We start from the raw sequence: 53,799 nt of genomic DNA, 5'->3' as shown, positions 1-53,799 counted from the left end.
GCGATAGCGTAAGTGGGTAGGGCGACAATATGGGTTTCATCCGAAACCCGCGTTAGCCGCTACGCATGTTATGGTGTCGCAGTATGGCAACGGTCACAGCCTTCTTAAAGCATAACCACATCAGTAAGGCTCAACAGAAGGAGCCTTATACGGCTATGGCCCATGCCCGCTATATCATGCGGCAGGAAGCCACCCAGCGCGTTTACTCGGAGCGTATGCCAAAGCAGTGGCACGCGGTTCAGCGCTTCCTTGAAGATCATGAAAACGGCCTTCGAAAGAATGGCCGTGTGCTCGATAAATTTATCGTCTCCATACCGCACGACATCTCCGAGGCGCATGCGTCCGAGACTTTAAGGCGCTTTGGCAATCGCCTTGGCATGGGCCGCGCGCCGTTCCTTTTCAGCCTTCAGGGCTTCGACACGCGCAACCACCATGCCCACTTTATTTTCATCGACCGCGATCCGGACACCGGAAAGCGCGTCTATGGCACGACCGAGCGCAACAGCACGCATGGCATCAAGCTGGAATGGCAGCACGTTGCCAACGAAGCCTTTGAAGAACTCGGCTACGACGTGCGCGTGAAAGTGCATGAAGGGTACGAGGTAGAGGCAGTTAAAGACAACCACGAAGAGGCACCTGAGACACCTTCGGTGGGGGCTTCCGATGTGGATGACCTGACGGACATAGAAACTTCACCAGAGGACACCCAAGAGGGTGATGAAACCATGGCAGTCATCGAGCAAGCCCGCGATGAACAGGTGAGCCTCGCCGGACACGATATCCGGCTTTTGCATTCTACGCTTTCGGAAAGGAATAAGCTTCACGACGCCCAGCAGCGTCTTATGGAAGCTCGCCAGCGCCTTACGATACTTGTTCAACAGCGCGAGGATGCAGCGCTTAAAGCCAGCCTCTACACTCAGCAGACTATGCCTGTGTTGCAGATGGCCGAAGTTGCGGAAGAGCGTTTGCGACAGCACCAAAAGGCCAATGGCAAGCTCAGAGGAATTGGGTTTAGCCTTTTCGGTTACGAGGTCAAAACGAATGCCCGTCGTTCGGCCGAAGCTGCCTATGTCAGCAACGAGCGCTCACAGGCGGCGGTGAAGCATGTGGAGCAAACCAAGCGCGAGCATGAGCATTACGTCGCCACCCTGTCCAACGAGGCGTCGGCGGCCGAGCGGGAAGCCTTCATGCGCCAGAACGAACTCAGGGCAACGTATGGCGAGGACTTGGAACTTAAGCAGGCCGGGGAAGCCTTCGACGCCACCATTCTCAAGGTGGTGCAGAGCGTGTCACCGGAGGAAGCCCTAGAGGCTTTCGAGACGCTGGAGCTTACCGAGGACGAGTACGAAGCGTACCTTGAGCAGTCCGGTAACGCGGAGGCCTTGGAGGCATTCCGTGAAAACCGCGACCTTTATATTGTCGAGGATGTACAAGACTACGACCCGTCGTAGAGGACGGTCGTCGGATTGACGATGGTGAAGGGTTTAAGGCACTTCACCCCGTTGTTCCCGAGGACAGCGACCATTTCGTAAAACGGCATGCGGCGGAGCTCATCCGCTTTAATGACCCGTCGTGCTTGCTCGCTCGCACTCTGGCTCTCCCCTTGCCTGCTTTGGGAATAGCCACGGTTCTCGATGGTCTTTTCACCGATCATCCGGCTGAAGTCTTCGTAGGCGTCCATTTCCTTCCCGCCGCCGAAGATGAGGATGTCAGAGTTATTCACCAGCGTCTTGGCATTCGGAAACGTCTGGTAAACGTCGCGGGTGGAGAGATACCAGAGCATCACCCTCACCCCAGCTTTTCCTAATTCGTTGGTGGCGTCGATGATGGCTTGGCAGTTTCCGATGGTCACCGCTTCATCTACCAGAATCCGCAGATCCCGATTGAACTTGGTGACGCCTTCGTTGAACATATAGCGACGGGTGTTGATAGCATTACCGAGTATCAGCCGCGCGGCCGCGCCCTCATCGGTACCGAGGCCCGTCCGGATGTAAACAACGGTCGGCACCTCCCCACGGAAGATTTCCTCCCACGTCCAGCCGCGCACGATGTGGCCCAGATCGTCGATCTCGCCTGTCGCCATGAGCGTCCTCACACCCTGCCGCAGCCATACCTTAAGCTTGCGGGTCATCGTCGTGCTGAAACTGCCTCGTTCCTTGTCCCCTGCCTCGTCATAGGCATTTACAGCCTGCCGCACGATGGCATCCGGCGACTTGCGCATATCCGTAAACATCGCGTTGCGAGCCTTAGCATCGGTCGTCAGAAGCTCGACCGCGCGATACAGCGTGGCGTCTTCCTGCTTTTCCCTAATGAGATAAGCGATGGTGCCCGACAACAGGATACGCCCGAACTCCTGAAAGTGGGCTTCTCGCGTGTTCGCATCATCCGGCATGATGAGCTGCCCGAGCTGATCCACCTGACGGTCAAAGTCATAGACCATGTACGGCCGGAGGTAGCTGAAGGCGTCATAAGTCTCACTGCCGCGCGGGTCGATGAAGTTGATGACTTTCACGTCGTAGCCAGCAGCTTGGTAAGCCTCCTCAGTACCAGCGCAGATGTCCCCTGCCGGATCGACAATGATGACATCGGGCTTGTGCGGGCGAGCGGCCAATTCGAGGAGTTGGGCAATCGCTGTCTGAGTTTTACCTGTCCGGCGCGGGGCCATTCCGATGGCACACCCTTCGCTGGCAGTAAATACGCACTGACGACGCTTTCGCCATGTCAAGATTCGCCCTGGGCGTTCGATCACACCCACCAGCCAGCCATCAGATCTCAGGTGTCCGCCCGCCTTCAGGTCGCTTTCGGAAGCAAAGTCTGCATCACCGTGGGCGGGTTTCACCTTCAACCGCCACTTCTTAAACCCCTTCTGCATTCGCATCGCGTACATCACAGACCACGCCACGCTTAAAAGAAGCAATCTTGTGCCCTGATAAGCAACCACGAATGGTGCAGTAATAATAGTCACGATTCCGCGCATGTATTACCCTTCTATCATCTAGCCGATACATCTTCATCTTTTTCGCAGGCCCTCGGGATACCTTGGGCTAGATACATCCTGCGTGGCCTCTTGCGAGGTTTAGCCATGAAAGTGAACGACCTTTACGCCTCCGTTACTCGTGAGGTTATCCGTCAGCTTGAGGAAGGCACCCCACCGTGGACACGTCCATGGAAAGACGGACGCCTCAACGGCGTGGGAATGATACCGTCCAACCTTGTGACCGGACGGCTCTACAGCGGTGGAAATATCCTGTTGTTGTGGCTTGCCGCGTCACATCGGGGCTTTGGTAGCCTTCAGTTCTGCACCTACAATCAGGTCAACAGCATTGGAGCCAAAGTGAAAAAGGGTGAGAAAGCCACCCATGTGATTTTCACCAAGCACGGCACAAAAAAGGACGAGGAGAGCGGCGAGGACAAGCCAATGACCATCGTTAAAAGCTACCCCGTCTTCCACACCTCCCAGCTCGATGGTGTTCCAGATAATTATCTGGCCGCCCAAGAGCCCCCGCCAAGCCAAACGGTCATCTACACGAGGGCGTCTGACTTCGTGACTGGCACCAGAGTGAAGGTGAAGAACGGTGGTAATCGCGCGGCCTACTATCCGGGCGGCGACGAAATCGTAATGCCTTACGCCAACCAGTTCGAGAGCGAAGAAGCCTATTGGGGCACCCTGAATCATGAGCTGATCCATGCCAGCGGACACAAGTCCCGCCTCGACCGCCAGTTCGGCAAAAAGTTCGGAGACACCGCCTATGCCCGCGAGGAATTGGTGGCCGAGCTTGGTTCAGCCTTCCTGTGCGCGCGGCTGGATATTCCAGCGTCGTATCGGTCGGCCAGCTACCTCGAAAGCTGGTTAAAGGTGCTGAAGGAGGATAACAGGGCGATTTTCAACGCCGCGAGCTATGCCGGACAGGCAAGCGAATGGCTTTGGAAGCAGGCGTTCCCAGAAACACAACGGCAAAACGAAGCCGCATAACGATACTTCATGCCACCTGATTTTTTGTCAGGTGGCATTTCTTAGTGCTATGTACGGGGCAGCGGCGTTGGCTCAGTCACACTATTCGTGCATTCCAACACAAATGAAGTGCCTTGCTGCCCCATTGTCGGCAAATTTCGGTCAGGCGCAGCTATCGATATTTTTCGCACGCTTTCGACATCCGCAGATACGTCAAACGACCATTTTTCACGAAAAAACGAGTTGGTTTCTGTTTGGTCAAGGGTGGGATGACTGAACACGAGGTGGCAATCCTTCAATGCTACTCCATGAGCTTTGCTTATGACGAAGGACAAGCCATATTGGTCCGGGATCTGTGCAGTACCCCGTCGTGCGATTTGCCTCTCATAAAATGAGATAGGTTCAAACATAATGCCACTGATTTTCAGCTCAATTTTTTTCGAGCTGAACAAAGGCGCAATAATGGTGTGAATGTTGTTACTGAATGCCGCTAAGGCCGCAACGATCGCTAGGCAAGTTCCGCCTGCTACTTTGGCTTTTGTAATATGTGATTGCCATGCCATTAATTGCTCCCCAGCCAAACGTTGCCTATTCTTTCACAGCGCACGTTAGTTGCAAGCGTTCTCCATCGCTACATCAAGGTTTTGCACCGAGAGCTGCGTTTCCACGGTGTCGTCTTCGCTAGTCATCGGACGGTTGGTTGCGTACTCGATACAAGCCGCGCTTGCGGGCGTCGTGCAGGCGCTCAGCGGTAGTAAGGCGCTTATTGCTAGCCACGCGAGATTCTGCATCCTGTATCCGTTGAAGTTCACGTTTTGCCGCCTCCCCGCTTACCAGCTTCCGACCGACGCTTGCAGCCGCCATGAGCTTGATGGCCCCGACGACCGAGGGCCAAATTGATTTGAGGAAGCCGAGGAAGAGCGACCACGACATTATTCAGCCTTGGGCGTTTCCTTGGTGATGACCGTGGTTTCCATCAGAGTGTCGGCAGTCTGCACCGCGCGGTAATCGGCCTTTAATACCTCTCCCTGCCCTTTCAGGTAACTCGACACGTCAGCCATGCCGAAGAGGTCAGCCAGACCAGCAGCGCCAAAGAAAACAAACACGGCGGCAGCGGTCAGAAATAGTTTCGATTTCATGATTAGGTCTTTCTTTGGAAGAACTACATCACGAGGCAGAATCGGCGGCAACAAAAAAGGGCAGTAACCCCTTACTGCCCTGCAATCGCTTCGGAGAAACAAACGGAAAGACCGAAGCGATGTCACCATACGGCGACTTTGGTCTTTTAGGCAATATTTAGCGTAAAGGGCCTCTCTCCAATCTCCTTTCGCAGCAACTCTACTGCGAGACGGCTATCAGACACGCTCGACTTCAATTGTGTGATTTGCATACTCAATCCGACCAAGATGCATCCCTGAGTGTCCTGATGCGTATTGCCTGCGTGGATGAGGATAGCCGAGCGGCCGCGCACGTTATGAACCTGCCAGACGCGCTTGTATTTGAAAGGCGCGCTCGTTTCCCATGCATGCGGTTTAACCTCATATCGACCGGGAGGAATGCAGCTCACGTTCGGCTGATTGTTCCGCCACGCATCTTCCAGCGTGTAGATCGGCACCGAAAGGCCCGACAGAATGCCAATCACAGCGCCGTTTGCGGTTATCTTCCGCTCCAGTTTGATTTCCACATATGGGTCTTCCGTTAGGTTAAAAATGCTTTGGCGAGGCTCTTGATGCCATCTGCGCACGTCACGCCGATAGCCGCACCGCCACCACCAATACCTGCGAGCCACCCGTAGAACCGATTGCGGTATTTCTCGATTTCAACATGCGCACTGTTGGCTCGGGCATCCCCCAAAGCAATGAAGCTGGCGGCCGTGGAAAAGAGACCGTTGAATTCCGTCCAGCCCTTAGCCTTCTCGGTCAGGACATAGACGAGCAGGCCCGTGTCATCGAGCTTGAAGCCGTAAATGCCGTCGCTCTTGTAAAAGAAGCTGCGTGCCTTCCGGTACGCGGCATCGTCTACCATCAACGCCCTGATCTTGGCGAAGAATTCTCCATCGTATGTGCTGCCGATGTCGGTGGTAACCTCAATCCCATCCGTCTGCACCTGCACCGACAGAGAGCGCATGCCGTAGGGCGAGACAAATCCCAAGTCATTCGGGAGCTTTTGCTTGAGCTTCTGGTGAACGAGGCCGATTTCCAGCGTCTTTACGGGGATAAATGCGCCGATTTCGCCGGGGTCGTAGCCCTGATATAGGTACGTTTTCAGGCGTCCGAAGAACACCATGAAGCCGTTGTAGTCATCAATGGCGATCAGCTCGTCAAACACGCCCGCCTTGTTCTGGATGTTCAGGAAGGCGATCTCTTGCGTGCTGGTGTCCGTGCCTTGGTCAAACCACGCATTCTCGTTATTCGCCGCCACCGTATAGAAGATCTTCATGCTCTCGGCACCGCGATACACTTTCGGGCGGGATATCGAAGGCTTCGGCGGCTTCATCAAAGAAGGCGCAATACACGGGCGAGCCAACAAAGCTCTCAAAGAGGTCTCGGGCATATTGATGCCTATCAGCCTCAGTTCGTGTATCGCGCCAATCCAGATTCGTGTCAGACCTTAGAGGCGCTCACAGATAACCATGCCGCCGGGGTAAACGGTGTCGCTCACCTGCTTGACGGTGCCGTTACCTTTGACCTTCTTCTCGGGAATGAGGGTTAGGTCCCCGCGTTCGTTCAGAGCCTTACGGTACAGTGCGTCTTCTTCGGCAGCTCGACTTCTATGTGTCGGAGCTTTCCTTATCGCCGTAGAATTTCCGCACGATTTTCAGTTCGCCGTTCACCTTGGCGTCAACCTCGATCTTGTCGCCGTAGCGCTTGGGAGCCAGCTTAGACAGATACCACTTGCGGGTATCCACGCGCAGCTTTGAGCGGTTGGTGACCTCTTTATCCTCTACGTTGTATTCGTAGTCGCCCTTGGTGATAGTCATGTAATCGTTGCGGCCATCATCCGCGATGTCGAACATCTCGTCAGCCATCGCCTCAATACCAAGATCGCGCGCGTGCGCGTATCGAGCGGCGAAGCCATCTACATCATCATAAACCCATTGGCGAACAGTCGAGGGCTTCAAGGGAGGCTCAAAAGCCAGCGCCTCTTCCATAATGCATATGCGCCGAAGGGACTGACCTTCAGCAAGCTCACGTAGAACGAAGTCTGCCTTTTGCTGCGTATAGACCGTCTGCCCACCTACGGGGCGTTTATTATCGGTCACGGCGGTTGCATTACTCACGGGATAACGATGGCGCACCCCTCGTATCTTGGCAACTACTTCTGCTATCCTTTGAGAATGACAGGTATTCACCACTATAAGCTCAAAATCGCCAAGGGCCACTACCGCACATGGCTGGAGCGTGCGAACGATCTCGAATGCCTGACGCTCATCTGGGCGTCACATGCATTACAGTCCGGCCACGAGAGACATGCGCGGAAGTACATTTCGTTTCCAAAGGAAGCCATCACGGATAAAATGGTGGGGGAGTGGGCGGTCTACAAATGGGAGCTGGAGACAGTAGTTACCTCCCTACTGACCACACCAAAGGACAAACCGAGGCAAGGCAAATACCGGGTTACGAACCTAACCAAGTTTGAAACCATGACATCTCTGATCAACAGCCTTCGAGCCATCGAAAACTACGAATACGGCATGAAGAGCGGTGCGGAAGACATCTGGGAAGAGATGTACCGGATTGGCCAGCGGCAATTCTCTTGGCAACGCGGATATAACAGTGAGCAGCTTTACCGATACGCCTTTGTGTATGGCCAAGGCAACTGCGGCGCATTTTTCGAGCAGCAGAACGGGATTTCCGTATCCACATTCATGTTCCTAAGCATGGCGATGTTTGGATATTCTTGGGAAAGGCCGTGGTTCACACCACCAAACATCGGCGCTCTGGGCGTCACGCAGGCTGATCTAGATAAGACGTTGGCGCTACATAGCATCGATATTGCTGCGGCGCGCAAAATGGCACGGTCCATGCTGGACGATGCACAGAGAAAATTGGGTACTGGTCTCAGGACAGCTTACATGCCTAGCCTACTCCGGCAGCGGTCGATGATCAGCAATACGGGACGAGTGACGTCATATTGCGCGCCCCTGCCCCCGCTGGTTATGAACCGCGCAACAGTCGGCCTCTATTACGATATAAAGCAAGGCCCGCAGCAGTTGATGACCGAGGCGAACGACCGCTTCGAACAATACATCCGCAATCTGGTCGAGGCATACCATCATCGCTTTCAGGCGCTTAAAGGCTTGCGTTACGGACCGACCAAGGCGACGGAGGTTGACCCTCCCGATTGCCTAGTAAAAGACGGTCAGCAGATCACGATAGCCATTGAGTGCAAGGCCACCAAACTGACGTTCGAGGCTCAGTTTGCGGAAAACCCGCCTGTTGCCGCCAAGGCAGGGTTCGAGCAGTTGGCCAAGGGCATCTTCCAGCTTTGGCGGTTCTTCTCGCATGCAAGGCGAGGTATCTATACCGCCCACTCCGTTGCACCTGACGCGCACGGCATTGTCCTTACCATGGATAGCTGGATGCAAATGGCCACCAAGTTGCGGGTGGGAGCGCTCGCGCGGGCGAAAGAGCTTGCGGCGGCAGATGCGAACATTATCGACGTGGACATGCGGATGGTTGTTTTTGCGTCCGTCCAAGAGCTGAACGATGTTTTTGCCCAGACTGAAACCGATGCCTTCATAGAAGTGCTGGGTCATGCCGTAAGCGAAAAATACAAAGACTATGGCCTGCCGGAGTTAACGCGCGAGTGTGGCGTTGAACGAGTTCGCAAAGCATTTCCGCTTAATGTCGCGGATATCCTGCCGTGGTGGGGTAAGATTAAAGACCCGAATGAGCGACCACTGCTCTAGTATAGATGCAAGACCGACTTTTTCTTACATCTTTGATATATTTATGCTTTTACGATTTTTTGCTTGACTTTTCCCGTCTTTACTGTATACTGACTTGCAACATCGAGCTTATTCACAATCTTACCTACCAATCCCTGCTTCTATGTCTGGGTGTGGCCTCTGGTGATAGACATCCTCCGAGATATAGTGATCGCAAAGATCGCCGAACTACTACTCAACATTCTCAAAGGGAGCAAATAACCATGAACAATCACATCAACAAAAAAATGCTGTTTCTACTCGCGGTACTGAGGGTGTCTATCCCGAGAGCAGCACGACAAACAGATTGACCGCATGGGCTAAGGTTGTGGAGGGAGGAGCCGCGATAGAGCAGCTAGTTCACCCTAGCCACCCTCACCAATTAATAAACCCCGGCTTCGTGCTGGGGTTTTTCATTTCTACCATGAGACGCACAGGTGCGGGGCTGACGATGCTACGCATGGTGATTAATAGAGGTTCTCTGAATACAGAGTTCCGCCATTGGCTTCCTGTCCGCCACAATCGTATCTAAGCTGGCCCATCTCCTTTGCGATCTGCCAAGCCTCCTGACGAGTCAGGTAGTTGCGTCTCTGGTCAATGAACCCCTGCTCCGCCCCCTTCAAGTCATCAGGGATTCCCTTATCCCAATACTCTCCGTAAAGAGCGGTAAGGACTCCGACCATGATGTCGTCAAAATGCCGGGGCCCGCAGATGACGAGCCCTGTCTTCAGGCGGATGGCCGCGCATACAACGTATCGAGGTTGCCCTTCGCCTGTCGGATGAAATGCGCCCATCACACCACCCACCACATCAGCGCCAGTATTCCGGCCGACAGGGTTAGACCCCATGTAAGAGCAGCCATTACGCACCTCCCTTCACAATAGCGGCGGGGTCGAGGGCGCGGATTTCACGCGCCACACCATGTCCATATTCATCTTCTTGCTCGGCTTCTTTGGCCGCAGCCTCAAGCGCCAAACGGGCACCTTCCACACGGGCGGCGTCTAGCGCGGATTGGATAAGATTTACAGCGCGTTCGTGATGGGGGAATGGCCAAGGCATTTCCGGCGGAACACCAAATAACTCTCGCACCACTTCCTCCGCTGTGCGTGAGGGCGCTACGGGCTGGCGGTGACGGGCGAGGATGACTTCAACCGCATGCGTAGGCCATGATGTAAAAACACCGCCTTCAACGTGATGACTATGCACCAAGTTAAAAATCTCTTTCGCTACCGCATTATCGCTTTCGCTGGGGGTGCGGTCGCACTTAATCGGGTGCGGTTCTACAAAGCTACAAGTCATGGTTTGTCACCTTCGCCACATTATCGGAAGGCACCGACCAGCCCGAAGGCTTGTGGGATCGGTACACCAGCCATGCCGGATACAGCAGCGCGTCGATGAGCGCGTTCAATAGGTATTTCACGTCTATTTCTTTCCTTTGCGTACGTAGATCGTCTTGGTTTCCAGCTCAAAGTGCGACAACACCTTGCGCGGTGGGCTTTGGGAGCCACTGATAGTTTTGCTCACTTCCTGCGTGGAAATGCCAAGCTCCTTTGCGACGGCAGCTTGTGTGCCCTTTTGCTCAACCATATCGGCAAGCAGGTTCACGACCTCGCCCTGGGGGACGTGGATGATTTTCTCGGTATTCAATTTTCAGGCTTTCGTTATTTGGTTCGCGACTTTTTACGGCGTTCGCGTCCGGTGAATGTTTCCGTCTTCACCCAGTTTGGAGGAAGCTTGCCCGTCCAGCGGTAGCGCTTGTGGCGGCCTACTCCCTTGGCATTCTTGTGCCATTCAAAGCCCTTCGGATCATCGGCAGCATAGAGGATGCCTTCCTTCCGCAAATCCGAGATACGGGCCGAGGCGGCGTTGGTGCCGAACCTCTGGATGGTGTTCACGTCAATCCAGTCCGTCGTAATGAGGCGGTGCAGGATCTTGCAGCGGAGCGCAGAATCTTTGCGGATGGGCAGCGGCTTTTGGCAGGATGGCTTGCGGAAGAAGCTCAGGAGGGATTTGAGTTTCATTCACTGCCCTCCTCACTGTTGCGGCGAATATTAAGTTCGATAAGTTCTTTCTCACCGCAAGTAGCCACGATTTCAGAGACGCCTACCTGTCCGTCGTCAACCCAGTGCAGCACATCGTTGAAGCCGCTTCGCTGAATCGCGACGGATTGGCCCATACTGTCCGATACGGCATGGAGAAGACCGGCAAAGGCGTCGCCTATATCAAACCCTTCCATCAGCACCCATGCCTTAAGGTCGAGCAAGAAGGCATCCAATCGGTCGGTGGGGATCTTTTCACGGATGTCCGCAATGGTGCGGATTTCGGCTTGGAAGATATCGGCCATTACGCCGCCTCCTTCACGTCTTCATCGTCATCATCGTCTTCCCAACCCTCCACCCGCTTGGCGAAGGTATCTGAGTCCGCAATATCCAACTCCTCACAAACCCCTTTGCGGTAGACGATGCTTCCACAATTACTGCCAATATCCTCGTCGGCATACTCGACATGGAAAGAAAGGTCGGGCCACTTCGTGGAGAGAGCAGCGAATATCGGGCGCGGCGTATTCCATGCTGTGTCGAAAGTTATCTGATGCTCTCCAGTAACCTTCGTTTCATATGCATTCCATTTGGTACCCCAATGATGGCAACTCCATCCGTACCAAGTGGAAAACCCATGCTTATTGAGGTTTTTCACCCCGTTGCAGAAGTTTTCGACCGTATCTTCCTTGGCCGACATGAGAGCATCTTTCAGCAACTTCACAGGAAGCGTTACCATAAACTGGTTCTCAAAATGCCCGACCAACCCGTCTGATGTGATATTCAACTCCGGCGGCATCGGAATGATTTTGTTGAAGTCGATTTCTCGCGTCCCGCCCTCGTCCTCCGCGATCGACTTTATGGCGGCCAGACATGCGACTACTTTGTTTTCTTCACCCTGAATTGTCAGGATGTTTGTGATGTGGTTCGGCATTACCTCACTTTCTCTTAGGGTTGATTAGATAGCCAATGCCGCCAGCAGCAGGCCTGCGCACACGGCGAGCAGAACGCCGCGCACTTTGCTTTCCTTGCGTTCAGGCATCAAAGCCCCTGCGTAAGTGAAAATAGGTTGATTGAGATCGTACATCGTTGTTTCTTTCCTTGGTTATGGATGAACAGCCCCACAACCTGAAATAGTTGTAAACATATTTCTACAACTTTTTACTTGACGTGATTCACCACTACTTGCAGGATACTTTCAGCGGTTGCCGCTACACTAACCCCACGAAAGACTAACCTATGGATACTCAACTGGCCGTGCAGGGCGAACAAAGCCCAGCGCATAACATCATTGCCGTCATCGAGCGCGCCGCTACCAATCCCGATGTTGATATTGAGAAGATGGAGCGCCTGCTCGCCATGCAGGAACGCATTATGGAGCGTCAGGCCAAAGCGGATTTCAACGCGGCCATGAGCGACTGCCAAGCTGAAATGCAGCAAGTTCTTATGCGCCATGAAAACAAGGAAACCAAAAGTAAGCACGCCAAAATTGACGACGTGGATAATGTTGGACGACCCATCTACACCAAACACGGGTTTAGCCTGTCATTTTCCAGCACCGAAACGCTGGAAGGTCTCATTCATATGACCTGTACGGTTCGGCATCGTGCGGGACATGAGACCACCCTCACCAAATCCGGCTTCCGTGACGACACCGGCCCCAAAGGGGGCGCGACCAAAACCAAAATCCAAGGAAGCGCCAGTACCGGAACTTATCTTCGCCGATACCTGACGTGTGAGGCGTTCAACATCGTGACAACCGAAATGGTGCAGGCTGATAACGACGGCAATCGGTCTGTTCTCTTTATCTCTCCAACGCAAGTCAGCATCCTTGTTGAAAAGCTTGGCGGACCGGGCGAGAGGGTTGCTGAGTTCTGCAAGAGTGTAGGTTTGGAAGGACTACACGAGGCCGATGCCAGTGAATTTGACAAGCTGGTAGCCCGTGTGACGCGTTTCAATCAAATGTCCAACCCGAGCAATGGCCAACGATAGCGCTTTTTTCGTTATCGACAGCATGGAGAAGAGGCGTGCGGCGGTTGAATTTGTAGCCCGCATTGCCTCCAATCCCATCATGTCGGTCGAGGTAAAACCGCACCGACGTAGTCGTTCGGTTGCTCAAAACCGCCTGTACTGGATGTGGATTCACGTGCTGGCGGAACACACTGGCTACGATGAGCAGGAATTACACCTCTACTTCAGGGAGCATTTCCTTGGCTACGAGCCAATCATCATCCGCGAAAAGCGCGTGTTTACCCTCAAATCCACCACCGAACTGACCGTCCGACAATTTACCGACTATCTGAACCGTATCGGGCGCGTCGCCTACTTTCTCGAAGTGACACTTCCCTACCCAGACGAAGCCGACTTCGCACTAAACAACAAAGGAGAACCCATGAATTGAACCTCGAAGAAATCAACATCACGCAAGGGACGCCCGAATGGCACGCCGCGCGCGCTGGTTGGGTCACGTGCTCGGAACTATCCAGCCTCATGGCGAAGGGCGACGGCAAGATGCGCACGAAGTATATGCGCCAGTTGGCCGCCGAAGTACTCATCGGACGCAGCGCTTCCAGTTTCAAAGGAAACATCTACACGGAGATGGGAAAAGACACGGAACCCGTCGCGCGCGAATTGTTGGCGCTGGAGGTAGGTCGGCCCATAATCGAGACTGGTATCATCCGAAACCACGATATTGGCCTGTCATGCTCGCCAGATGGATTGTTGGGTGCCGACGAGATAGCCGAGTTCAAATGCTGCATTCCCACAGTGCAGATTGAACGGCTGGAAAAAGGGACGCTTCCCGCCGAGTACGTCCTACAAGTGCAAAGAAGCCTTTTGGTGACTGGCCGGACAGCTTGTTGGTTCCAGAGCTACTCGCCTGACCTTCCGCGCCTCGTCATTAGGGTTGAACCCGACCTTGCCAAGCATGATGAAATCCGTGAAGGCGTGCGCATTTTCCGCGAAGAACTTGCCGATCTGGTGTCAACAATTCGTGGAAAATACTGATGAATAGTCACCCGATCTCGCCCAACATGGCCAAGGTGAAGAAATGGGCCGACGACGCACTGATCGCGTTGGCCCTGATGAAAATGGATGACAGGCACCTTTGGAACGCTACCGCGCCACGGGGTGAGCAGCATTTCAACCACCGCCGCGTTTCTTACGTCTGTAGGGTTCTTCCTGAATACTGCAGCAAGTTTACCGACCTCGGCATTTCGGTGAGGTAGATCATGCATCAGGACCGTTACAAAACCTATGGACGTTCTTTTTCCGAGAAAAGCCTAGCCATCAAAATCTCTGAAAAGTTCTCTAGCGTCGAACAATTCTCTTCAGCCTTGAAGGTCGAGCGCCGACGTGTGTGGGATTGGTTAGAAGGCAAACGGCGTCCCGGACTTCACGCACTTCGGGATGTATGCAGCGTTTTGGGCTGTGCGGTCGATGACATTGCGCCGCTCATCGAAGGGTATAGGTCACCAGCGCCGCTTGCCGCCAATGGCATCTCAGATGCCAGATCAGTGGCTGCAACAGAGTGCCACGAAAACCGTCAGCGGCGCGCCGCCTATTTCCAGAAAGGACGTGCTTAATTCAACTTCTCTAGCGTGGCTCTCAGCAATTCCCGCTGGGAGCCATATTTTTGCTCCCACGGCTTTTTACCCATGAGATGGATCGCGTTTCGAGAATGCTGGTGGTGAGCCTCGCAAAGCGGAATGACCTCATCATCCTTCGCCTTCTGGCTCATACCCCGCCACTCGATACCGATAGGATGGTGGCAGGTGATCCGACCGCCGCACTCATGACCCCAATTTTCCGAGACCGCGCAGGCCAATTCGGCTACGCGGGCTATATAGGCGGGGTTCTTTTTCACCTCCTGATTCTGACGATATCGCTCAGCAGGGTCAATTCTTTCCCGACATTCTCATAAGTGCGGGAGGCTTCATCTTGGACATGCCTTTCCTCACATTCGCAATTTCAGAGCCATCACACCCGTATACGTACTTTCGAGCTTGTCCGATCTGGGTGCTATTTACATCACGGATTGTGCGGCTGAGTGGCTCCATAGCTACCTGCGCTCCGAAAAATTGCAGTGTGGCCGCTGTGAAAAGCTTTGTCGGACTTATTGGGAGCCAAATGTAGCCGTCTTCACGAAGAAGGCCTTTAGACATCATCAATGGACGATCAGACGTCAGTAAGCGCCTTTTGGCAGGACTGACATCAATGACCTTCCATTCCATACTTTTTATGAGGTCAAGAAACTTGCGGTTCTGGTTGTTTTTTACCGTGGAATTGATTGCGGCAATCTCGGAAGCATACGGGAACGCCATTGTCAGAAGTTCGGAAGCCGTCTCTGGATAGCCTTCCTTCTTCATCTTGGCATAGATCGCTTCCGTTTTTTGGTCGGGCTCCTTTAAAAGTTTTGCCGTGATCGCTTTAGCGGCCGCAATGTCATCGGGATTTCGGGTGGCAAGCGACAGAACAAACCGCGCCCAATGTTCTTCGTCTAGGCCCGTTAACGGAACGCCCGCGAGCAGTTTGTCGCGGACAATAGCGGCAGCGGTATCAACCTTATGATAGAAGAGTTTTTCAGCGTTCTGCTTCGTTTCCTCTGTGACGCCTGGCATCGTGTAGAGATTAGGTTCGTGCCCTGTTTCTTTCGTGAAAACGCGGCGTGACGATATTTGGCCTGAATGAGCAATTCGGCCATACTCCTCAAGCCGCTTATCCGTTTGCAAGTTTCGCCATGGTCTCAAGTAAAACTGTGGAATGTAATGGTGGCGCTCAGTCTTGGGCGCTGAATGTATTTTCGACAAAGCACACTCCATATTAAAGCGCGGAGCGTCCTTTATACCATTTGTTCCAATTGACGCCTTTACCCCGTTCGCGCGGATCGAATCATTCTCCACCGTATTTTTTGAGGAAAGCTTCAGCCCCTTGCTTCGTCGCAAAGCAATGAACGTTATAATGCTCATCCTCAAAGAACACGGAGTGCCCTCTTTCGCACCGCATGAGGCGTTTCTGGTGACAGAAATCGGCCATTTCCGCCCACCGCTTGCCCGAAGACAGGGATTCACGGAGGGCGATTTGATAAGGCCAACCGCTATCAATAGCGCTGGCGGTTAGTTCACCTTTACGTCTGGTCATCCGACGAATGTTCTATTTTTGTTCCACCGAGTCAACAGGAACCTTGAAAGCAATCTTTTCAAAAAGCTGCTTATTCTTTTTAGCAGTTGCAAGCTTCTTGAGGTCTCCGCTTTTCTCCGCGTCCTTAATCGCTTCATCCAAACCTTTGCCAATGCTTTCCAATGCCTTTGCAAACGCGTAGACCGCTCCAAGTATCTTAAGCGAGATGATCGCGGAGGGCGCGCTTCGAAAGAAGTCGTAATTATCCTTGAGGTCAACGCGGTCCAGAAAGGCCAGCCACGCCAGACCGCAGGCAATCGCCATTTCGGCAATTGCGAAGGCGTAAGGGTTGAACTTCTTCACCATGAACGCAAGCGTTCCCATACATCCAAACAGGACTGCTAGCATAAGGATCAGCTGACCGCGTGAAATATCGGCAAATGCGATGACTGTTCCGAAAAGCATTATACCCAAAATGATGTAAAGTGCCGTGCTCCATTGTTTGTTAGTCGTATTAGCGTTGTCCATAACTACCCCCGTGGAAAGTCTCCACATAGGCGCGAGGAAGTTAACGGCTTCTTCTCCGAAGCATGAAGTTCCGGTGATGGTGAAATGATCGCTAACGGGAAGCCCAACATTTTCATTTCTTGTCGCATCTTCCGCAGTTCATCAATTGCGGCAAGCAGGGTCTTACCATCACCGCAGTATTCTTTAATCAGACGCGATTCGTGTTCCTTCATGACTGGCTGAGCAGACGTTGCATCAGCGCTTGGCGCTTGAGCACGTTGTGGCCAATCGCTAACCGCACATCCGTCAGGAAGTGACCAAGCTCATCACCACTCCGTGCTCCCTTGCTCCACCAGTCGGCAGCTTTCTGAACGGCCCACAGAGGGTATTTCTGACAGGCATTTGCCCAGACCTTGAGATTGAGCGTGTGCTGCTCCTCCGACTTGGAGCGGAACCGCAGTTCACTCATGGCTACCTGAATGGCCTCCACCAGCAATTCGGGCTTACCCGTCGATGGTTTCATTGCCTGCCCCAACATCCACGAAGCTTGCGTCAATTGCGTCTTCTCGGCTTCCGAAAGGGTCGGGACTGGTATCAGCATCAGCGGTCGCCCCTCCATGTCCTTTGGCCCCCACTCCGAAGAGATCAGCCACTGTGCGATCACGGGCGGCAGCCACTGGGTCGTGGCGTTTATGGCTACCATGTCCGGCTCCGCCTCCAGCATTTGCAGCGCCTCGGCTTTGCCAGCGGGCAGCGTTACGGCACCACGTGTCCCAGCAGAGATCAATGCGTGTGTGCTTTGAACGAGCGCTGATGTGGTGGTTACGGAATTTGGCCCACTCGTCATCGATGGTGAGGACGCTGAGGTCGTGAGAGGCTGCGCGGTCGATGAATTCGGTGGGAATGCTGGCAAGGCCTTGGAGAGTGATTGCAATGCTTGTTGCAGGGTTGGCACGAGGGGAGGCTTTCGTTTTGGGCTTGGGAGATACAGAGGGTATTTCTCTGTCAGTTTTATTTTCATCAGTATTACTAGTAGGTGATTGTCCGGCGACGGGTTTCCCGTCTGCGGATTGGCCGTCGTCGGATAAATGCCAGTCGATGTGACTGAACACGCCCTTATCGTCGCGGACTTGCACCTTTATGAGCCAGCCGGTTTCAATCAGCTCTTTGATACCAGAACGGTAAGAATCGCGGCCATCGGCACTTTCGTTGACGAGTGCGTCTTCCATGTAGATCCAGTTGTCAGGCTTCGAGAAAAGCAGGCAATACAGGCCTTTTGCTTTCAAACTGAGGGCATCACTGCGAATGAGCGCGTTCGGCACCATGGTGAAGCCGCTAGGAGGCTTACGGAGCTTATTCATCAGCGGTCACCCGCTTGAATTCGACCACCCATACCCATGGGTTGGCGTACCAGTTTTTTACACCGTTTATTTTGGCCCACAGAAGTTTGAACGCCTTGCGTGGATCAACTTCCCATTCATGCCAATGCCACCCGTCATTATCATTGCCGGGAAGCCCATCGCGATCAGGAATGCCGTATTTGTAGGTAGCGCCACCATCTTTGCTTAGGCGGCTTAATCCCTCCGCCTTCGCGTCCTCCTGGGACAGATCATGCAGCCGTTCAGCGCGAACACTTACGATTTCCAGCAAGAGCCGGCAGCGATGCCGGTGCATATGAATGCTCGGCTTCCAAACATTGCCCATCTCTTCGATAGATTCAGGTACGTTTTCGAATTGGCCGGGAATACAATCTGGATAATCTGCCCGGTAGACCGTGATACCGGGATCGAAACTTCCTACCTCGGCCCAAGTCTCTCTCACCCATAATATGTCGCCGGGTTTACCGTAGGGACAGCGAAAGAGGGTATTGATGCCGTGGGCATTGTAGCCTTCGGCTGGCCCTTTAATTACGCGACGTGTTTGAGTTTTTTGACCTCTGAGAATGGCCCGAACCATTGGGCCGCTGAATAAAATAGGACGTTCCACATCCCCGTACTTTCATTGTTTATGCCGCCGTACTTTGCCGAAAATAAATCGGCGGGGCGTCAGGTGTACGGAACCTGCACCCGCCCCGCCATCACGATGAGTCAGGTTGTGAATGACTGCAAGAAAAACTTACCCACAGGTGGGCAAAGAAAAACCCGCCGGAGCGGGTTTTTCATGCGGCTACTGGCCGATCCAATATGGGGGAGAATCCGCTCACCCAACTAGTGCCGATCCCGAATAAAGTCATCATAAAGAGGCCGATGCAATATTTCAGTTGTATGCCTAGTCCAGTATAGCTCTTTCTTCCGGTATAGTTATTCGTCATGTCGTTTTCTCCCATCAGGTTAGTGGCACATCCAAGAATGGCCATCAAAATAGGTAACGACACTAGGAAGACGAGGGGATTCGAACCCAATACTGCCCATGAAACTTGAGAAATAGAGATATGAAGCCGATCCAGCAATTTCAACCCCAGCTTAGATAAATTTCATGATTCTTCGTGGCTTTCAATTCGTCCATGTCTGCGACATTGAACCCGTGCGATCTGCTGATGGTTCGGTTGATATGCTGATGCCGCAGGAACGGTACGCCAAGCGCGACCTGTACCCGCTAAACAGGTACGGTGCAGGCCCCTTCTGCAAGTTCAAGATACCCCGCACCTATGCCCACCCCGGCGTCTATGTCCTAACGATGGACGATGAAATCCGGTACATTGGGGAAACCAACAACCTCTCCCGTCGCTACAACATGGGGTACGGCACCATATCTCCGAAGAACTGCTACAAGGGCGGTCAGGAAACGAACGTGCGGATGAATAACCTCATTTATCAGGCGGCACGTTCCGGCGGGATTATTTCGCTGTGGTTTTACCAAACCGAGGACTTCAAGACCGTAGAGCTGGCTTTACGGCGCGAACACCGCGCGCCATGGAACAGGGTTTAGTTGTTTGCAGCCTGTGGATTGTGGAAACTTGTGCCGTACTGCATCGATTTTGTCGGGATGGGCGTGCTAAATACAGTGAAGTTGTTTCACGAGGTGCGCTTTGGACTGGCAGACAATTACATCCACGTGGGGTTTCAACCTAGCGTTCCTCGTGGGCACACTGCTCGCGGTCTACGCCCTATATCTGACGTTCAAATCGCGTCCCGTCTCTCGTCTTGCGTACGATACGACCGCCTCCACTATCGTAGGTGAGCAACAGGAGCCTTTCCGCAGAAGCCTCAAAATCACGTTTGAAGGGGTCGATGTCCCAAGAGCCACTTTTGCAAATATCTTCATCTGGAATGACGGAAATCAAACCATACGGCGTTCCGATATAACACCAAAAAAGCCGCTCAGGCTCACGCTTCCTGAAGGTGAGAAGTTCCTTCAATATAACCTCGCTTCAATGGCCGATGAAGCGATGGACGCCTCGATGAGCCTCAGCGAGGACGGCTCCTTGACTGTGAGCTTTGAATATATCGAGCCCGGACAGGGATTTGTGTGCGAAATCCTGCACACGGGGGAAAGCTCTTCCTTAAACCTTATTGGCGTCCTTATATCCGCCAAATCACCCGTAAAGAAATCGAGGGTACCAGTCTATACACTGAACTACTGGGCATGGATGTTGACCTTAGTTGGCGTTGCAGCAGGGTGGAGTAGCGCCGACATCTTTACAGCTGGCTATTTCGAAGGAATGACCTCACCAACAGCATGGTTCGCTTACGGCAGTATTGCATTGCTGGCAGTCATCATTATTGGTTCGGTACGCGCCTATCTGACCTTACGCAAGCCCCACAAAATGGATTTTGGGAAGAAGGCTGAAGCGAGTCCGCTAAGGACGTTCACTGATTGGACTGTGGTCTCTGACACTACCCCAAGCCCTCCCGAGCACCGTTAAATTTCTGGACGAGATTCTGCCTCCGGCGCACGATGGGTTCGTGAATAACTTCACGGAGAGCCATCATGAAAACATTCCGCGACGCCTTACGCGCCGATATCGAGGAGCAATTTGAGCTTCCTCACATGCCCCCGCCGATGACGGTTAAAAGGGCGCAAGACTTCACATGCGAACCTAATTCCAGCGCTTGCGATGAATGCCGCAGGCTGCTCAGACTTAAGACCAAACATTGAAGGGAGGTGTGCCTATCTCGGGAAGCAGGGAAAGGCCTCCGGCAATCCCGTGACCTGCCAAGCGTCCGGCCGCTTGTTAAACCATAGCCGACCAGTTCACCGGCCCTTGTAGCGAAAGTTACAGGGGCCTTTTCCTTTTTAGGAGGCTGCGATGATACGCTTTTACCTTGATGGTGGCGTGTCCGCCGCCAATGTTGACTTCTATCTGCTACCAAGCGGAATGCTACTTCCAAATCTGGACACGCAAAACATCACGTTCTGCACGAATATCGTTCTTGTAGTCGATGAAGTCGGGGTGACGCCCGAACAAATGGACATTCTCAGGAACTTCGCAAAAACGCAGGAAGTGGTGATTCCGTTTCTGCCGAATTAGGCCCCTCAGTGGGGCCTTTTATTTTGCACCCGTGCTTCGCACCCACCCATCATCCACCCTTACGGGTGCAATGAGGGCAGAGACCATGGCGCTAGATCAACACCCCAAGCCACGTGTCTTGAGGCGGGAGAATCCCTTTACTCCTTGATGCGGTAAGGCTCTAACCCTGCTTTGTCTTTGATGCCCAGTTCCTTGGCCCAACGTGGAATACCTCCGCGCCCGCTGAACTCCTCACCGTTCGGCCCGCGATACTGGGGCTTCGGGCTAGAGCGGCCACGCTCTGCCTTTGATGACTTTCCAGAGATCGCATCGAGTGCATGAAGCTTTTTCATAAGCTCGGCACGTTCTGCATCGACTTTTCCCGTTAAAGCCTTCTGTGCATCGGCTATGAGGCTTTGAAGGTCAGACATTGAAAGGTCGTCAAGTTTGATACTGTGAGCCATGTACGCTCTCCATTGTGTTGGGCATAAAGGTATAAGCCTTCCCCGCTAAAAGTCTACCTATGGACAAATAGTTGTAGAAATCCGTTTACAACTTTAAGTATTCAGGTGAATATGATGAGACAAGGAAAGAAACCCCAATGACTACCTCCATCAATCTTCAAGGCGAAACCCTCAAACAAGAGTTGGCCACGCAACGGGACTACCCCACCTACTTCTACATCGACCCAAACCAGTTTGACGGTGATGATGCAGCAAGTGAATACGCTTCCCGTCACCACCTTGTTGATGTCCGTTTCGATGTCCTTGGCGTGGCCAAAATGGCTGCTGACGTCCTTGCGAAAATGGTCGGCCACCGTGTGACGGTTGAGCAGGTAACGGAAACAAGTTTGCTCGGGCGGGAGTATGAAACGGCCTATACGGCACTTCTGGACAATCCTGGCATTCTCTCGCGGTAGATTTGATGAAAAGCGCCGACGCCTCCCATTTCTTCCATCTGCTCAATCTTCAGGGGGAGGCATTAGCCCCTCCCCCTCCAGCGCGAACTAGGAACGAGAAATTGGCCTTCCTCGCCGCCAGAACCAAGGCCGAGGAAATGACGCTGCCGACCATTGAGGACTTCCGGCGTGCTAAAAATGAACGAATGAAAGATTTGAGACGTGAATACGCCAAACCACGCCTTAGCCGCTGAGAACGCGGCCAAGATTATCCAGAAAGCAGATGAATTAGGTCGCGTCGGCGGATGGGATACCATCGACTACCCTGTAGCTGTTGCCTATCTAGCGCTGCGGGAGCGCCTTCAAGCCATCATAGACTGGGCTGACTTTGCGTTGGAGAACCCCGCAGAACTAGACAAAGGCGGCGTTAAGAATCTTAGCGGGCCGGTTTTTGATGAAGCGCGTGCCGCCCTCGCCCATCAGTAAAGGATAGCACTATCTCTTAGGCCAATCCTTGTAGCGGTGCGCATGCAGGTCCAAATTGCCCATCATCTTGCCCCACTGCTCCGCCATCCAGCCTTTCCGGTTCCCATACATACCTCCAACCTTGAAGGCATATACGTCTGCAAGCTGAAGCATGCGGGAGTGATGTGACCGGCAGAAGTGGACGCTGTCAACCAGACTGACAATGTTGATGCCCCATTTGGTCGGAGTTCCGTGCTGGCGGTACTTCTGGAAGTCACGCACCATGTTGTGCGCCTGCTCGTCATCGAGATCGCCAATCAGCAGCGAGCTGCTTTTGGACGGGATAGCCATCTCCGCCCGCTCCACGAAATGCTGGAACGCTGTCTCCGGTGCGATATCGCCCCATAGCTTCGTCGTATCGATAGAGGCGTATACGCGCTTGACGTCTTCGGCTTCCGCAATGATTTTGTAGAGCTGTTCGAAGACCTCCAACCGCTTCTTGGCATCCACTCCTTTGAAGTGGGACTTACCGAAATATAGGTAGCTAGCGTGAAATTCGGTTTCTTTTACCAGCTCGCGGGAGCCAAACACCTCTTCGGACAAATCCGACACGGCTTTCTCGATTGCACCAATCTGTGAAGCAGGCACCACAAGCCCGGCGACCACGTAGTGGTTCTGCCCGTTCTTTGGCATAGCTTTCACTTCATCAAAATAGGTTACGTACATGTGCGGCTCCAACGATTCGAACGCACCACAGTACCACTCGCTTCAACGCAGGAAAGCGCACCACGGAGGGAAGCCGTGAGGCGCTTTAAGCGGTACTGGAGGTACTTTCCTGTGGCGCGCGGGTGGCGCGTAAACATACGCCACCGCATGCATTTCTGTGCCCCTTTAAGCATTCACGCGCCAGTTAGGGCATTCTAATTTTGCAGCAGTAACAACGCCCTAGTGGATTAGAGGCGATAAGCGATGGAGTCGTTCCAGAAACGGTCCAGACGCTGAAGCATCTTGTTCATTTCTGCGAACTCGCCGGTGCCGATGCCGCCGACTTTTTCGATGGAGCCGATGTGGCGCTCATAGAGGCCTGCTACGGTTTCTGCGATGTCCTGGCCCTTTTCGGTCAGGCTGATGCGAACCGAGCGGCGGTCGATGCGGGAGCGCTGGTGGTTGATGAAGCCGAGGTCTACCAGCTTCTTGACGTTGTAGGACACGTTGGAGCCGAGGTAGTAACCACGCGAGCGCAGCTCGCCGGCGGTCAGTTCGGATGTGCCGATGTTGAAAAGCAGGAGCGCCTGAACTGCGTTGACATCATCGCGACCCTGACGGTCGAACTCGTCCTTGATGACATCGAGAAGGCGGCGGTGGAGGCGCTCGACCAGGTGGAGCGATTCCATATAAAGGGAGCGGATGGTTTCATCCTGGGTTTCTGCTGCGACTGCCTGTGGCTTTGCTTTGCTATTGATCATGACTGCCTCACTGTTTTGTTTGGCGGTGTTTGTTTGTTTCCCGCCTTGAGACCAAATCTAAGCAATGCGCATAAAATTCTACTTAAAATGCAGGATTAATGAATGGTTACCTGCATGTTCCGCTTTTGAGGCAAGCTGTACCATGTCCAAAATAGACATAATCACTGCTATATTTTTCAATGACTTACGAGGAAAAAATGGAAAAAATCCGGGCTGAATTGCTTTAATTTTATGGTAAATCAATTCTTGAGCGTTCATCGTTTTGGCGCGCATCGAGCCAAAAAGCGACCTGGAATAGTATATAAACCGTTGATACGATGCCGTGCATGACAGGTACCATGGTGTTGTTTCCGTAAATATTCGGCCAGACCTTGTACATGGCGATCTGGGTACCCGCACCGATGACCCACATGACCGCCCCCCAGGACGCGCCGAGCCATAAGCCCAGCGCCGCGACGGGAAAGACAACGGCAAGGCTGGTGCCTGCAACACGCCATGGCATGTTGAGCATATCGAAGCGCGCCAACCCGTTCAGCGAATAACCCGTGAGCATCGCCCAATATTGCAGGCCAAACCAGAAACACGAAAGCGCCACCAGCCTTAAGAAGGTGATGTAGAGAATTTCGGCGAGCGACATTTTGGGCTGCGGTAGAGAATCAGGTTCCATGGGGCGACGATAATGACCTGTTGCGGGCACGACCAGCAGATATTGCGCTGCGAGACGCAGTTGTCAAAGCCAGTAACGATCTGTCGCATTCGCATGGCGCATTCGGTGTGTTATGTCGGGACGGACTAAGAAGGACATAATGATGAACGACAAGACACATCTCGTAGATCACATCACCGGCCACCGCCGCATGCGCAGAAACCGCAAGGCGGACTGGACGCGTCGGCTGGTGCGTGAAAACATGCTGACGGTGGATGATTTCATCTGGCCGGTCTTCATCGTGCCGGGCACCAACATTCTCGAGCCCATCCCCTCCATGCCCGGCGTCAACCGAATGAGTGTCGACAGGGCCCTGGAAGCCGTCAAGGAAGCCGCCGATCTCGGCATTCCCGCCATCACCACCTTCCCCAACATCGACATGGGCCTGCGTGACGAAACCGGCTCGCAGGTGCTGGAAGCCAATAACCTCATCAATCAGGCGACGCTTGCCATCAAGAAAGCCGTGCCGAACATCGGCGTCATCACCGATGTCGCCCTAGACCCGTTCACCAGCCATGGCCATGACGGCATTCTGCGCGGCGAGCTCATCGTCAATGACGAGACGGTGGATCAGGTCGTCAAGGCCGCGATCATGCAGGCCGATGCGGGCTCCGACATCATATCGCCCTCCGAGATGATGGACGGGCGCATCGGTGCCATCCGCCGCGGGCTGGATGCGGCTGGCCACCAAGACGTCGGCATCATGTCCTATGCGACGAAATTCTCCTCTGGCTTCTACGGCCCTTATCGCGAGGCCATCTCCACCAGCGGGCTGCTGAAGGGCGACAAGAACAGCTATTACATCAGCCCGGCCAATGGCACGGAAGCGGTGCGCGATGCCGCACTGGATGTCGAAGAAGGCGCCGACATGCTGATGGTCAAACCCGGCCTGCCCTATCTCGATATCTGTTGGCGCTTGAAGGAGGCCTTCGGCCTGCCAACCTTTGCCTATCAGGTGTCGGGCGAGTACACGCAGATCAAGGCAGCCGCCATGAATGGCTGGATCGATGGTGACAGGGTGATGATGGAAACGCTGCTGTGCTTCAAACGCGCAGGCTGCGACGGTATCCTGACCTATTTTGCCGTGGAAGCTGCAAAAAAACTCGCCAAGGGCTGAGGCCACGGATTATTGCATTTGGCGGCGTCGACACCATATTCTTTTCGAACAGGAGAAACCGTCGATGAGCCTCGACCCGAATGCCACCTATGTCCCTACCGAAGACTGGCGCGCCTATAGCGGCGTGCTGAGCCGTCGCGCCTTTGCGTTCATCATCGATTATATCATCGTGGCCCTTCTGTGCATTCCGGCCGCTGTGATCATCTTTTTCCTTGGTGTCCTGACACTTGGCTTGGGGTTCATGCTTTTTCCCGCCATCTTCGTCATTGTGGCGGTGCTTTACTTTGGCATGACGCTTGGCAGTTCGGCGCAGGCAACGCCTGGCATGCGGGCAGCCGGAATTGCCATGGCGCGGACGAATGGCGGGCGAGTCGATTTTCTGTTGGCAACGGTGCACATCGCCTTGTTCTGGATTCTCAACTCGGTTCTGACGCCGTTCATTTTGCTGGCTGGACTGTTTACGGAACGCTCGCGTCTGCTGCACGACTTCCTTCTCGGCACCGTTATCGTTAGAACAATCTGAAATTCAAATAAAAGCCGCCCTTTGCGGCTTCAAATTGAAGTGCGATCCACCTGCAACAGTTGACGTTTTCCATCTTTTTGTCATTCTGATGCGCAGGTTTGACTGCGGATTGTCGGCCGCTGGCCGGAGAAGGGAGCGATGAGGGTTCGATGAACACGCAAGCCACACCTTCTCCGCAATTCTATCTGACAGCGCCCGCGACATGCCCTTATCTGCCGGGCCAGTTGGAACGCAAGGTGTTTACCCATCTCGTTGGCCCCCGCGCGCCCGAGATGAACGATCTTCTCACGCAAGGTGGTTTCCGCCGGTCTCAAAATATCGCGTACCGCCCGGCCTGCGAAACGTGTCGCGCCTGTGTGTCTGTGCGCATTCTGGCCGATCGCTTCACGCCAACCAAATCCATGCGCCGGGTTCTGGCAACCAACAATGATCTGGTCGCCACAGTCCATCATTCCGAACCCTCGACAGAACAATTCTCGCTCTTCCGCCGCTATCTAGACAGGCGTCACCAGTCCGGGGGCATGTCGGACATGTCGGCACTGGACTATGCCGTCATGGTCGAAGACACCCACGTCAACACCCGTATCATCGAATACCGCAAGCGCGAGCCAGGCTACGGCATCGATGAGACCAAACGGGGCGAGCTGGTTGCCGTGGCGCTCACCGATACAATGAGCGACGGGCTCTCGATGGTCTATTCCTTCTTCAATCCGGATTTCGAAAAGCGTTCGCTCGGTACCTTCCTCATTCTCGATCACATCGCGAGAACCCGCACACTCGGCCTGCCGCATGTTTATCTCGGTTACTGGGTCGATGGCTCCGACAAGATGGGCTACAAGACCCGTTACCACCCGCAAGAGCATCTGACGCCACGCGGTTGGGAAGTCTACGAGCCGGAGACGAGCGCGCTTCAAACACCATGATGACCAGCAGGACAACGCGTGCCAATACGATTTAAGACCATTCTCGCAGCGGGCCTGATCGCCTCATCGGCGTCATCCGCCCATGCGCAAACCAGCTGGAGCCCCAGCGAACAGATCAAGACATATGCCATCACCGGAAACACCGGCTTTTCCCTTTACGAATCGATCGGTGAGCGTGGCCCGCAGGCCGGCGTGCAAGCCGTGGCGCACACCACCTTCAAGCTGACATGGCGGCGCGATTACCGTCCGCAGCCGGACGGCGCCTGTGTGCTGGCGACAGCGCGACCCAATCTCACCATCATCTACACCTGGCCGAAAGCATCGGCAAAGCTTTCGCCCGATGTCTCCGCCAGCTGGCAGCGCTTCATCTCGGGCGTTGAAAAACACGAGCGGGTGCACGGCGCACATATTCTCGACATGGTGAAAAAGATCGAAGCCTTCAGCGTCGGCCTGCGCGCTGAAAACGATCCAAAATGCCAGAAAGTCCGCGAAGTCTTGCAGGCCCGATTGGGCGAACTCTCCAACGAGCAGCGCCAGCGCGGCCGGGATTTCGACAGGGATGAACTCTCAAATGGCGGTGCGGTGCACCAACTCATTCTGGCGCTGGTGAATGGCCCATAACGGCAATCGTTACTCCGCCGCCTCGCCCTTCAAAACCGGCTCCGCAAGAATGGCGATTTCCAGCTCGTAGGAATAGCCCTCCAGCATCGTATAGGCCTGCTCGATGACCTCGATCTGCGTCTCGGCATTGCGAATGGCATCGGCAATCGACTGGCTGCGCGCCCGCAGCATGGAGCCCAGCACATCGGTTTCCGGCTTGCGACCCAGCCGGTCCATATGCTTGCGCACGCGGGCGCGGTGGCGCTCCAGTTCCAGAATATGGAACCGGCTTTTCAAAATATCGTCCGTCAGCTTGCGGCGCATGGCCGCGACCGGATCGAAACTGCCTGGCTCGCGTTCATCCAGAATGAACTCGTTGACCAGCGTTTCCAGCATCAGCAGACCCTTGAGATCCTTGGCATCGGCCAGCTGAGGGTCATATCCCGTATCGTCGAAAACCTTGCGCCTGACAGGGTCTTTCAAAAGGTCGTAGGCCAGTTGCAGCTTTTCAAATTGCTCGGCGTCGCCACCACTGTCGGGGTGGGCGCTCTTGGCCACCTTGCGATAGGCAGACTTGATCGCTGCCTCATCGGCATCGCGCCCAACACCCAGCAAAACATAAGGATCGATCACCGAAACACCTGTATCCGCATTCTTCAAAACAGCCCGTATCCGCAACGAACAGATCCGACCACCACCGCATCATACGAAATTTTACCCGCCCAAGGCACCCCTCGCCTGCGGTTTTGAACGCAAAACGACAGTAAAGCCCGCGCTGTTGCCGGCAGCGCTCCGCCATTGCCTGCAAATTTGTCCGCCGCGTGGCAGCGATGACACCAGGCATGACAAAGATGTGGAAAGCATCATCTGAGACGGATTCACCGCGATCAAAAAGTGAGGTAGACACCGCGTTAACCACTGGTTTCAAGGCGTTATGGCCTAATTCTGAAACGTGTTGTACTTTAGAATTCACTTTGGGGAGAGAGGGTCACTACGATGTCACAAACAATAACACAGACGGTCACCGATTACGTGCAGGCAATGACCGATGCGGACGCCAGCCTGCTGCGCGAGGTGTTCGATCCGCGTGCCAGCATCGTGGGAAATTACGAGGGCGCGACGGAGTGGCTGTCGTTGGAGGACTTCATCCACCAGACCCGCTCCGCCGATCAGGGCCAGACCGCACACCAACCACAGTTCGAAATCCTCGGCATCGACCAGACCGGCGATACAGCATCCGTCAAACTTACGGTCCACCTATCCGGAATGGATTTTTGCGAATATCTCTCTTTGCTGGAACGAGACAAAAACTGGACCATCATCCACCGCCTCTATTATCTCCAGGGATAAAAAAGCCGCCAGACCAGCGATAGCCCATCATTTTTCTGCACCACAGTGAAATTTCCACTTTACACCACCAGAGAATCTGATAATTCCACCCGCACTGGATTGCCCTTGTAGCTCAGTTGGTAGAGCACCTGATTTGTAATCAGGGGGTCACGAGTTCGAACCTTGTCGGGGGCACCAGTTTTCTTTTTAAAATCAGACAAATAGCCGATTTTGCGAGACATCTTGCGACATCGCAAGGCTGATATCTGTCGTATTGTGTCTGACAAGTCGCATATCCCAAGCGTGTCGACGCCCACATGCTCGGTCAGAGTTCACTCATATTTTATCAGATAAGCTCGCGCAAAATACACGCTGCAAGGATGTTTCCCGGCGTGTTGCGCCATTACTACATCAATTGCTCATAAACTGTATATTCTAAACTCCACATATAAGGGAGAAGAAAAATGAATAAAGTCATTACAACTGCCGCTTTCATCCTTGCTGCCTCGACTGCGATGGCCGCGGATGCTGTCTATGAAGTGCCACAAGCGCCGATCGCAAATGACGCGCCCCTGTTTTCTTGGAGCGGCTTCACAGTGGGTGTTCAGGGCGGATATGGCTGGAACAATCAGGACGTCAGCATTCCAGGCTCTGGACTTGGCGACGCGTCGGCTGATTTCGATGGTGCAGTTCTTGGCGGCTTCGTTGGATATAACCACCAGTTCAGCAACAATTGGGTCGTCGGTCTCGAAGCCGATTTCGACAAGAATTGGGGTGATGACTCCGTGACCCTCGTCGCTCCAGTGTCGCTGGACTACGGATTTGACTGGCAGGGTTCCGTGCGTGGCCGCGTCGGTTATGCTTTCGATCGCGCTCTCTTCTATGGAACGGCTGGCTGGGCATATGCGCGCGGCTATGCTGAAGTTCCTGGCATCATCGATGAAAAAGAAACCTTCAACGGATACACAGTCGGCGTTGGCCTCGACTATGCTTTCACGGATATGGTCTTTGGACGTGTCGAATACCGCTACACTGATTTCGGCGACAAGGATTTCAACTTCGGCGGTGGCACTCTCAATTCAGATATCGACCAGCACGCAGTTCGCGTCGGCCTTGGCGTCAAATTTTAAGTCCGAAATATCTGATCGTCACAAAAAGCCCGGCGCGTTGTCGGGCTTTTTTGTGGGCGAGACTGACGTACGCCGCACGTCACCCCAAATCCAGCGTCATCACCACTGGGCAATGGTCCGAGGCCTTTGGCCTATCCCACCCCGTGCGCGGGTAACGATCCACCTCCTGCCCCGGCGGGAAGATGGTGCGATAAGGCTGACCACCGCGGATGATTACAGGGGCGCTGTTAGCATTGACCTCTGCCAAATGCGGTGAGAGCCAGATGTAGTCGAGTTGGCAGAGATGCTGTTCCTGCGGGCCGCGGGAGTGGTAGAGGGTCCAGCGGTCCATCTCGTCACGGCGTTGCATGGGGTTTACGGCAAAGCCGTCCTTGCTGAGAATATCGAGAGCGCTGCGCTCCTCTTTTATCGGCGTGAAGCTGTAGCCGGTGCGGCGGTTGCCGGAAATGATGACTCGCTCCTGATAGTCGTTCATGTCGCCGCAGATGGCGAAATTCATGGAGCGGGCCTTGTACGCGCCGAAGCGGTTTTCGATGATGCGGCGGATGGCCCTTACCTCCGCTTCGCGTACCGGCATGGTGCCCAGCCTCGCGTCACCGGCCTCACGGGCGTTGGTCATGGATTTTAGATGCGTTACATAAAGCGTGAACGGTTTGCCGCCGATGCGCAGGTCTAGCTCGAGGCAATCCCGTTTGAAAATCTTGTCGTCGATGCGGTTGGTGAGCGCCAGTTCCGGCGTGAAAAGTTCAAGCTCGCGATAGGTCAGCGTCGCATGGCTTTTGATCTCGACAAGCTCGATCTTGTCGCCATCCAGCGTTTCGTCGCGCATGATGACGGCGACATCGATGCCGCGGCTGTCATTGCCTTCCACCAGATATTTCTGGCGGTAACCATTGCCCACCATGCGATAGAGATAGCCGTATTCGAAGGCCTGCAAGGCGGCCATGTTATCGACTTCCTGAAGGCAGAGAATGTCGGCATCCGCATCGGCAATGGCCAGAGCCGAAAGCTGGCGGGTATCATCGGTCGATGCCAGCATGCGGGCGCTTTCCAGCGCCTGGTAGGTCGCCTCGTCGCGCACATCGAAAAGCTGCATGGCCCGGTCGCGCCGCGTCTGGTTGCGAAAGCCGGTATAATCGAAACGCGTCATCAGGTTTTCGATGTTGAACGTGGCAAGCCGCAGCGACATGAATCATTCCCGGTTGGTCTCAGGTCAGACTATCCGTTAATCCCGGCACGGCAAGCGTTACAGTCGCCATGCGGACCTGATGACGATGGGAAGGAGCGAGCCGATGGCAGCAGATTCGCGGGAATAGGCGCGCAGCGCCTGCCCGTCCGGTAACGTCAGGCGAAGGGCGTAACGCTCGCCTTCGTAGAGAATGTTGGTGACCCGGCACGGTATGCCATCGCCATCCTGTATTACATCCTGCGGGCGCACCAGAATATCGCCGTGCGGTGACGATGAGCGTTCCGCCATCATCAGCGGCCGCAACAGGCTCCAGTCCAGAGACCGTGGCACACTTTCAGGTAAGGCCAAGGACAGTATAGCACCCTGCCCCACCAGCCCGCCGACCAGCCTGCCTTCCGGCCTTGCATAAAGTTCCGCCGGTGCTGCCATCTGCAACAACTTGCCTTCTGACATCACGGCGACATCGGTCGCCAGCGCCATCGCTTCGGCCTGATCGTGGGTGACGTAGATCATCGTTGCGCCCGACGTTAAGTGGAATTCGCGGAAGGTTTCTTCCATTTCCTGGCGCAGATGCCGGTCGAGATTGGCGAGCGGCTCATCCAGCAGAACGACGTCAGGTTCGGTCACGAGGCAACGGGCCAGCGCCACGCGCTGCCGCTGGCCGCCCGATAATTCGGAAGGACGGCGTTCGGCATAGGCTTCCAGCCGCACGGTGGCGAGCGCGTGTGCCACCTTGCGCTTGTAGGCCTCGCCGGAAATGCCGCGCACTTTCAGTGGGTATCCCGCGTTGTCGGCCACCGTCATGTGCGGCCACAGCGCGTAGGACTGGAAGACCATCGCCATGTTGCGGCGCTCCGGTGGCACCATACTGCCGGCATCGGCCAGCACACGTTCGCCCAGCAGAATGGAGCCATCCGTCGGTTGTTCGAAACCAGCGATCATGCGCAGCACCGTCGTCTTGCCGCAGCCGGATGGGCCCAGCAGCGCCAGAAATCCGCCATCACGGATAGTGATGGACACATCGTCCACCGCTGGCTTTCCGGTGCCAAAACGCTTGGACAGGCGGTTGAGGATCAGTTTCGCCACGGCACCACTCCTTTCGGCAGCTTTGCGCCGAGAAGTTCGAGAAGCAGCATCAGCACCACCACCATGGCCACCACCAGCACGGACAGCGCCGAGGCCAGGTTAAAGCTGCCGCTATCATCGAGATTATAGATCACCACGCCCAGCGTTTGCGTGCCCGCAGACCACAGCAGCGCCGAAACGGTCAGCTCGTTGCAGGCGATGAGAAAGACGAGGATGACCGAAGCACCCGCCGCAGGCCCGACCAGTGGCAAGATGATATCGAACATCCGCCGCCAGAACCCGGCTCCGGCCAGCCGTGCGGCCTCCTCCAGCGCCGGGTCGAATTGCGTGAAGGCACTGACCATCGGCTTCAGGCTGACGGCGAAGAAGGAGGAGAAATAGGCGAGCAGGATGATCCACAGTGTGCCGTAGAGCGTCACGCCCAACAGCGGAATGGGTGCCGCAAACAGTAGCACGTAGGAAACGGAAATGACGACGCCCGGAAGCGCATAGGGAATGTCCACCAGGGCCGACAGTAAAAACATGAAACGGCTTTTGCCGCGCACGAGAAAATAGGCCGTCAATATTGTCACCACAAGGAGACAAAGCGATGTCGCGGTGGCGAGAAACAATGAGTTGGCAAAGGCCGTGCGCGTCACCGCCTGCCGAAACAGAATCTCCTCGTAGGCATGCAGGCTCGCGGTTTTGAGACTGAGCGGCACGCCATAGGCGGGTGCCAGCGAGCTCGATACCAGCGCCATCAGCGGCGCGACCAGCATGAAGAATATGCCGAGCCAAAGCGCTGTTTCCACCAGCCCTCGCCACGGCCCCAGCGTGAAGGTCGCCGCCTTGCCGGACAGGCCGATGATGCGATAATCGCGCCCCCTCATTGCCCGCTCCTGAATGGCAAGGCCGAGCACGGAGATGATGGCGATCATGCTGGAGAGCATGGCGATGTCGCCAAAGGTGCTGCTGCCGAAGCTAGAAAAACGGCTGTAGATCAGCGTCGGCAAGGTGAAGATGGAGGCGGGAATGCCGAGGATGGCCGGAATGCCGAAGTTGCCCACGCCTGAGACAAAGGAGATGGCAGCACCCGCAATCAACCCCGGCATGGCCAGCGGCAGGATAATGTGTTTCAGCACCTGCCAGGAAGACGCGCCGGAAAGCTTAGCCGCCTCGATACCATCCTGCGGCAGGGCCAGCAGCCCGGCGCGAAGCGACAGATAGACCAACGGCGCATGCTGCACCCCCAGCAGCAGCGCGATACCCGCGATGGAATAAAGCGGCTGCGGCGAGCCCAGAGGCGGCGCAAGGCCAATGGCTTTCAGCAGCGTGCTGGAAGGCCCGGTCATGCCGATCCACGACAAGGCGGTTACCTGCGGCGGGATCATCATCGGCAGCATGAACAGAAAGCTTAAGATCGATTTTCCGCGGATATTGCACAGCGTCAGTGCCAGCGCAAAACCGGCGCCGACGGCAAGCGAGATCACCATGCCGAAGAAGGATGTGGACAGTGTGTTCAGCACGGCGTCCCACAGCGCCGGATCGCTCAGCAGCGGCCACATGTCACCTTTGAGTGACGAGACCACACCGGTATAGGCGAGCCGCCCGAGCGGCAGCGCGCTCAGCATGAAAACGACTGAAACCACAAAGGGAAACAGCCAGCGCGGCTGGCTGTTTCCACTGTTCGAACGCGCGGGCATAAAGCTGGATCAGCCCTTGGAGTCGAAGATGTCGGAGAAGGTTTTCAGGTCCTTTTCGGAATTCTTCAGCGCTTCGGACGCGTTGATCGGCAGCACCTTGATCTTGTCGCGCGCAGGAAAACCTTCCGGCAGGGCGACGTCGTTGCGGGCCGGGATATAGCCGAGCTTGACGAAGCCTTCCTGCCCCTTGGCGGACAGAACATAATCAACGAACTTCTTGGCAGCATCGGCATGTTTGGTGTTGGCCAGAATGCCAACCGGCTCGGTCACGGCAGACACGCCCTCTTCCGGGAACACGAATTCAACCGGTGCGCCCTTGGCCTTTTCGCGGATCGGCATGTAATCCACCACGACGCCATAGGCCTTCTCGCCAGATGCAACAGATTTCAACACCGCGCCATTGCCGCCAGCAGCAATCGCGCCGTTGGTTTTCAGGGCCTTGTAGTAATCCCAACCCAGGCTATCGACACCAGCAAGCGTCTGAGCGTGGATAAGTGCCGCACCAGAAGTCAGCGGGCTTGGCATGGCAACCAGCCCCTTGGCGTCCGGCTTTGCCATATCCGCCCAGCGCGTCGGCTTTATCGCGGCCTGCGTGTTGTACATGATGCCGGTCGTGATGAGCTTGGTGGAGTAGTAATAGCCATCCGCATCATAAAGCGTCGCATCGTAATGGGCAGCTTCCGGCGACTTGTAGGCCATAAGCTGCTTGTTCTGCTTCATGCGCTCCAGCGTCACAGTGTCGGCAATCAGCAAAACGTCGGCAACCGGGTTGCCCGCTTCGATCTCGGCCATCAGCTTTGCCATGATCTTCGGCGTTCCATCCCGCACCCACTGAATGTCGATGTCGGGATTGGCCGCCTTGAAGCCATCGACGGTCGCCTGCGCATCCTCGTTCGGCTGGCTTGTATAAAGCACCAGATCAGCCGCCTGGGCGCTGCCCAAGAGAATGCCGAGCGAAACGATGGCCGTGAAGGCGGAAAGAAGCGTTTTCATGAATGCGGTTCCAGTTGCGATCTGGCACCGCTAAAACACACATCCATAACATGTGTGTGACAGGCAGGTTTTAAGCACCCGTCACAGCGTGACAGTGCCCTCGATCAACACCGTCACCGCACCGCCGATCCAGATATCGTCGCCGATCTTGTCGACACTCACGCGCCCGGCCCGGCCCAGAACCGTACCCTGACTTGCCACATAATGTTGTGGCGCAATGCCCTGCCCGATCAGCCATTGCGCGATGCCCGCATTCAGGCTGCCGGTGACCGGGTCTTCGTAACCATCCGCAAAGGCTCTCAGCTCGAAATCCGCCTCGATAGCATCGTCCGCGCTGCACGCAGCGGCCACGCCAACCTTCAGTCCGCCCAGCACCGGATAGTTCGGCTTGATGTTCAACACATCTTGGCGAGTGCGCAGCAGCAGCGAAACCCAGCCCGGACCGTTATCCGTCCAGTTCGCATCGACAATGACGTCTTTGGCCAGACCAAGACCCGCGATGACCGCTTCAAGCGTATCGGCGTTCACCGGGCCGGATTTGCGTAAAGGCGGTGCCGCAAAGGCAAGCTTGCCATCCGAAACCCTGATCCTGACGAGACCCGCCTCACACTCCTGCACCACCTCGCTCTTGTCTGTCTTGCCTTGGCGCGAAAGCCAGACATGGCATGTACCAAGCGTCGGATGACCGGCGAAAGGCAGCTCACCATGCGGCGTAAATATCCGCACCCGGTAATCGGCATCCGGCGATGTGGGTTTCAGAATGAATGTCGTTTCGCTGAGGTTCGTCCAGTTGGCAAAAGCCGCCATCTGCGCATCGGAAAGGCCATCCGCATCGAAGACCACGGCGAGAGGATTGCCCTTGAGCGGCTGCGACGAGAAGACATCCACTTGCTGGAACGCGTGCTGGCTGGTCATGACGAACTCCTTTTATTGGGGGTTTGAAGACGCAAATCTTCGTCACCCTCGGGCTTGTCCCGAGGGTCTGATCACGTTCGATGTTGGGGTGCGTCAGTTCCTCAGGACGAGCCCGAGTATGACGCAAAAAGACGACCGCTTAAACCAGCGGCATCGTCGCAGTCGATTTCGTTTCCGCACCGGCAATCAAACGGCCAAGGCGCTTGATGCCTTCCTCGATCATCTGCTCGTTGGCGCAGGAGAAGCTGATGCGCAGCGTGTTGGCGCCGGAGCCATCCGCGAAGAAGGCCTTGCCGGGAACGAAGGCCACGCGTTCAGTGGAGAGCGATTGCGCCAAGAGTTCCGCGCCATCGAGGCCTTCCGGCAGCGTGACCCAGACGAACATGCCGCCTTCCGGCTTCGTCCAGCGCGCAGATTTCGGCATGTACGTGTCCAATGCAGCCAGCATCGCATCGCGGCGAGCACTGTAAGCTGCCTTGATCTTCGCAACCTGCTTGTCGAAACCACGCGACGCGACATGCTCGACGGCCATCTGGTTGATGGTCGAGGAATGCAGGTCCGCTGCCTGCTTCATCAAAACCAGCTTGCGGATGACCGGCATGGACGCAACCACGAAGCCGACCCGAAGACCCGGCGCCAGCGTCTTGGAGAAGCTGCCGGAATAGATCGTGCGGGTCTTTTCGATGCCACCGCTGCGGGCGATGTCCAGCGCCATGATCGGCGTGACCGGCTCGCCATCGAAACGCAGGTTCTGATAGGCACCGTCTTCGATAACGGCGATATCCAGTTCATCCGCCAGTTCCAGCAACTTGTGACGACCGGCCAGATCGACGGTTTCGCCCGTTGGGTTGGAGAAATCCGCCGAGAGATAGGCAAACTTCACCGCACCGCCAGTCTTCGCCGCCGTGTCGCGGTAAGCCTGCGGCGTGCGGTTACCGTTCGGGTTCAACTGATCGTAGGTCGGCTCATAGGCGTTGAACGCCGAGAGAGCGCCGAGATAGGTCGGCCATGTCACCAGCGCGGTGTCGTTGGGCGAAATGAACAGCTTGCCGAGATAATCCAGCGCCTGCTGCGAACCAGAGGTGATGAAAACGTTATCAACGGCGCAGTCGATACCGATCTTCGCCATGTCCTTGACGATCCATTCGCGCAGCGGCTTGTAGCCTTCGCTGACGGAATATTGCAGGGCCGAGTTCACCTGCGGACCAGAGAAGATATCCGCGTAAGCCTGCTTGAATTCCTCATCGGGAAATAGCGCTGGGTCAGGAATACCGCCTGCAAAGGAAATGATGTCAGGCTGGTCCAGAAGCTTCAAAAGCTCGCGGATTTCAGAGGCTTTCATCCGCGATGAGCGCGTGGCGAAAATTTGTTCCCAATCAAGCATAGGGTGGTTTCCTCATATTTCGTTTTCTTGCGCAAATATGTACAGAAATCACGATAGGTCAGCAATGCTGACTTATCAGTTTTCGGTACGGTTTTTCAGATTTTTTGCGCCTGCTCCCAAATTGCCGATACCCAATACAATCTCTCCGCAGACTTCACAATCTGCTTCACGATGGATTGACGGCAGGGCATTTTCCGGCTCGATTGCGGGCCGATTGATTTGATCTCAGGAGGAGACGACATGCTCAAGAATATTGACCCGGCGCTGAACGCCGATGTGCTGCACGCTCTGCGCGCCATGGGCCACGGCGACACGCTCGTCGTCACCGACACCAACTTCCCATCCGACAGCGTCGCCCAGTCGACCAATGTCGGACAGGTGCTGCGCATGGAAAACATTTCCGCCGCCCGCGCCATGAAAGCCATCCTCTCCGTCTTCCCCCTCGACACCCCCCTCCAGCCCTCCGTCGGCCGCATGGAAGTCATGGGTGCGCCTGACCAGATCGAGCCGGTGCAGGCTGAGGTACAAGCGGAAATCGACGCTGCTGAAGGCAAGTCCGCGCCGATGTACGGCATCGAGCGGTTTGCATTCTATGAGCAGGCCAAGGATGCCTATTGCGTGATTACGACTGGCGAGACCCGGTTTTACGGGTGTTTCATTCTGACGAAGGGTGTGATTGCGCCGGGGGCATAAACTCAATGAAAAAGCTAAAGCAAAAGGTCGACAGAGATCTTTGCAAACATGCTTACAACGACACTATCGAAGCAGTAAGCCGCCTAGCGGCTTACGCAACTTCCCGGAGCCTAAAAATCTTAGGTCACGGCGAATACTATACTGTTGCGGAGAACCTTTGTCGCAAGGACCTGCTGATACTAGGTATTTCAGCGAGAAGGTTCGCTGAAATTTCTCAGACTACATCTTCACTTAAATCTAGAAACGTCCGTATTTCTGATCAAGTTTCTAAGGAAGCGGGCGAAAAGAAATCAGACAGTGCATGGAATATAATTGGAAATATTATCCATGGAAATGAAATAACCATATTTAAGGAGCTTGGAAAACTCGAATATGCAGCAGATAGAATCGATATCTTTACGTCAGTAACGATGACTGAGGAGTTCGATGCCGCGATTTCAATCAAGTCGGACAAGTTTGAACGAAAGTACTTTATACTCACTGATCTATTGGGAGCGATCAACTCCTACATAGAAGAGGTCTCTGATAGCATTGACGGCGTCTATCTGGGATCGGCATATGAAATATAAAGGCCGGAGCTTTCGCCCCGGCCTTCCGCAAACTCATCCAAACAATAACGGCTTAGTTCACAGCCTTATCAACCAGCTTGTTCTTGCCGATCCAAGGCATCATGCCACGCAGCTTGGCGCCGACTTCTTCGATCTGGTGGGTGTCGTTCATGCGACGGATGCCCTTGAAGCGCGAGCCGCCGGCGCGGTATTCCTGCATCCAGTCGGATGTGAACTTGCCGGTCTGGATGTCTGTCAGAACGCGCTTCATTTCTGCCTTCGTTTCGGCAGTGATGATGCGAGGACCGGTGACGTATTCGCCCCACTCGGCTGTGTTGGAGATGGAGTAGTTCATGTTGGCGATGCCGCCTTCGTAGATCAGGTCCACGATAAGCTTCACTTCGTGCAGGCACTCGAAATAGGCCATTTCAGGCGCATAACCGGCTTCGGTCAGCGTTTCGAAACCGGCGCGGATCAGCTCGACGAGACCGCCGCACAGAACGACCTGTTCGCCGAAGAGGTCGGTTTCGCATTCTTCACGGAAGTTGGTTTCGATGATGCCGGAGCGACCGCCGCCAACGCCGCAGGCGTAGGACAGCGCAACTTCAAGCGCGTTGCCGGATGCGTTCTGGTGAACGGCAACGAGGCAAGGAACGCCGCCGCCCTTCTGGTATTCGCCGCGAACCGTGTGGCCTGGGCCCTTCGGTGCGATCATGACGACGTCGAGCGATGCCTTTGGCTCGATGAGGCCGAAGTGAACGTTGAGGCCGTGGGCGAATGCAATGGCTGCACCGTCACGAATATTGTCGGCAATGTCTGCCTTGTAGATGTCGGCCTGAAGTTCGTCAGGCGTTGCCATCATCAAAAGGTCGGCCCACTTGGCGGCTTCTGCAACGGTCATGACCTTGAAGCCATCGGCTTCGGCCTTCTTGATGGTCGGCGAACCAGCCTTCAGCGCGATGACGACGCCAGTCGCACCGCTGTCCTTCAGGTTCAGCGCATGCGCGCGACCCTGGGAGCCGTAACCGACGATGGCGACATTCTTCGCCTTGATGAGATTGAGATCGGCATCACGATCGTAATAGACGCGCATTTCGGTAGTCCTTCCTTGATAGATGATGGTGTTGAGACCGGATGTCAGGCGGCCTTTCCGCCCGTTTCCGAATGTACCTTCTCCGTGCCGTAGAGCGTGAGAAAGGCCGAAACGGCCTTGCGCGCCCGCGCGGAAAAATCCTTGGCCTGCGCCTCGCCGAGCAGCATGCGCACATGCAGATCGGAGACGATCAGGCCGTAAAAGCTGCGATAGGCATCTTCGAGATCATCGAAGCGCAGATAACCGGAGCGGCGACCGGCCTCGATGAGACCCCGCGCCCGCTTGTCGATCTGGCGACGACCGCGCTCGACCAGCAGGTTGCCCAGCTTGGAGCCATCGCGGCTGGCCTGGCCGATGGCCAGACGGTTCAGCGCCAGCGAAACATCGCCCGCCAGAACGTCCAGCAGATCATGGGCAAACACCTCGAGATGGTCGATCAGCTGCAGCGCAGACACACGGTCACCCGCCTTTTCAAAGGTGCGGACCTTGCTCTGCTGAAAGGTGATCATCGCAGCCAGCAGGCCGTCACGGTCGCCGAACCACTTGTAGAGGCTTTCCTTGGAACAGTTGGCAGCGCGCGCCAGACCCGATGTCGTCAGCGCTTTTTCCCCGCCCTCGACCAGCAAACGCAATGCCTGTTCCAGAACGGCGTTCTGGCGCGGCGAAAATTCCTGCGATGTGTTCGGATCGGTCCCCACCTTGTCCACTCCATCTCGAATGTTATGTACCGTACGGTACGGTTCGAGTGTTGTTTAAGGGGAGCCACGTGCAGGGTCAAGAACTTTTTTGAACGAGGCGCGCGATTTGACGCGACGCAACATGAGCTTTTTCGCAAGTGTATGAATCGTCAGGCGTCCGCTTCGAAGCGCTGTCGCGCAACCTTGACGGCATCGTGATTTTCCAGCGCCCAGTTGATCACCTCGGACAGGGGCCGGTAGAGCGAGCGCCCCAGCGGCGTCATGCTATATTCTACGCTGGGAGGCTTGGTGGGAAACACTTCGCGGTGAATGTAACCGTCGCGTTGAAGGTCGCGCAATGTCTGCGTCAGCATGCGCTGCGAAATATCCGGCACCATGCGGCGCAGTTCCCCGAAGCGATAAGGCTTTTCCGCCAAGGCCTGCAGCAACAACGTCGACCATTTTCCGCCGATTTGGTTGAGAAGGTCGCGCACCGGGCAATTGTCGAAATCCAGATTGGCAAAATCTGGCGATGGCGCGGATGCCTTCGGCTTCAATCTGGAAATCGTCGCAGTCATGGTGGTTCCCTTCTGGTAACGTAGAGCGGAAAACATGCCTTCTTTACAGATGCACATCAATTCCTATTTTAGCCTTACTCTCTTTTTGAGACCAGCAATGCATCCGCTGCCAATGGATGCGGAAAAGGACATATGTGATGAGCAAAATTCTCGTAACCGGCGCGTCGGGCCAACTCGGGCAGGCCGTCATCCACCACCTGTTGGAAACCTGTGGCGTTGCAGCGTCCGATATCGTTGCCGCCAGCCGCGACACCACCAAGCTTTCAGCACTGGCCGCAAAGGGTGTAGAGACGCGCAAGGCTGATTTCGATGATGCGGCATCTCTCGACGCCGCGTTTGCCGGCATCGACACATTGCTCATCGTTTCCACCGATGCGCTCGCCGTTCCCGGTCAGCGTCTGACCCAGCACAAGGCAGCCGTCACGGCCGCCGCCAAGGCTGGCGTCAAGCACCTCGCCTATACCTCCATGCCGAACCCGGACAAATCTCTCGTCACCTTCGCGCCGGATCATCTCGGCACCGAGGAAGCAGTCAAAGCCAGCGGTGTTCCCTACACCATCATCCGCAATGCTTGGTATTACGACAACTACATGCACGCCATGCCGCACAATCTTCAAAGTGGGAAATGGTTCACGGCAACCGGCAACGGCAAGGTCTCCAACATATCGCGAGACGATTGCGCCCGCGCGGCGGCGGCGGTGCTTGCAAAGTCTGCACCGTCCAACACCACCTACACGCTGACCGGCCCTGAAAGCCTGACTGCGGATGAGATCGCCAAGATCATTTCGGATGCTGCGGGCAAGCCTCTGGTTGCCGTTCAGGTTACCGGCGAGCAGTTGAAGCAAGGCATCGAAAGCGCGGGCCTACCGGGCTTCGTGGCCGACATGCTGGTATCCGCCGATGCCAATGTTGCCGCTGGCAATTTCGATATCCTGAGCAGCGATTACGAAACGCTGACGGGCGAAAAGCCGCAGTCGACATCCGCGTTTTTCAAGGCGCATAAGGCTGCGCTTGCTGGTTGATGGGGAATCATCGAGCTACGATGTTAACTGTGGTCAGACCCTCGGGACAAGCCCGAGGGTAACGGAGGTCTGATTTCCGCTTACGCCCAACATTTGCATGGCAGGCCAGCCAACAGGTTGGCCTGAGTAACCTCAAGCCTCGTCCTTCAGCGTTTCCTTCTGCGTAATCAACCGCGCGCTGTGCTGGCCGCTGAGATAAATCCACAGCCAGCTCCATGCTACGGCCAGGCGTGAGCGGGTGCCGATGAGGAAGTAGATGTGGGCGAGGCCCCAGATCCACCAGGCCAGAACGCCCGTCAGCTTTATCTTGCCAAAATCGGCTACCGCCGCGCTCTTGCCGATGGTGGCGAGATTGCCTTGGTGGCGATAGTGGAATGCGGGCTGGTCTGTCTTTCCAGCAAGGCGCGCCGTGATGACCTCGGCAACATAGGCACCCTGTTGTTTGGCAGCTGGCGCAACACCCGGTACGGGCTTGCCATTATCCTGCATGACGGACGCCGTATCACCGATGACGAAGATGTTGGGGTCACTGGGGATGTTGAGCTGAGGACCGACTTCCGCCCGCCCTGCCCTGTCTGATGTCGTTTCGAGCCATTTTGCAGCGGGCGACGCCTGAACCCCGGCTGCCCAGATCATGGTGCGGGCGGGTGTAAAGTGCTCGCCGATCTTCACACCCTCTTCCGTGCAGGCGGAAACGGGCGTACCAAGCAGCACTTCGACGCCGAGCTTTTCCAAGGCGCGCTTGCTGTAGGCGGAAAGGTCTTCGGTGAAGGCTGGCAGCACCCGTTGCCCTGCCTCGACCAGCAGAACCCGTGTCTTGCGCGTATCGACATTGCGAAATTCCGGCGGCAACACTTTATGCGCCAGCTCTGCAATCATGCCCGCCATCTCGACACCCGTCGGACCGGCACCAATGACCACGAATGTCAGGTGAGCCTGCTTTTCCTCCTCCGTGGTGGCAAGCTCCGCGCGTTCGAAGGCCAGCAGAAGGCGGCGGCGGATGGTGGTGGCGTCTTCGAGCGTCTTCAGGCCCGGCGCATGCTTTTCCCAGGCATCATTGCCGAAATAGGCATGCCGTGCGCCCGTCGCCAGAACCAGTGTATCGAAGGGAATGGTTTCGCCTGACTTCAAAATCACCGTGCGGCTTTGGCGGTCGATGCCGCTAACTTCAGACAGCAAAGTGGTGACTTCCGGCCTGTCGCGGTAAAGCCGTCGGATCGGCCACGCGATTTCGGATGTGGCCAGCGCCGTTGTGGCAACTTGGTATAGCAATGGCTGAAACAGATGGTGATTACGGCGGTCGATCAAAGTGATGCGAACCGGCGCGCCTTTCAGCCCATGAACGACTTGCAGTCCGCCGAAGCCTCCCCCAACGACGACAACGTGATGCTCCTGCATGAAATATGCCCTTCTCAAAATAAATATGCCGCGCAATTGCTGCGCGGCTGACAATATAAATGCAAAAATCGACGGTAGTTATGAAATAGGCTGACCGCAGGCGCGACAAAAACGCCGTACCGTTTCGGCCATTCCATATTCGAGCGCATCCGCCGTCAGGGCATGACCGATGGATACTTCCGCCAGATACGGAATGCGCTTGATGAGCGCCGGAAGATTGGCAACCGTCAGATCGTGCCCCGCATTCACATCGAGCCCAAGCGCCTTGGCATGATCTGCCGTGACACCGAGCTTTTCGATCCACGCCTCTGCTTTTTCAGAACTATCGTAACAGCCACCATAGGGGCCGGTGTAAAGCTCGATGCGGGCTGCACGGGTATCGGCAGCAAGTTGCATCGCCTCCCTGTCGCCATCACCATCGGCAAACAGCGACACCCGCATGCCAGCCGTCGTCAGACGTGCAACGGTTTCCTTCAAGAACGTCTCATGCTTGCGAAAATCCCAGCCATGATCGGACGTCGCCTGGGATGGATCATCCGGTACAAGCGTCACCTGTTCCGGCTGAGTTTCCTCACACAAAAGCAGAAAGTCCTCGGACGGATAACCCTCGATGTTGAACTCGGCATCCGGAAACTCGTCATCGATGAGAGCACGCAAAACCGGCAGGTCGGAAAAGCGGACATGGCGTTGATCCGGACGTGGATGGACGGTCAGACCGCTCGCCCCGGAGGCCAGCGCGATACGGCCAAAATGCGCGAGATCGGGCCATGGCAGATCACGCCGATTGCGGAGCATGGCGATGGCGTTGACGTTGACGGAGAGTGTGGTTGGCATGATGAAGACCGCTTGCGTTGGACTGAAAACATCTCTGTTTGTTTTACTATCACGCCGCCCGCAAGCGACGTGCAAAAAATATTTTAAAATCTGTGGAACCTAATTCTCACATGGGTGTTTCTCGCACCATTGGGGTCTGGGGTTTCATTATGGCGAACGACTATTTCTTTTCAGAGACACTTCTAAATACGCACTCAAATTTCGATATCACATCATCTGAGGCAGGGCTTGAAGACCTGCTGCGAGAGGAGTTACCCTCCAGAAGGTCTATTCCCGGAAGAGCGCGAACAGAAGCGCGATGGAGAGCAAGACCTATGCATGATGCGGAAGAGCCGAAAAAGTCCACGACGTGGGCTGCTTCGCAGACTGTTTGCAAGGGATTTCTTCCCGAAGTCGCCTTGCCATCTCCCATGCCACCAGAGCCGGTCGCAATTGCAGATATGGCCAACATGTTTGGCGTCACACATCGCACGTTGCACTTTTACGAAGAAAAAGCGATCATTTCATCACGCCGCGCCGGTTTGATGCGAATCTATTCGCACCGCGACGTGCACCGCATGGCCGTCATCAACTTCTGTCGTGAAATTGGCATTCCTGTCGCATCCATTCAGGAGATCATGCAGAAACTGGCCGATGCACCCAGCCAGGAAGCTGCCGACACGATCTTCCAGGAAGTCCTTGCTGCCCGCAAGGCAGAGCTTGCCTCGGAAATCTCGACGGTTCGTCGCCAGATCCAGCAGATCAGCGACGTCCTGCTGACCGACACCGCGGCTGCCGATACCAGTGACAGCACGTGTGAACAGATCGAGCAGGAAGACGTTCAACTGGATGAGTTGGAGCAACAATGCCTGGAGCTTATGGCTGAAGGCTATGCGCCCATCAGGCTCGCTCGCATGCTGGATGTGTCCGCCAACGAACTCCAGAAGCTCGAAACAGGCATCATGGACAAACTTAGCGCCAACAACCGCTTTCAGGCGGTTGCCAAAGGCTTCATGCTGGGCGTGATCACCAATCATGCACAACAGCCTGCCCGATCATAAGTCGGACCACCAGAAACGATCTCCCAAGACAGGACGCCCGATAGCCATCGCAAGATGATGTCGGGCGTTTCTGTTTTCATCGAACGATCGTCAGTGTCTCGGCCGCACGGGTAATGGCCGTGTACAGCCAACGTTCGCGTGAATCGCGAAAGGCAAAGCTTTCATCGAACAACACGACATTGTTCCACTGCGAACCCTGCGCCTTGTGCACGGTCAACGCATAACCGTAATCGAACTCGTCATAACGCTTACGCGTCGTCCAGGGTATCTCGGTGTCTGTTTCCTCAAAGGCCGCCTTCAGCAGCTTGATCTTGGAGGCACCACGATCCATATCGTCGTCCTCGGGTCGGATCATCAGGTTGATGCCCGGCTTGACCGTTTCGCGCGACGAACTCATCACCTGCCATAAAGAGCCATTGAGCAGGCCCTTGGCGGGGTCGTTGCGAAGGCAAACGAGCTTGTCACCGGACTGCGGGTAATCGGCACTAAAACCCTTCAGCTCGCGCAGGCGCTGATTATAGCGGCGGCGAGTGCGGTTGGTGCCGACCAGAACCTGATCCGCATCGAGCACCAGCCCTTGCGTCACCTCATTCTTGGAGATGACCTGCGCGGCACCATAATCCCCGCGCATGATTTCCTTACCTTCGCGCACATCCATGGCAAGCTGGATGATCGGATTGTCCTTCGCCTGACGGTGAATTTCTGACAGCAGAAAATCGGGCTCCTGATCGGTGAAGAAACCGCCACCGGAGACGGGTGGCAACTGACCCGGATCGCCCAGCACCAGAATGGGGGTACTGAAACTCATCAGATCCCTGCCCAGCGCCTCGTCCACCATCGAACATTCATCGATGATGATCAGCGCGGCCTTGGCGAGCGGGCTCTGGCGGTTGATAGAAAACATCGGCGCGATGGATGTCTTGCCGGTTTCCTCATTCTCCACCGCCTCCTCGCCACGCGGGCGGTAGATCAGCGAATGGATCGTACGGGCATTCGTGGCGCCGCGTGAGCGCAGAACCTGAGCCGCCTTGCCGGTAAAGGCGGCAAACAAAACTTCCCCATCCACATTCTCGGCAAAATGCTTGGCAAGCGTCGTCTTGCCCGTGCCGGCATAGCCAAACAACCGGAAAACCGGTGTACGGCCTTCCTTCAGCCAGCGCGAAACAGCCTTTAAGGCTTCATCCTGTTGCGGAGAAAATTGCATCAGTTCTCTTCGCAGGATTCGAGCGTAATGCGCAACTGAAAAAAAAGACTATGAAATTCACCAAGCAGAAGAAAATCGCGCAAAAACTGAAAAAACTATAAGCAATCCGAGAAATGCAATTAATGGTTTATTTGCAATGACTTACATACCGTAACGTCAGATACTAATTTTAACCAACAATAAATACGTTTTCAATATTGTTCCATTTTGTAGGCCGGAATTTGAAATAAATTTTCTGCCCTATCATGACACGACCCAGAACGACACGACTGCTTTCCTCGATAGAATCGCGAGAAAAACAATAGCCAAGTTGTTCGGAGCAAAGCCATGCTCATCAATATTTTCGCAACGTTATAAGGGGGTGGGAAAATGTTCTCGTTCAAGAACCTTTCCACAAAGTCGAAAGTCGTATCTGGCACGTCAGCGCCTGTTTTGCTTGCCATCGCGATTGGCGCAATCGCATTGACCAGCATTTCCTCCATGATCCAAAGCAACGGTTGGGTGGACCACACCAATCAGGTGCTTCGGGCGTCGGATAGCATTACCGCATCCGCCGTCGACATGGAGACCGGTATGCGCGGTTTCATCATTACCGGCAAACAAGAGTTTCTCGCTCCCTATCGTCAGGGTGAGCAGGATATCTACAAGAAGATCAACGATCTGAAAGCTCTGGTCAGCGACAACCCCACTCAGGTTGGCCGTCTGGGCAAAATCGAAACGGCGATTGGCGACTGGCAGAAGAATTTCTCCGAGCCGCAGATCAAGGCACGCGGAACGCTGGCCGACACCACATCGCTCGCCGACATGAACCAGAAACTCGACGCATCCCAAGGCAAGAGCTATTTCGATGGCCTCCGCGGCCTGATCAAAGACTTCCAGGGTGACGAAAACGCACTTCTGGTAAAGCGCAATGCTGCCAACGAAGCTGCAATCTCGTCTTCCATCACAATGATCTGGGGCAGCCTTGCCGGCGCGGTCATCATCGCTCTTGTCGCTGGCCTGCTGATCGGCTCCGGCATTGCCAAGCCGCTCCTCGCCATGACGACTGCCATGAAACGTCTGGCCAGCGGCGAGACCAACTTGGACGTTCCCGGTGTCGGCCGCAAGGACGAGATTGGCCAGATGGCTGAAACCGTTCAGGTCTTCAAGGAAAATGCCATCGCCAAAATCCAGATGGAACGCGAAGCTGATGCCAATCGCTCGATGACCGAAAAAGAGCGTCAGGAGCGTGAAGCTCAAAAAGCCCAGGAAGCTGCCGACATCCAGTTCGCAGTCGATGAACTGGCACAGGGCCTTGGACAGCTTTCCGACGGCAATGTCGCGCACCGCATCAACAAGCCATTCGTCGCGCATCTCGACAGGCTCAGAAGCGACTTCAACAACTCGGTTGGCAAGCTGAACGAAGCACTGGTCTCCGTTGGCAAGAATGCCCGTGGGATCGACGCTGGCGCCAATGAAATCCGTGCCGCTGCCGACGATCTGTCCAAGCGCACCGAGCAGCAGGCCGCATCTGTCGAAGAAACAGCCGCAGCGCTCGAGCAGATTTCGACCACCGTTCGCGATAGTGCCAAGCGTGCCGAAGAAGTCGGCGGTCTTGTCACCAAGACACGGCTCAGCGCCGAACATTCCGGCCAAGTCGTTCGCGACGCCGTCATCGCCATGCAACAGATCGAGAAGTCCTCCAGCGAGATTTCGAACATCATCGGCGTCATCGACGAAATCGCCTTCCAGACCAACCTTCTGGCCCTGAATGCAGGCGTCGAAGCTGCCCGTGCCGGTGAAGCCGGTAAAGGCTTTGCCGTTGTCGCACAGGAAGTACGTGAGCTTGCTCAACGCTCTGCCAAGGCCGCCAAGGAGATCAAAACGCTGATCTCCACCTCTGGCGAACAGGTCAGATCGGGCGTCCAGCTCGTGGGCAATACGGGCAAGGCACTGGAAGAAATCGTGTCCGAAGTGCAGCACATCAACCAGCACGTCAACGCGATCGTCGAATCCGCCCGCGAACAGTCGGTCGGCATTCAGGAAATCAACTCCGCCGTCAACACGATGGACCAGGGCACCCAGCAAAATGCCGCCATGGTCGAGCAGTCGACAGCGGCAAGCCACAGCCTTGCCAAGGAAGCTGCGGCCCTGAACCATCTGATCACGCAGTTCAACCTCGGCGACGGTGCTTCCACGCGGCCGCAACTCGCATCTGCCGCATCGGCACCAGCGCCCTCGCCGACACGCCAGTTGATCCGCAAGGTGGCCGGAGCCTTCAGTGGCGGCGGCGCAGCCGCAGCGACAGCCAACGCCTCCTGGGAAGAATTCTGATCTCCCAAACACCCACAGAACCCCGGAGTGATCCGGGGTTTTTTTATGCCGTTTCAGCGCGGCGGAATCGGATCGGATAACCCGTAAGTTTTGATGGATCGACCAGCCCGCTCAGTTGGTTAGACTGTACTTCACAGGCTAAAACCGGAGCGCTCACATGTTCGATGAACTTCCAACCGTCACCCTGCCCTCTGGCATCAGCATACCCGCCCTGGGGATCGGCACCTGGAACATGGGCGATAGTCCTTCCACGGAAGCCACCGAGATCGCCAGCATCCGCAAAGCTATTGAGCTTGGCATGACGGTGGTCGATACGGCCGAAATGTACGCGGATGGAAAATCGGAAGACGTCGTCGGCAAGGCAATCGCCGAGACCCGCGATCAGGTCTTTCTCGTCAGCAAGGTCTATCCCCAAAACGCAAGCGCCAAAGGCACCATCGAAGCCTGTGAACGCAGCCTCAAACGTTTGGGGACCGACCGTCTTGACCTCTACTTGTTGCACTGGCGCGGCTCACACCCTTTGGAAGAAACCGTCCACGCGTTTGAAAAGCTGAAGGCTGACGGAAAAATCAAGAATTGGGGCGTTTCCAATTTCGACACCGACGATATGGAAGAACTATTCTCAGTGCCCAATGGCCAAAACTGTGCGGCCAATCAAATCCTCTACAACCTCGCCCGGCGAGGGCCTGAATTTGATCTTCTGCCTTGGTGCCAGAACCATGGCGTTCCCATCATGGCCTACTCCCCCTTCCAGCAAGGCCCCCTCATTTCCAACCACGAACTCATTCGCGTCGCAAAGGCACACCAGGCCACCCCCGCCCAAGTCGCCCTCGCCTTCCTGCTCGAACGCGAAGGCGTCATGCCCATCCCGAAATCCTCCAATCCCGAGCGGGTGACTGAAAACCGCGGCGCAACGGAGCTTGAAATCAGCGATGAGGATTGGGGAGCACTCGACACAGAGTTTCCGCCGCCGCAGAAGAAGGTATCGCTGCAAATGTTGTGACGTTTAAAGAGGTTATCCGACTTTACGGATTCAAAATCACAACCCCGACTGCGTCACCGCTCGCGCTTTTAGATTCAGCGCGGGCGATGAAACAGTTTGAGGATCAAATAAACCGGATAGCTGATGACGAAGAGAATAATCGAAGCTTCGTGCGTTGATGCACCGTTCGCCCACCCCTCCATTCTGGTATCGCTGCCAAATATGCCTACACCGAAGAGCAAGGCTCCCCCAAGAATGATGGCGGCGACCACCAGCACGCCCCACCATTCAAGTTGAAGTGAGTCATTCCACGCAACATAACCAACGACGCTCGCACCAACAAACATCAAAAGGCCAATGGTCAAAAGATAGCTTCGCGAGAACAACGCTTGGTCTAATTGCCTGAGACGCTTTGACATGACAGGAACCTTCGAAGGCGCATAGAGGTGTCGGAATTCGATGCCGTTCTACATCAGGAGCGAAGCGGCAATAAACCTTTCATCCGCCCGTACAACAAAAAAAACCGCGGCCAAAGCCGCGGGCTTACACTCAATCGGTCGAGGGGAATCACATTCCCTGCGGACCTCGGTTCATCGCTGCGATACCCGTGCGGCAGACTTCGATGAGGCCCAGTGGCTTGATGATCGTCAGGAACTGGTCGATCTTCGAGGACTTGCCGGTGATTTCGAAGATGAAATGTTCCAGCGTGGCATCCACCACCTTGGCATGGAAGGCATCTGCCAAACGCAGAGTTTCAGCGCGGTCTTCGCCACGTCCGGCCACCTTAATGAGCGCGACTTCGCGTTCGATCGGGCGATCCTGGCCGTTCTGGCGGGCGCGCACGGTAAGGTCCACGACGCGGTGAACCGGAACGATGCGCTCCAGCTGCGCCTTGATCTGCTCCAGCACGCCCGGCGTACCGCGCGTGACGATGGTAATGCGCGAAAGATGCGATTCGTGCTCCGTTTCCGAAACGGTCAGGCTTTCAATATTGTAACCGCGACCGGAAAACAGACCGATGACGCGGGCGAGAACGCCCGGCTCATTGGCAACGAGGACCGATAGCGTGTGGTTTTCGACCGTTTCCGTTTCCTTCTGAATGAAGTAGGCCGAACCGGTAGGCTGTAGGTGTGCGTTCATATCCGTGTTCCTCTCCCGATCAGACCAGCTGACGACCCTTGGCGTCGATGGCATTTGCAACGGCTTCGTCGGTTGCTTCATCCGGCAACAGCATCTCGTTATGGGCCTTGCCCGATGGGATCATCGGGAAGCAATTGGCGAGATTGGCGACGCGGCAATCGAAGATGACAGGCTTGTCGACCGCAATCATCTCAGCGATCTTGCCATCCAATTCCTTCGGATCATCGCAATACATGCCAACACCGCCATAGGCTTCTGCCAGCTTGACGAAATCAGGCATAGCTTCCGTATAGGAGTTGGACAGGCGGTTGCCATGCAGCAACTGCTGCCACTGGCGCACCATGCCCATATACTGGTTGTTCAGAATGAAGATCTTGACCGGCAGGCTGTATTGAATGGCGCAAGACATTTCCTGAATGCACATCTGGATCGACGCATCACCGGCGATATCGATAACAAGCGCTTCCGGGTGGGCAACCTGAACGCCGATAGCGGCAGGCAGACCGTAACCCATGGTGCCCAGACCACCCGATGTCATCCAGCGGTTCGGCTCCTCGAAACCGAAGAACTGCGCCGCCCACATCTGGTGCTGTCCGACTTCCGTCGTGATGTAGGTTTCGCGACCCTTGGATGCCTCATACAGACGCTGAATAGCGTATTGCGGCATGATGACATCTTTGGAGTTCTTGTAGGCAAAGGACTTGCGTGCCCGCCAGCGGTCGATCTGCTCGTGCCAATCCTGCGTCTGCGCCTTCTCAGGACGCTGCGGCAGAGCCCGCCACAGGCGAACCATGTCTTCGAGAATACGACCGACATCGCCAACGATGGGTACATCGACGCGAACGTTCTTGTTGATGGAGGACGGGTCGATATCGATGTGGATTTTCTTGGAATTCGGGGAAAAGGCATTCAGACGCCCGGTAATACGGTCGTCGAAACGCGCGCCGACACAGACCATCACGTCGCAATCATGCATGGCCATGTTGGCTTCGTAGGAACCGTGCATGCCCAGCATTCCCAGCCATTTCTCACCCGATGCCGGATAACAGCCCAGACCCATCAAGGTCGAGGTGATCGGGAAACCGGTCAGCTCGACCAATTCGCGCAGCAAACGCGTGGCTTCCGGACCGGAGTTGATGACGCCGCCGCCTGTATAAAGAACGGGACGCTTGGCCTTCGACATCAGTTCGATGGCAGCGTGAATGGCGTTCAGATCACCCTGAACCTTCGGCTTGTAGCTCTTCTGCTGAATGGCAGCCGATGGTGGCGTGTAGGTGCCGGTTGCAAACTGAATGTCCTTGGGAACATCAACGACAACAGGACCGGGACGACCCGTCTGTGCAATGCGGAACGCTTCATGGATGACGCCCGCCAGCTCGTTGACGTCCTTCACCAGCCAGTTGTGCTTGGTGCAAGGGCGCGTGATGCCAACCGTGTCGCATTCCTGAAACGCATCGGAACCGATCAGCGAGGTTGGAACCTGGCCTGAAATACAGACGAGCGGGATCGAGTCCATCAAGGCGTCCTGCAACGGCGTAACGGCATTGGTGGCACCGGGACCGGAGGTGACCAGCATGACGCCGACCTTGCCGGTGGAGCGGGCATAACCTTCGGCAGCGTGGCCTGCACCCTGTTCATGGCGAACGAGAATGTGCTGGATATCGTCCTGCTGGAAAATCTCGTCGTAAATCGGAAGAACCGCACCACCGGGATAGCCGAAGATATGCTTAACGCCATTATCCTTCAGCGCGCGCAGAACGATTTCCGCACCCGTCATGGTGTTGCTGTTGTCCGTGTTGTCCTTATCCGTCATTGCCTGTTCCATCCCGATTTGGCTTTGGATACCGTGGGGCCATCCGGCCCAAGTGAAGACATAAAAAAAGGCCCCTTCAGGAGCCTCGTTCAGCGCATGGGTGCTTTCGCCGGATGGTTACACCATCCTGCCCATGCGCCGTCCCACCACGATAAGTACGTTAAGATTTTTCATGGGGCGGAGTGTTAGCCACAAACACGACTTTCGTCAACGCATCTTGCGGAAAAAATCGGCATACATTCCATTTATTGCGTCAAAACCTCATTCGAAGACATAAAAATACGAAGCCACTATACCAGTTGTTAAATGCGTTTCTGTATATTCAGGCGCAATAACGGGAATAACCCGCACGGCCAGCAAAAGGCCGGCAAGACCTATGACAGGGGCGAGACGTGTTTAACGACGACCTTCGCAAATCTGCGACTGCAGGCGAGCATGACCGCCGCGATGAATTGACGGCAGGTAACCGCCTGCTGGGCCACGTCATTTCCTGCACAGGCTCACGCGCCACCATTTCCGCAACGACAGAACCGGGCAAGACCGATCTCGCCGAACTCTGGTCCGTCGGTCGACTGATTTCCATCGACCTTGGCGAAACCCGCATCGCCGCCCTCACCTATGCCATGAAGACCGGCGAGGCCGAATGGTCGGCAAGCCGCAGCAACACGCTTCTGATCGACGTCGAACTTCTGGGCGAAATCCACCGCCTGCCCGATGGCTCGGAGCGCTTTTCCACCGGTATCTCTCGCTATCCCTACCTGGGTGCCGTTGCTCACCGCATTCGTGCCAGCGACCTGATGCGCATCTACGACAATACCGGCAGCGGCGCCTGCGTCGTGGGCCGCCTGACGCAGGATGACAGCGTAGACGCGACGATCAGCATCCCGGAAATGCTTTCGAAACATTTCGCCGTCCTCGGCTCAACCGGCGTCGGAAAGTCTACCGCTGTTTCCCTGTTGCTGAACAAGGCGATCGAAAACGACCCGAAGCTGCGCGTGCTGATCCTCGACCCACACAATGAATATGCCGCAGCCTTTCCGCAGACATCAGTTGTTATCGATACCG

Annotated in this window: 66 protein-coding genes and 1 tRNA gene (1 of these 67 running past the window's edge); 28 read left to right on the top strand and 39 right to left on the bottom strand. The window is 55.4% G+C overall.

Annotated features, from left to right (window positions below):
- The first annotated feature begins 83 nt into the window (after positions 1 to 83).
- On the top strand, positions 84 to 1,451 hold the full coding sequence (locus tag RRU01S_RS26050; RefSeq protein ID WP_131367759.1) for a relaxase/mobilization nuclease domain-containing protein: 1,368 nt from the start codon (positions 84 to 86) through the stop codon (positions 1,449 to 1,451).
- Here RRU01S_RS26050 and RRU01S_RS03870 read toward each other — a convergent pair.
- Entirely contained in the window at positions 1,436 to 2,977 is a 1,542-nt protein-coding gene (locus tag RRU01S_RS03870; RefSeq protein ID WP_045228932.1) for a type IV secretory system conjugative DNA transfer family protein, read from the bottom strand. The genes RRU01S_RS26050 and RRU01S_RS03870 overlap by 16 nt on opposite strands.
- A 105-nt stretch (positions 2,978 to 3,082) precedes the next feature.
- Between RRU01S_RS03870 and RRU01S_RS03865 the strand changes: the two genes are divergently transcribed.
- Positions 3,083 to 3,973 carry an ArdC family protein gene (locus RRU01S_RS03865; protein WP_045228931.1) on the top strand — a complete coding sequence of 297 codons (891 nt, stop codon included), beginning with the start codon at positions 3,083 to 3,085 and terminating at the stop codon, positions 3,971 to 3,973.
- 47 nt (positions 3,974 to 4,020) lie between these two features.
- Here RRU01S_RS03865 and RRU01S_RS03860 read toward each other — a convergent pair whose 3' ends face one another.
- The 5 genes from RRU01S_RS03860 to RRU01S_RS03835 form a co-directional block, all read right to left on the bottom strand.
- Positions 4,021 to 4,515, bottom strand: coding sequence for a hypothetical protein (locus tag RRU01S_RS03860; protein WP_045228930.1), 495 nt, complete (start codon positions 4,513 to 4,515; stop codon positions 4,021 to 4,023).
- 369 nt (positions 4,516 to 4,884) lie between these two features.
- Complete coding sequence (locus RRU01S_RS03850) at positions 4,885 to 5,091, bottom strand: hypothetical protein (RefSeq protein ID WP_045228928.1); 207 nt, start codon at positions 5,089 to 5,091, stop codon at positions 4,885 to 4,887.
- A gap of 146 nt (positions 5,092 to 5,237) precedes the next feature.
- Entirely contained in the window at positions 5,238 to 5,636 is a 399-nt protein-coding gene (locus RRU01S_RS03845) for a DUF5675 family protein (RefSeq protein WP_052815947.1), read from the bottom strand.
- Positions 5,637 to 5,650: 14 nt separating this feature from the next.
- The gene (locus RRU01S_RS03840; protein WP_131367758.1) at positions 5,651 to 6,391 is read right to left on the bottom strand and encodes a hypothetical protein; all 741 of its coding nucleotides are present in this window, start codon (positions 6,389 to 6,391) and stop codon (positions 5,651 to 5,653) included.
- Between the two features lie 331 nt (positions 6,392 to 6,722).
- Positions 6,723 to 7,250: a terminase small subunit-like protein gene (locus RRU01S_RS03835; protein ID WP_165572203.1), complete on the bottom strand. Its 528-nt coding sequence runs from the start codon at positions 7,248 to 7,250 to the stop codon at positions 6,723 to 6,725.
- On the opposite strand from RRU01S_RS03835, the gene RRU01S_RS03830 reads away from it, so the two are divergent.
- Positions 7,242 to 8,864, top strand: a complete 1,623-nt coding sequence (locus RRU01S_RS03830; RefSeq protein ID WP_131367757.1) for a hypothetical protein — start codon at positions 7,242 to 7,244, stop codon at positions 8,862 to 8,864. The two genes, RRU01S_RS03835 and RRU01S_RS03830, sit on opposite strands and share 9 nt — an antisense overlap.
- Before the next feature lie 485 nt (positions 8,865 to 9,349).
- Here the strand turns inward: RRU01S_RS03830 and RRU01S_RS03825 are convergent, their stop codons facing one another.
- The 7 genes from RRU01S_RS03825 to RRU01S_RS26680 form a co-directional block, all read right to left on the bottom strand.
- Entirely contained in the window at positions 9,350 to 9,676 is a 327-nt protein-coding gene (locus RRU01S_RS03825; protein ID WP_045228965.1) for a Y16D family protein, read from the bottom strand.
- A gap of 67 nt (positions 9,677 to 9,743) precedes the next feature.
- Positions 9,744 to 10,181 carry a hypothetical protein gene (locus RRU01S_RS03820; RefSeq protein WP_045228924.1) on the bottom strand — a complete coding sequence of 146 codons (438 nt, stop codon included), beginning with the start codon at positions 10,179 to 10,181 and terminating at the stop codon, positions 9,744 to 9,746.
- Between the two features lie 123 nt (positions 10,182 to 10,304).
- Positions 10,305 to 10,529 (bottom strand): helix-turn-helix domain-containing protein, encoded by a 225-nt coding sequence (locus tag RRU01S_RS03815; protein ID WP_045228923.1) that lies wholly within the window; start codon positions 10,527 to 10,529, stop codon positions 10,305 to 10,307.
- 14 nt (positions 10,530 to 10,543) lie between these two features.
- Entirely contained in the window at positions 10,544 to 10,903 is a 360-nt protein-coding gene (locus RRU01S_RS03810; RefSeq protein ID WP_045228922.1) for a hypothetical protein, read from the bottom strand.
- A complete protein-coding gene (locus tag RRU01S_RS03805) occupies positions 10,900 to 11,226 on the bottom strand; it encodes a hypothetical protein (RefSeq protein ID WP_045228921.1) in 327 nt (108 codons plus the stop codon). Before RRU01S_RS03805 ends, RRU01S_RS03810 begins: the two co-directional genes overlap by 4 nt.
- A complete protein-coding gene (locus tag RRU01S_RS24960) occupies positions 11,226 to 11,852 on the bottom strand; it encodes a DUF1281 family ferredoxin-like fold protein (RefSeq protein WP_052815941.1) in 627 nt (208 codons plus the stop codon). The genes RRU01S_RS03805 and RRU01S_RS24960 overlap by 1 nt, the downstream gene beginning before the upstream one ends.
- A gap of 24 nt (positions 11,853 to 11,876) precedes the next feature.
- Positions 11,877 to 12,005: a hypothetical protein gene (locus RRU01S_RS26680; RefSeq protein ID WP_268822148.1), complete on the bottom strand. Its 129-nt coding sequence runs from the start codon at positions 12,003 to 12,005 to the stop codon at positions 11,877 to 11,879.
- 152 nt (positions 12,006 to 12,157) lie between these two features.
- Between RRU01S_RS26680 and RRU01S_RS03795 the strand changes: the two genes are divergently transcribed.
- Genes RRU01S_RS03795 through RRU01S_RS03775 form a run of 5 tightly spaced genes read left to right on the top strand, consistent with a single transcriptional unit; the run spans position 12,158 to position 14,502 of the window.
- Complete coding sequence (locus RRU01S_RS03795; protein ID WP_052815939.1) at positions 12,158 to 12,910, top strand: ERF family protein; 753 nt, start codon at positions 12,158 to 12,160, stop codon at positions 12,908 to 12,910.
- A complete protein-coding gene (locus tag RRU01S_RS26160) occupies positions 12,897 to 13,319 on the top strand; it encodes a NinB/YbcN family protein (RefSeq protein ID WP_045228920.1) in 423 nt (140 codons plus the stop codon). Before RRU01S_RS03795 ends, RRU01S_RS26160 begins: the two co-directional genes overlap by 14 nt.
- On the top strand, positions 13,316 to 13,924 hold the full coding sequence (locus RRU01S_RS03785; protein ID WP_052815937.1) for a lambda exonuclease family protein: 609 nt from the start codon (positions 13,316 to 13,318) through the stop codon (positions 13,922 to 13,924). The genes RRU01S_RS26160 and RRU01S_RS03785 overlap by 4 nt, the downstream gene beginning before the upstream one ends.
- Entirely contained in the window at positions 13,924 to 14,145 is a 222-nt protein-coding gene (locus tag RRU01S_RS03780; protein ID WP_045228919.1) for a hypothetical protein, read from the top strand. Before RRU01S_RS03785 ends, RRU01S_RS03780 begins: the two co-directional genes overlap by 1 nt.
- A gap of 3 nt (positions 14,146 to 14,148) precedes the next feature.
- Complete coding sequence (locus tag RRU01S_RS03775; RefSeq protein ID WP_045228918.1) at positions 14,149 to 14,502, top strand: helix-turn-helix domain-containing protein; 354 nt, start codon at positions 14,149 to 14,151, stop codon at positions 14,500 to 14,502.
- Here the strand turns inward: RRU01S_RS03775 and RRU01S_RS03770 are convergent.
- From RRU01S_RS03770 to RRU01S_RS03745, 6 genes are all read right to left on the bottom strand, one after another.
- Positions 14,499 to 14,783: a DUF968 domain-containing protein gene (locus RRU01S_RS03770; RefSeq protein WP_045228917.1), complete on the bottom strand. Its 285-nt coding sequence runs from the start codon at positions 14,781 to 14,783 to the stop codon at positions 14,499 to 14,501. The two genes, RRU01S_RS03775 and RRU01S_RS03770, sit on opposite strands and share 4 nt — an antisense overlap.
- Before the next feature lie 31 nt (positions 14,784 to 14,814).
- A complete protein-coding gene (locus RRU01S_RS03765) occupies positions 14,815 to 15,885 on the bottom strand; it encodes a DUF4238 domain-containing protein (RefSeq protein ID WP_045228916.1) in 1,071 nt (356 codons plus the stop codon).
- Between the two features lie 184 nt (positions 15,886 to 16,069).
- Positions 16,070 to 16,564, bottom strand: a complete 495-nt coding sequence (locus RRU01S_RS03760) for a hypothetical protein (protein ID WP_045228915.1) — start codon at positions 16,562 to 16,564, stop codon at positions 16,070 to 16,072.
- 208 nt (positions 16,565 to 16,772) lie between these two features.
- Positions 16,773 to 17,066, bottom strand: coding sequence for a hypothetical protein (locus RRU01S_RS26045; protein WP_131367756.1), 294 nt, complete (start codon positions 17,064 to 17,066; stop codon positions 16,773 to 16,775).
- Positions 17,047 to 17,904: a helix-turn-helix domain-containing protein gene (locus RRU01S_RS26040; RefSeq protein WP_131367755.1), complete on the bottom strand. Its 858-nt coding sequence runs from the start codon at positions 17,902 to 17,904 to the stop codon at positions 17,047 to 17,049. The genes RRU01S_RS26045 and RRU01S_RS26040 overlap by 20 nt, the downstream gene beginning before the upstream one ends.
- Positions 17,897 to 18,529, bottom strand: a complete 633-nt coding sequence (locus tag RRU01S_RS03745; RefSeq protein ID WP_209806505.1) for an ASCH domain-containing protein — start codon at positions 18,527 to 18,529, stop codon at positions 17,897 to 17,899. The genes RRU01S_RS26040 and RRU01S_RS03745 overlap by 8 nt, the downstream gene beginning before the upstream one ends.
- 489 nt (positions 18,530 to 19,018) lie before the next feature.
- Here RRU01S_RS03745 and RRU01S_RS03740 point away from each other — a divergent pair, with 489 nt between their 5' ends.
- From RRU01S_RS03740 to RRU01S_RS03730, 3 genes are all read left to right on the top strand, one after another.
- Positions 19,019 to 19,471: a GIY-YIG nuclease family protein gene (locus RRU01S_RS03740; RefSeq protein WP_052815935.1), complete on the top strand. Its 453-nt coding sequence runs from the start codon at positions 19,019 to 19,021 to the stop codon at positions 19,469 to 19,471.
- 100 nt (positions 19,472 to 19,571) lie between these two features.
- Positions 19,572 to 20,408 carry a hypothetical protein gene (locus tag RRU01S_RS03735; protein ID WP_045228911.1) on the top strand — a complete coding sequence of 279 codons (837 nt, stop codon included), beginning with the start codon at positions 19,572 to 19,574 and terminating at the stop codon, positions 20,406 to 20,408.
- Between the two features lie 384 nt (positions 20,409 to 20,792).
- Positions 20,793 to 21,014, top strand: coding sequence for a hypothetical protein (locus RRU01S_RS03730; RefSeq protein WP_045228910.1), 222 nt, complete (start codon positions 20,793 to 20,795; stop codon positions 21,012 to 21,014).
- Between the two features lie 137 nt (positions 21,015 to 21,151).
- Here RRU01S_RS03730 and RRU01S_RS03725 read toward each other — a convergent pair whose 3' ends face one another.
- On the bottom strand, positions 21,152 to 21,457 hold the full coding sequence (locus tag RRU01S_RS03725) for an H-NS histone family protein (protein WP_045228909.1): 306 nt from the start codon (positions 21,455 to 21,457) through the stop codon (positions 21,152 to 21,154).
- Positions 21,458 to 21,594: 137 nt separating this feature from the next.
- Between RRU01S_RS03725 and RRU01S_RS03720 the strand changes: the two genes are divergently transcribed.
- From RRU01S_RS03720 to RRU01S_RS03715, 3 genes are read left to right on the top strand one after another with little or no spacing between them, the layout of a single operon-like run.
- Positions 21,595 to 21,912, top strand: coding sequence for a hypothetical protein (locus RRU01S_RS03720; protein ID WP_045228908.1), 318 nt, complete (start codon positions 21,595 to 21,597; stop codon positions 21,910 to 21,912).
- A gap of 5 nt (positions 21,913 to 21,917) precedes the next feature.
- Complete coding sequence (locus RRU01S_RS26155) at positions 21,918 to 22,145, top strand: hypothetical protein (protein ID WP_165572202.1); 228 nt, start codon at positions 21,918 to 21,920, stop codon at positions 22,143 to 22,145.
- Positions 22,114 to 22,377 (top strand): hypothetical protein, encoded by a 264-nt coding sequence (locus tag RRU01S_RS03715; RefSeq protein ID WP_045228907.1) that lies wholly within the window; start codon positions 22,114 to 22,116, stop codon positions 22,375 to 22,377. The genes RRU01S_RS26155 and RRU01S_RS03715 overlap by 32 nt, the downstream gene beginning before the upstream one ends.
- Positions 22,378 to 22,386: 9 nt before the next feature.
- Here the strand turns inward: RRU01S_RS03715 and RRU01S_RS03710 are convergent, their stop codons facing one another.
- From RRU01S_RS03710 to RRU01S_RS03700, 3 genes are all read right to left on the bottom strand, one after another.
- Positions 22,387 to 23,082, bottom strand: a complete 696-nt coding sequence (locus RRU01S_RS03710; protein ID WP_045228906.1) for a DUF3800 domain-containing protein — start codon at positions 23,080 to 23,082, stop codon at positions 22,387 to 22,389.
- 227 nt (positions 23,083 to 23,309) lie between these two features.
- Positions 23,310 to 23,819 (bottom strand): transcriptional regulator LdtR, encoded by a 510-nt coding sequence (ldtR, locus tag RRU01S_RS03705; RefSeq protein WP_174447681.1) that lies wholly within the window; start codon positions 23,817 to 23,819, stop codon positions 23,310 to 23,312.
- A 232-nt stretch (positions 23,820 to 24,051) separates the two neighbouring features.
- Positions 24,052 to 24,489 (bottom strand): DUF6163 family protein, encoded by a 438-nt coding sequence (locus tag RRU01S_RS03700; protein WP_045228904.1) that lies wholly within the window; start codon positions 24,487 to 24,489, stop codon positions 24,052 to 24,054.
- 142 nt (positions 24,490 to 24,631) lie between these two features.
- Between RRU01S_RS03700 and hemB the strand changes: the two genes are divergently transcribed.
- The 4 genes from hemB to RRU01S_RS03680 all read left to right on the top strand — a co-directional run bounded on the left by hemB (position 24,632) and on the right by RRU01S_RS03680 (position 27,712).
- A complete protein-coding gene (gene hemB / locus RRU01S_RS03695) occupies positions 24,632 to 25,645 on the top strand; it encodes a porphobilinogen synthase (RefSeq protein WP_045228960.1) in 1,014 nt (337 codons plus the stop codon).
- Between the two features lie 64 nt (positions 25,646 to 25,709).
- The gene (locus RRU01S_RS03690) at positions 25,710 to 26,168 is read left to right on the top strand and encodes an RDD family protein (protein ID WP_045228903.1); all 459 of its coding nucleotides are present in this window, start codon (positions 25,710 to 25,712) and stop codon (positions 26,166 to 26,168) included.
- Positions 26,169 to 26,317: 149 nt separating this feature from the next.
- Positions 26,318 to 27,091, top strand: a complete 774-nt coding sequence (locus tag RRU01S_RS03685; RefSeq protein WP_045228902.1) for an arginyltransferase — start codon at positions 26,318 to 26,320, stop codon at positions 27,089 to 27,091.
- Between the two features lie 39 nt (positions 27,092 to 27,130).
- Positions 27,131 to 27,712 carry a DUF922 domain-containing Zn-dependent protease gene (locus RRU01S_RS03680; RefSeq protein WP_045228959.1) on the top strand — a complete coding sequence of 194 codons (582 nt, stop codon included), beginning with the start codon at positions 27,131 to 27,133 and terminating at the stop codon, positions 27,710 to 27,712.
- A 9-nt stretch (positions 27,713 to 27,721) separates the two neighbouring features.
- Here RRU01S_RS03680 and RRU01S_RS03675 read toward each other — a convergent pair whose 3' ends face one another.
- Positions 27,722 to 28,324, bottom strand: coding sequence for a J domain-containing protein (locus RRU01S_RS03675; RefSeq protein ID WP_045228958.1), 603 nt, complete (start codon positions 28,322 to 28,324; stop codon positions 27,722 to 27,724).
- Positions 28,325 to 28,687: 363 nt separating this feature from the next.
- Here RRU01S_RS03675 and RRU01S_RS03670 point away from each other — a divergent pair, with 363 nt between their 5' ends.
- From RRU01S_RS03670 to RRU01S_RS03660, 3 genes are all read left to right on the top strand, one after another.
- On the top strand, positions 28,688 to 29,041 hold the full coding sequence (locus tag RRU01S_RS03670) for a nuclear transport factor 2 family protein (RefSeq protein WP_045228901.1): 354 nt from the start codon (positions 28,688 to 28,690) through the stop codon (positions 29,039 to 29,041).
- Positions 29,042 to 29,142: 101 nt separating this feature from the next.
- Positions 29,143 to 29,218, top strand: a tRNA-Thr gene (locus tag RRU01S_RS03665).
- 266 nt (positions 29,219 to 29,484) lie between these two features.
- Positions 29,485 to 30,150, top strand: a complete 666-nt coding sequence (locus RRU01S_RS03660) for an outer membrane protein (RefSeq protein ID WP_045228900.1) — start codon at positions 29,485 to 29,487, stop codon at positions 30,148 to 30,150.
- Between the two features lie 79 nt (positions 30,151 to 30,229).
- On the opposite strand, the gene RRU01S_RS03655 is transcribed toward RRU01S_RS03660, so the two are convergent.
- From RRU01S_RS03655 to RRU01S_RS03630, 6 genes are all read right to left on the bottom strand, one after another.
- Positions 30,230 to 31,339 carry an endonuclease/exonuclease/phosphatase family protein gene (locus tag RRU01S_RS03655; RefSeq protein ID WP_045228899.1) on the bottom strand — a complete coding sequence of 370 codons (1,110 nt, stop codon included), beginning with the start codon at positions 31,337 to 31,339 and terminating at the stop codon, positions 30,230 to 30,232.
- A gap of 57 nt (positions 31,340 to 31,396) precedes the next feature.
- Positions 31,397 to 32,425: an ABC transporter ATP-binding protein gene (locus RRU01S_RS03650; RefSeq protein WP_045228898.1), complete on the bottom strand. Its 1,029-nt coding sequence runs from the start codon at positions 32,423 to 32,425 to the stop codon at positions 31,397 to 31,399.
- Positions 32,413 to 34,107, bottom strand: a complete 1,695-nt coding sequence (locus RRU01S_RS03645; RefSeq protein ID WP_045228897.1) for an ABC transporter permease — start codon at positions 34,105 to 34,107, stop codon at positions 32,413 to 32,415. The genes RRU01S_RS03650 and RRU01S_RS03645 overlap by 13 nt, the downstream gene beginning before the upstream one ends.
- 9 nt (positions 34,108 to 34,116) lie before the next feature.
- On the bottom strand, positions 34,117 to 35,100 hold the full coding sequence (locus RRU01S_RS03640; protein ID WP_045228896.1) for an ABC transporter substrate-binding protein: 984 nt from the start codon (positions 35,098 to 35,100) through the stop codon (positions 34,117 to 34,119).
- Positions 35,101 to 35,181: 81 nt separating this feature from the next.
- Entirely contained in the window at positions 35,182 to 36,015 is an 834-nt protein-coding gene (locus RRU01S_RS03635; protein ID WP_045228895.1) for a PhzF family phenazine biosynthesis protein, read from the bottom strand.
- 139 nt (positions 36,016 to 36,154) lie between these two features.
- Positions 36,155 to 37,399 (bottom strand): aminotransferase-like domain-containing protein, encoded by a 1,245-nt coding sequence (locus RRU01S_RS03630; protein ID WP_045228894.1) that lies wholly within the window; start codon positions 37,397 to 37,399, stop codon positions 36,155 to 36,157.
- A 240-nt stretch (positions 37,400 to 37,639) separates the two neighbouring features.
- Between RRU01S_RS03630 and RRU01S_RS03625 the strand changes: the two genes are divergently transcribed.
- A complete protein-coding gene (locus tag RRU01S_RS03625; protein ID WP_045228893.1) occupies positions 37,640 to 38,092 on the top strand; it encodes an RbsD/FucU family protein in 453 nt (150 codons plus the stop codon).
- 5 nt (positions 38,093 to 38,097) lie between these two features.
- Positions 38,098 to 38,661 (top strand): hypothetical protein, encoded by a 564-nt coding sequence (locus tag RRU01S_RS03620; RefSeq protein ID WP_045228892.1) that lies wholly within the window; start codon positions 38,098 to 38,100, stop codon positions 38,659 to 38,661.
- A gap of 52 nt (positions 38,662 to 38,713) precedes the next feature.
- On the opposite strand, the gene ilvC is transcribed toward RRU01S_RS03620, so the two are convergent.
- The 3 genes from ilvC to RRU01S_RS03605 all read right to left on the bottom strand — a co-directional run bounded on the left by ilvC (position 38,714) and on the right by RRU01S_RS03605 (position 40,988).
- On the bottom strand, positions 38,714 to 39,733 hold the full coding sequence (ilvC, locus tag RRU01S_RS03615) for a ketol-acid reductoisomerase (RefSeq protein WP_045228891.1): 1,020 nt from the start codon (positions 39,731 to 39,733) through the stop codon (positions 38,714 to 38,716).
- 44 nt (positions 39,734 to 39,777) lie between these two features.
- On the bottom strand, positions 39,778 to 40,431 hold the full coding sequence (locus tag RRU01S_RS03610; RefSeq protein WP_045228957.1) for a TetR/AcrR family transcriptional regulator: 654 nt from the start codon (positions 40,429 to 40,431) through the stop codon (positions 39,778 to 39,780).
- 149 nt (positions 40,432 to 40,580) lie between these two features.
- The gene (locus RRU01S_RS03605; RefSeq protein WP_045228956.1) at positions 40,581 to 40,988 is read right to left on the bottom strand and encodes a winged helix-turn-helix transcriptional regulator; all 408 of its coding nucleotides are present in this window, start codon (positions 40,986 to 40,988) and stop codon (positions 40,581 to 40,583) included.
- A 134-nt stretch (positions 40,989 to 41,122) separates the two neighbouring features.
- Here RRU01S_RS03605 and RRU01S_RS03600 point away from each other — a divergent pair, with 134 nt between their 5' ends.
- Positions 41,123 to 42,010, top strand: a complete 888-nt coding sequence (locus RRU01S_RS03600; RefSeq protein WP_108722556.1) for an SDR family oxidoreductase — start codon at positions 41,123 to 41,125, stop codon at positions 42,008 to 42,010.
- Between the two features lie 132 nt (positions 42,011 to 42,142).
- On the opposite strand, the gene RRU01S_RS03595 is transcribed toward RRU01S_RS03600, so the two are convergent.
- Together RRU01S_RS03595 and RRU01S_RS03590 are read right to left on the bottom strand one after the other, a co-directional pair.
- Positions 42,143 to 43,408, bottom strand: coding sequence for an NAD(P)/FAD-dependent oxidoreductase (locus RRU01S_RS03595; RefSeq protein ID WP_045228889.1), 1,266 nt, complete (start codon positions 43,406 to 43,408; stop codon positions 42,143 to 42,145).
- Positions 43,409 to 43,486: 78 nt separating this feature from the next.
- Positions 43,487 to 44,242: a pyridoxine 5'-phosphate synthase gene (locus tag RRU01S_RS03590; protein ID WP_045228888.1), complete on the bottom strand. Its 756-nt coding sequence runs from the start codon at positions 44,240 to 44,242 to the stop codon at positions 43,487 to 43,489.
- 314 nt (positions 44,243 to 44,556) lie between these two features.
- Between RRU01S_RS03590 and RRU01S_RS03585 the strand changes: the two genes are divergently transcribed.
- Positions 44,557 to 45,282 (top strand): MerR family transcriptional regulator, encoded by a 726-nt coding sequence (locus tag RRU01S_RS03585; RefSeq protein WP_045228887.1) that lies wholly within the window; start codon positions 44,557 to 44,559, stop codon positions 45,280 to 45,282.
- Positions 45,283 to 45,358: 76 nt separating this feature from the next.
- Here the strand turns inward: RRU01S_RS03585 and RRU01S_RS03580 are convergent, their stop codons facing one another.
- Positions 45,359 to 46,486 (bottom strand): ATP-dependent DNA helicase, encoded by a 1,128-nt coding sequence (locus RRU01S_RS03580; RefSeq protein ID WP_045228886.1) that lies wholly within the window; start codon positions 46,484 to 46,486, stop codon positions 45,359 to 45,361.
- A 369-nt stretch (positions 46,487 to 46,855) separates the two neighbouring features.
- Between RRU01S_RS03580 and RRU01S_RS03575 the strand changes: the two genes are divergently transcribed.
- Both RRU01S_RS03575 and RRU01S_RS03570 read left to right on the top strand, forming a co-directional pair.
- Complete coding sequence (locus RRU01S_RS03575) at positions 46,856 to 48,799, top strand: methyl-accepting chemotaxis protein (protein WP_045228885.1); 1,944 nt, start codon at positions 46,856 to 46,858, stop codon at positions 48,797 to 48,799.
- A gap of 157 nt (positions 48,800 to 48,956) precedes the next feature.
- A complete protein-coding gene (locus RRU01S_RS03570) occupies positions 48,957 to 49,802 on the top strand; it encodes an aldo/keto reductase (RefSeq protein ID WP_045228884.1) in 846 nt (281 codons plus the stop codon).
- 74 nt (positions 49,803 to 49,876) lie between these two features.
- Here the strand turns inward: RRU01S_RS03570 and RRU01S_RS03565 are convergent, their stop codons facing one another.
- From RRU01S_RS03565 to RRU01S_RS03555, 3 genes are all read right to left on the bottom strand, one after another.
- Positions 49,877 to 50,200 (bottom strand): hypothetical protein, encoded by a 324-nt coding sequence (locus RRU01S_RS03565; RefSeq protein ID WP_045228883.1) that lies wholly within the window; start codon positions 50,198 to 50,200, stop codon positions 49,877 to 49,879.
- A 148-nt stretch (positions 50,201 to 50,348) separates the two neighbouring features.
- Positions 50,349 to 50,921: an acetolactate synthase small subunit gene (gene ilvN, locus RRU01S_RS03560; RefSeq protein WP_045228882.1), complete on the bottom strand. Its 573-nt coding sequence runs from the start codon at positions 50,919 to 50,921 to the stop codon at positions 50,349 to 50,351.
- Between the two features lie 19 nt (positions 50,922 to 50,940).
- The gene (locus tag RRU01S_RS03555) at positions 50,941 to 52,734 is read right to left on the bottom strand and encodes an acetolactate synthase 3 large subunit (RefSeq protein ID WP_045228955.1); all 1,794 of its coding nucleotides are present in this window, start codon (positions 52,732 to 52,734) and stop codon (positions 50,941 to 50,943) included.
- Between the two features lie 392 nt (positions 52,735 to 53,126).
- On the opposite strand from RRU01S_RS03555, the gene RRU01S_RS03550 reads away from it, so the two are divergent.
- Positions 53,127 to 53,799 carry the start of an ATP-binding protein gene (locus tag RRU01S_RS03550; protein ID WP_045228881.1) on the top strand. The gene runs 1,229 nt beyond the window's last position, so only the first 673 of its 1,902 coding nucleotides appear in the window; the start codon lies at positions 53,127 to 53,129; its stop codon lies off the right edge, out of view.

Source organism: Agrobacterium rubi TR3 = NBRC 13261, from assembly GCF_000739935.1.
Taxonomy (GTDB): Bacteria; Pseudomonadota; Alphaproteobacteria; order Rhizobiales; family Rhizobiaceae; genus Agrobacterium; species Agrobacterium rubi.
Note: the sequence above shows the minus strand (reverse complement) of the source record. Positions and strands in the feature narration are given on the sequence as shown.

Bases quoted from the DNA above. Each gene is read 5' to 3' on its own strand.
- RRU01S_RS26050 (WP_131367759.1), top strand. From the start codon at position 84: ATGGCAACGGTCACAGCCTTCTTAAAGCATAACCACATCAGTAAGGCT.
- RRU01S_RS03870 (WP_045228932.1), bottom strand. From the start codon at position 2,977: ATGCGCGGAATCGTGACTATTATTACTGCACCATTCGTGGTTGCTTAT.
- RRU01S_RS03865 (WP_045228931.1), top strand. From the start codon at position 3,083: ATGAAAGTGAACGACCTTTACGCCTCCGTTACTCGTGAGGTTATCCGT.
- RRU01S_RS03860 (WP_045228930.1), bottom strand. From the start codon at position 4,515: ATGGCATGGCAATCACATATTACAAAAGCCAAAGTAGCAGGCGGAACT.
- RRU01S_RS03850 (WP_045228928.1), bottom strand. From the start codon at position 5,091: ATGAAATCGAAACTATTTCTGACCGCTGCCGCCGTGTTTGTTTTCTTT.
- RRU01S_RS03840 (WP_131367758.1), bottom strand. From the start codon at position 6,391: ATGAAGATCTTCTATACGGTGGCGGCGAATAACGAGAATGCGTGGTTT.
- RRU01S_RS03830 (WP_131367757.1), top strand. From the start codon at position 7,242: ATGGCGCACCCCTCGTATCTTGGCAACTACTTCTGCTATCCTTTGAGA.
- RRU01S_RS03825 (WP_045228965.1), bottom strand. From the start codon at position 9,676: ATGGGCGCATTTCATCCGACAGGCGAAGGGCAACCTCGATACGTTGTA.
- RRU01S_RS03820 (WP_045228924.1), bottom strand. From the start codon at position 10,181: ATGACTTGTAGCTTTGTAGAACCGCACCCGATTAAGTGCGACCGCACC.
- RRU01S_RS03810 (WP_045228922.1), bottom strand. From the start codon at position 10,903: ATGAAACTCAAATCCCTCCTGAGCTTCTTCCGCAAGCCATCCTGCCAA.
- RRU01S_RS03805 (WP_045228921.1), bottom strand. From the start codon at position 11,226: ATGGCCGATATCTTCCAAGCCGAAATCCGCACCATTGCGGACATCCGT.
- RRU01S_RS24960 (WP_052815941.1), bottom strand. From the start codon at position 11,852: ATGCCGAACCACATCACAAACATCCTGACAATTCAGGGTGAAGAAAAC.
- RRU01S_RS26680 (WP_268822148.1), bottom strand. From the start codon at position 12,005: ATGTACGATCTCAATCAACCTATTTTCACTTACGCAGGGGCTTTGATG.
- RRU01S_RS03795 (WP_052815939.1), top strand. From the start codon at position 12,158: ATGGATACTCAACTGGCCGTGCAGGGCGAACAAAGCCCAGCGCATAAC.
- RRU01S_RS26160 (WP_045228920.1), top strand. From the start codon at position 12,897: ATGGCCAACGATAGCGCTTTTTTCGTTATCGACAGCATGGAGAAGAGG.
- RRU01S_RS03780 (WP_045228919.1), top strand. From the start codon at position 13,924: ATGAATAGTCACCCGATCTCGCCCAACATGGCCAAGGTGAAGAAATGG.
- RRU01S_RS03775 (WP_045228918.1), top strand. From the start codon at position 14,149: ATGCATCAGGACCGTTACAAAACCTATGGACGTTCTTTTTCCGAGAAA.
- RRU01S_RS03765 (WP_045228916.1), bottom strand. From the start codon at position 15,885: ATGAGCATTATAACGTTCATTGCTTTGCGACGAAGCAAGGGGCTGAAG.
- RRU01S_RS03760 (WP_045228915.1), bottom strand. From the start codon at position 16,564: ATGGACAACGCTAATACGACTAACAAACAATGGAGCACGGCACTTTAC.
- RRU01S_RS26045 (WP_131367756.1), bottom strand. From the start codon at position 17,066: ATGAAACCATCGACGGGTAAGCCCGAATTGCTGGTGGAGGCCATTCAG.
- RRU01S_RS26040 (WP_131367755.1), bottom strand. From the start codon at position 17,904: ATGAATAAGCTCCGTAAGCCTCCTAGCGGCTTCACCATGGTGCCGAAC.
- RRU01S_RS03740 (WP_052815935.1), top strand. From the start codon at position 19,019: ATGATTCTTCGTGGCTTTCAATTCGTCCATGTCTGCGACATTGAACCC.
- RRU01S_RS03730 (WP_045228910.1), top strand. From the start codon at position 20,793: ATGATACGCTTTTACCTTGATGGTGGCGTGTCCGCCGCCAATGTTGAC.
- RRU01S_RS03725 (WP_045228909.1), bottom strand. From the start codon at position 21,457: ATGGCTCACAGTATCAAACTTGACGACCTTTCAATGTCTGACCTTCAA.
- RRU01S_RS03720 (WP_045228908.1), top strand. From the start codon at position 21,595: ATGACTACCTCCATCAATCTTCAAGGCGAAACCCTCAAACAAGAGTTG.
- RRU01S_RS26155 (WP_165572202.1), top strand. From the start codon at position 21,918: ATGAAAAGCGCCGACGCCTCCCATTTCTTCCATCTGCTCAATCTTCAG.
- RRU01S_RS03710 (WP_045228906.1), bottom strand. From the start codon at position 23,082: ATGTACGTAACCTATTTTGATGAAGTGAAAGCTATGCCAAAGAACGGG.
- RRU01S_RS03700 (WP_045228904.1), bottom strand. From the start codon at position 24,489: ATGGAACCTGATTCTCTACCGCAGCCCAAAATGTCGCTCGCCGAAATT.
- hemB (WP_045228960.1), top strand. From the start codon at position 24,632: ATGAACGACAAGACACATCTCGTAGATCACATCACCGGCCACCGCCGC.
- RRU01S_RS03690 (WP_045228903.1), top strand. From the start codon at position 25,710: ATGAGCCTCGACCCGAATGCCACCTATGTCCCTACCGAAGACTGGCGC.
- RRU01S_RS03685 (WP_045228902.1), top strand. From the start codon at position 26,318: ATGAACACGCAAGCCACACCTTCTCCGCAATTCTATCTGACAGCGCCC.
- RRU01S_RS03670 (WP_045228901.1), top strand. From the start codon at position 28,688: ATGTCACAAACAATAACACAGACGGTCACCGATTACGTGCAGGCAATG.
- RRU01S_RS03660 (WP_045228900.1), top strand. From the start codon at position 29,485: ATGAATAAAGTCATTACAACTGCCGCTTTCATCCTTGCTGCCTCGACT.
- RRU01S_RS03655 (WP_045228899.1), bottom strand. From the start codon at position 31,339: ATGTCGCTGCGGCTTGCCACGTTCAACATCGAAAACCTGATGACGCGT.
- RRU01S_RS03645 (WP_045228897.1), bottom strand. From the start codon at position 34,107: ATGCCCGCGCGTTCGAACAGTGGAAACAGCCAGCCGCGCTGGCTGTTT.
- RRU01S_RS03640 (WP_045228896.1), bottom strand. From the start codon at position 35,100: ATGAAAACGCTTCTTTCCGCCTTCACGGCCATCGTTTCGCTCGGCATT.
- RRU01S_RS03635 (WP_045228895.1), bottom strand. From the start codon at position 36,015: ATGACCAGCCAGCACGCGTTCCAGCAAGTGGATGTCTTCTCGTCGCAG.
- RRU01S_RS03630 (WP_045228894.1), bottom strand. From the start codon at position 37,399: ATGCTTGATTGGGAACAAATTTTCGCCACGCGCTCATCGCGGATGAAA.
- RRU01S_RS03625 (WP_045228893.1), top strand. From the start codon at position 37,640: ATGCTCAAGAATATTGACCCGGCGCTGAACGCCGATGTGCTGCACGCT.
- RRU01S_RS03620 (WP_045228892.1), top strand. From the start codon at position 38,098: ATGAAAAAGCTAAAGCAAAAGGTCGACAGAGATCTTTGCAAACATGCT.
- ilvC (WP_045228891.1), bottom strand. From the start codon at position 39,733: ATGCGCGTCTATTACGATCGTGATGCCGATCTCAATCTCATCAAGGCG.
- RRU01S_RS03605 (WP_045228956.1), bottom strand. From the start codon at position 40,988: ATGACTGCGACGATTTCCAGATTGAAGCCGAAGGCATCCGCGCCATCG.
- RRU01S_RS03595 (WP_045228889.1), bottom strand. From the start codon at position 43,408: ATGCAGGAGCATCACGTTGTCGTCGTTGGGGGAGGCTTCGGCGGACTG.
- RRU01S_RS03590 (WP_045228888.1), bottom strand. From the start codon at position 44,242: ATGCCAACCACACTCTCCGTCAACGTCAACGCCATCGCCATGCTCCGC.
- RRU01S_RS03585 (WP_045228887.1), top strand. From the start codon at position 44,557: ATGCATGATGCGGAAGAGCCGAAAAAGTCCACGACGTGGGCTGCTTCG.
- RRU01S_RS03580 (WP_045228886.1), bottom strand. From the start codon at position 46,486: ATGCAATTTTCTCCGCAACAGGATGAAGCCTTAAAGGCTGTTTCGCGC.
- RRU01S_RS03575 (WP_045228885.1), top strand. From the start codon at position 46,856: ATGTTCTCGTTCAAGAACCTTTCCACAAAGTCGAAAGTCGTATCTGGC.
- RRU01S_RS03570 (WP_045228884.1), top strand. From the start codon at position 48,957: ATGTTCGATGAACTTCCAACCGTCACCCTGCCCTCTGGCATCAGCATA.
- RRU01S_RS03565 (WP_045228883.1), bottom strand. From the start codon at position 50,200: ATGTCAAAGCGTCTCAGGCAATTAGACCAAGCGTTGTTCTCGCGAAGC.
- ilvN (WP_045228882.1), bottom strand. From the start codon at position 50,921: ATGAACGCACACCTACAGCCTACCGGTTCGGCCTACTTCATTCAGAAG.
- RRU01S_RS03555 (WP_045228955.1), bottom strand. From the start codon at position 52,734: ATGACGGATAAGGACAACACGGACAACAGCAACACCATGACGGGTGCG.